This is a genomic window from Nitratireductor aquibiodomus NL21 = JCM 21793, from assembly GCF_000615975.1.
GTDB classification, from domain to species: Bacteria; Pseudomonadota; Alphaproteobacteria; order Rhizobiales; family Rhizobiaceae; genus Nitratireductor; species Nitratireductor aquibiodomus.
The window spans coordinates 1-54674 of the sequence record NZ_BAMP01000023.1; the positions used below are offsets into that span (position 1 = coordinate 1).

Sequence of the window (54674 nt, forward strand, 5' to 3'; positions counted from 1 at the left end):
CTGGAGCGACGGCCCTTGTGCCCGGTGTGGCGGGAGCGGCGACCGGACTTGACGAGATCGTGCGCGACCCGGCTCTTCAGGTGCTGGGAAACCCGGCCGGCGATGTGACGATTGCCGAGTTCTTCGATTATCTCTGCCCCTCCTGCAGAGCGATCCATCCTGCGCTGAAGGAGATTGTGCGCTCTGATGGTAATCTGCGACTGATAATGAAGGACTGGCCGATCAACGGCGATCTGGCCTGGTATGCCTCGCGCATGGTGCATGCTTCGGCTGCCCTTGGCGCTTACGAAGCAGCGCACAATGCGGTGATGGCCATAGAGGGCGGGCTGACGCATGGTGGAGTGGACGACGCGCTCACCAGCGCTGGCGCGGATGCCGGCGATGTGCGCGACATGCTTGATGTGCATATTGCGGGGATCGACGCCCTGATTGCACGCAACGAAACGCATGCGAAGGCGCTGAATCTGGCCGGAACGCTGCATTCCTGATCGGGAAGCGGCTTTACCGGCGGCTCCTCGCCGCCGACGAGATCGAGGCGGCGGTGGCGCTGGCGCGGTCCGAAAATTAGGGCGCAGTGCATGCGCATCTCTGCTATTCAGGCACGGTTTCATGAGAGGCCGGGAGGGGCGAGATGATGCAAGCGGCGGGTTTTCCGGAAAAAGGTGTATTTGTCGGGCGGGTCTGGAAGCCGGATGTGGCGGGACCAGCGCTTTGTGTGCTCCGGGACGGAGCGCTGATCGACATTACGTCACCCGAGGCGCCGACCATGCGCGATCTTCTGGAGATGGACGATCCGGCGGGCTATGCGCGCGAACGGGCGGCAGGCAGAGAGAGGCTTGGTACGCTCGAGGCGATTGCCGCAGAGCGCCCTGCCGACACCACGGGCAGCGCGCGCGCACATCTGCTCGCTCCCAACGATCTGCAGGCGGTGAAGGCCTGCGGCGTGACCTTTGCGCGCTCGATGATCGAGCGGGTGATCGAGGAACGTGCGGCGGGCGACCCATCGAAGGCGGCGGCGATCCGCGAGCGGTGCCAGGCGATCATCGGCGATAGCCTGCGTGACCTGAAGGCGGGATCCGAGAAGGCCGAAGCGGTGAAGCGGGCGCTGATTTCGGAAGGCGTGTGGTCGCAGTATCTCGAAGTGGGTATCGGGCCGGATGCGGAGGTGTTTACCAAGGCACAGCCCATGTCTTCGGTCGGCCACGGAGCGGAAATCGGGCTTCACCCGGTTTCAAACTGGAACAACCCGGAGCCCGAAATCGTGCTGGCGGTGGACAGTTCTTGCAGGGTGAAGGGGGCGGCGCTCGGCAATGACGTCAATCTGCGCGATGTGGAGGGGCGCTCGGCGCTGCTTCTCGGCAAGGCCAAGGACAACAACGCCTCCTGCGCCATCGGGCCGTTCATCCGGCTGTTTGACGACGGGTATGGCATGGACGATGTGCGGGGCGCGGAACTCGACCTTCTTGTGACGGGCGAAGATGGTTTCGTGCTTGAAGGCAAGAGCTCGATGGCGGAAATCAGCCGCGATCCGCTCGATCTGGTGGCGCAGACCTGCGGGCGGCACCATCAATATCCTGACGGGTTCATGCTTTTCCTGGGCACGCTGTTTGCGCCGACGCAGGACCGTGACGTGCCCGGTGAGGGATTTACGCACAGGGTGGGCGATCAGGTGACGATTTCGAGCCCGGCGCTTGGCGCGCTGACAAACAGGGTGCGGCTTTCCACCGATTGCCCTCCCTGGGCTTTTGGAGCGGCGGCGCTGATGCGCAATCTAGCCGGGCGGGGACTTCTTGGGTGAGGAGAGGTGTGCCTGAATAATTACGAGCACCAGGATTCCTTGAAGCCGCGCCAGCGATGGGCGAGACCCTCGGCGATGAGCTGATCGCCGAGAGGTTTTCCATTGCGGTAGAGGCTTCTGAGCTTGCGGCCATAGACATCGCGGTCGCGCAGGCTCGTGCGCCGGACCTCAAACGGGCCGGCATTGACCATCTGCTGAAAGCGGCGCTGGGCGCGGCGGGCGAGCCGGGCTTCCTGGGCGCATTGGGGCGAAAAGAGCTCTGGCGTGTTGAAGCCGGTCACTCTGATCTTCTCGCCATCGATGTAGAGCGTATCTCCATCAACGATACAGTTGAGGCGTTTCCCGCTTGCACAGACAGGGAAATAGCGGACAACGAAGGGGTGACTTTCGGAACGAGAGTCCGTGAGGAGGTTCGAGATTCTGTCGGTAGGAATGACCGAATAATGTGCCGCCGCCCACCCGGTGACGAGGGCGAGTGTGATCAGTCCAAACCCTTCTTTCAAAACCTGAAACGGGCGCACTGGCCAGCCTTTGCGCCTGCCGGTGCGCTCTGAGCCCGTGCGCCACGGACTGTTGCTTCCGCCTGACCTTGAGGAAAAGTTGTAGATGCGTGCCATCGTCCGCTCCCTGGCGGCAGTTGATCAAACGCATCTGAAGATGGGGTTTTGTTGCGGGAGCGAATTTTAATAATTGCGCTCTGACACGTATTGCTCTCGCTGGCGCAGTTCAGCCGGGCGGAGCGATGCGCTGGAAGAGATGCTCATAGCTGATGACGAGACCCAAATCGTCCATGGTGAGGTCTGCTTCGAAGCCACTCGACAATCCCAGATCGATGTAATGAACGGTATTTGGACCCTGACGCAGATAGCGCTGACGTGAGCGCGCGACTGTGAGCGCCGGTCCGTCGATGAAGGCGGTGTCGAGCGTGAGGTGTTCGCCGGGCGTGGCCGGCGTCCGGCGGATGGGCGGAGTGTTGCAGAACGGGGTGACGGAAAGGTCCGGCTCGGCGGCCCCGTCAAGATCGGGGCGGGGCGCTCCGTTTATCCGCCAGCCGGTTCCTGCGCGCTCGAGATGCAACTGGCCATGACCCTCGCCGTTCCAGCGTTCAACTGTGAGGCTCTGCGTGTGCCACGCGGCGTCGAGCGTCCAGCTGTAGTCTATGCGGCAGCCGCCGGATTCCAGACACAGGACCGTGGAGCGGGCCTCGACGCCCTGCTGGCGGATGGAAAGGGTGAGCCGCTCCAGCCCGTCCATATCCGTGCGGCGCCAGAAAAGCTGCATGGATTGTTCGACCGAGTTTCGCATCGGCTGCCTCCGGGAGCCTGCACTGCGCGGTGAGACTATCGGCTTCGCACGGGATCGCAAGAACGGGTGGCCGCGCGGGTTGCATCTCTTGACAGTGCGGGACCGGCAAAGGATATGAATGGCCATGATCGAGCAGGACACGCACATCGTTTCCCGGTTGGCCGGCATCTTCCAGGGCGAGATGCCGGAGCCTGAATCACGCTGAGAAAAAGACGCGGATCATACTCCTGCAGCCTCGCCGCGACGCGGACGGGGTTTTGTGCGTAAATCTGTGCCCCGTCCATTTTTGAGAAATGGAGACAATCAATGGCGCAGAACATCTATGACAATTCCGATTTTTTCAAAGGCTATAGCCAGCTTCCACGGCAGGTACACGGGCTGGCAGGCGCGCCGGAATGGCCGGCCATCGCTGCCATGCTGCCGGATGTGACGGATCGGCGTGTCGTTGATCTGGGATGCGGGTTTGGCTGGGCCTCACGCTATCTGCGCGAGGCCGGCGCGCGGAGCGTTCTCGGGCTCGACGTTTCGCAGAACATGATCGCGCGGGCGCGTGCCGACACTGACGATGCGGCCATCGACTACCGGATCGCCGACCTGGAGACGCTTGAGCTGCCCGGAGGGGCGTTCGACTTCGCGTTCAGCGCGCTGACCTTTCACTATATCCGTGATTTCGAGCGGCTGGTGCGGACGATCCACGGAGCGCTGACACCAGGCGCGCATTTCGTGTTCACCATCGAACATCCGGTTTTCATGGCGGCCATGCGGCCGCGCTGGCTGCCGGATGAAGACGGGCACAAAACCTGGCCGGTCAATTGCTATGCAATGGAAGGGGAGCGGCGCACCGACTGGTTCGCCAGGGGCGTGCTCAAATACCACCGCACCATGGCGACGACGCTGAACGCGCTGATCGGCACGGGATTTGCGCTGCGCGAAATCAGGGAGTTCGCACCGACCGAGGTGCAGATTGCGCAGATGCCGGAACTGGCCGAAGAACTGGAGCGGCCGATGATGCTTCTGGTTTCGGCGCAGCGGTGAGGGAGTGGCGGTGGCTTGCATGATTTGGACAATTGTCCTAATCATGCAAAACCACTTGCAACGAGGTCTTCATGGCTGCCGCTTCCACCCGCCACAACATCATCGAAATCGCTGATGATCTGTTTTATCGGGGCGGGTTTGAGGCGACGTCGTTTGCGGACATTGCCGTAAAGGCCAGCATCTCCCGAGGCAATTTCTACTATTATTTCAAGACCAAGGACGAGATTCTGAATGCCGTCATAGACCGGCGGCTTCGGCGCACCCGGACAATGCTGGACGGGTGGGAAGCGCAGGCTCCGAAACCGCGCGAGCGGATTGTTGCCTTCATTGAACTTCTGATCGCCAACCGTGCTCCGATCATGGCCCATGGATGCCCGGTTGGCACATTATGCGCCGAACTCGCCAAGCTCGACCACGTGCACCAGGAGCGGGCGGCGGAGATTTTCGGCCTGTTTGCCCATTGGCTTGAAGAGCAGTTCAGGGCGCTGGGCGCGGATGAGGCGGCGCGGGAATGGGCGCTGCATGTGCTGGCCTGGTCGCAGGGCGTGGCGTCGCTCGCCACGGCGCTCAAAGACGGAGATTTCATCCGCCGGGAAGTGGCGGACATTACTACCTGGCTCGACGGCCGGATTGCATCATTGTCGAATTGAGGAGTTTCTTCGCATGTTTGTGACGCTTTTGAAGTTTGCCGAGAACCGGAGTGCTGCCAGGGATTTCATGGCGGCGCACAATGAATGGATTGCCAAGGGGTTTGCCGATGGTGTGTTCCTGAGCGTCGGCTCCTTGCAGGAGGGCGGCGGCGCGGTGATTGCTCATGGCGAGAGCCGCGAGGCCCATGATGCGCGCATTGCCGCCGATCCCTTCGTGGAGCATGGCGTGGTGAGAGCGGAGACTTATGAGATCGACCCGAAGCGCACGGTGCCAGCGCTGGAGTTTACGAAGGCGGCGTAGCGGTAGGGCGGGCAGGTGCGTTTTGACAGTTGCGATGCCATTCAACGGGGAAAACCGCTGAAACGCTGGGCTAGGCAATGGGAAATCGGCCTGATTGAGAAAACCAATCCTGAATGGAACGCGCTTTGCGGAATTGGGGCTTGCCCCGGGGCTCCATGCCATTCCGGTGATGCTTTACGCGAATAGAAAAGGCCCGCACCTAAGGTACGGGCCTTGTTTCAATCACTTGGAGCGTCGCTGCTATCGCCTCAGCTACACCCGCTCGTCGCGCCGCAGGTGTCGCACTTCTCGCAGGTGCCGTTGCGCACCATGGTGAAGTTCTGGCATTCCGAGCACATATTGCCCGTGTAACCCTGCATGATCGCCTGCTGGCGGCGGTGGGTTTCCACCTTCTTGGCGTCGGCGGCTTCCGTAGCGGCGGCTTCGGTGAAGACATCGTTGATGTCGTTGTCCTGCGCCACCTCTTCGGCCAGTTCCTTCGCACGCTCCTCATAGTCACGACGGAAGGCAGTGGCCTCTTCCTGCAGTTCGGAGACCGCCGGTTTCAGCGCATGCACCGTTGCTCCGGAGGAGATGGCACGCACCGTGCTGCCGGATGACCCCTTGGGTTCGCCACCGGACTTGCCCGAAACGACCTTGAGCGGCGCGCCGCGGGTCAGGCCCTTGGAATAGGGCAGGGCCTTGCCCTCATTGATGCCGCGGCCAAGCGCGGTGTTGGTGAAGTCGGACGTGTCCACATGGGCAAGGTCGGACCGGTCGAGATAGGAAACGGCCAGCTCGCGGAACACATAGTCGAGGATCGACGTGGCGTTCTTGATCGCGTCATTGCCCATGACCATGCCGGCCGGCTCGAACTTGGTGAAGGTGAAGGCTTCCACATATTCGTCGAGCGGCACGCCATATTGCAGACCGAGCGAGATGGCGATGGCGAAATTGTTCATCATGGCGCGGAAGGCTGCGCCTTCCTTGTGCATGTCGATGAAGATCTCGCCGAGGCGGCCATCGTCGAATTCGCCGGTGCGCAGATAGACCTTGTGCCCGCCGATCACCGCTTTCTGGGTGTAGCCCTTGCGGCGGTTGGGCAGCTTCTCGCGCTCGCGCACCACTTTCTCGACCACGCGCTCGATGATCTTTTCCGAGACCGCCGCAGCCTGAGCGGCGGTTGGTGCTGCGACCAGCTCCTCGACCAGATCGTCGGCATCCTCTTCATCGTCGGCGATGAGCGAGGCATTGAGTGGCTGCGAGAGTTTTGAGCCGTCGCGGTAGAGCGCGTTGGCCTTGAGCGCCAGCTTCCAGGAAAGGAGATAGGCCTCCTTGCAGTCCTCGACCGTGGCCTCGTTGGGCATGTTGATGGTCTTGGAGATGGCGCCCGAGATGAAGGGCTGGGCAGCCGCCATCATGCGGATGTGGCTTTCCACCGAGAGATAGCGCTTGCCGATCTTGCCGCACGGATTGGCGCAGTCGAAGACGGGCAGGTGCTCTTCCTTCAGATGCGGTGCGCCTTCCAGCGTCATGGCACCGCAGATGTGGATGTTGGCTGCCTCGATCTCCTTCTTGTTGAAGCCGAGGGCGGCCAGCATGTCGAAGGAGAAATCGTCGAGCTGTTCGTCGGTGAAACCGAGCTTCTCCCGGCAGAAATCTTCACCCAGCGTCCACTTGTTGAAGGCGAACTTGATGTCGAAAGCCGATTTGAGCGCGGCGTTGACGGCGGCGATCTTCTCGTCGTCGAAACCCTTGCCCCTGAGGCTGGTCGGTTGATGGACGGCGCCTGGTCGAAATTGCCATGACCGACGGCATAGGCCTCGATCTCGGCGATCTGTGCTTCGGAATAGCCGAGCGTGCGGAGCGCTTCCGGAACGGCGCGGTTGATGATCTTGAAGTAGCCGCCACCGGCCAGCTTCTTGAATTTTACCAACGCGAAATCAGGCTCGATGCCGGTCGTGTCGCAGTCCATGACGAGGCCGATCGTGCCCGTGGGCGCGATGACGGTGGCCTGCGCATTGCGGTAGCCATGCTTTTCGCCGAGCTCGAGCGCGCGGTCCCAGGCGGCGCGTGCATGCTCGATCAGGTCGGCATGCGGGCACTCGTCCGCCTTGAGGGGGACCGGGTTTACGGACAGGCCCTCATAACCCTCGCTCTGGCCATGGGCGGCGCGGCGATGGTTGCGGATGACGCGCAGCATGTTTTCGGCATTGCGCTCATAATCGGGGAACGCGCCGAGCTCGCCGGCCATTTCGGCCGAGGTGGCATAGGAAACACCTGTCATGATCGCCGTCAGCGCGCCGCCAATGGCGCGGCCTTCCGGTGAATCGTAGGGGATGCCGGAGGTCATCAAGAGGCCGCCGATATTGGCATAGCCGAGACCCAGCGTGCGGTACTCGTAAGAGAGCTTTGCAATCTCCTTGGACGGGAACTGGGCCATCATGACGGAGATTTCGAGCACCATGGTCCACAGGCGCACTGTGTGCTCATAGGCCGCGATGTCGATGGAGCCGTCCTTGTTGCGGTACTGCAAAAGGTTCATCGATGCGAGATTGCAGGCCGTGTCGTCCAGGAACATGTATTCCGAGCACGGGTTCGAGGCGCGGATCGGGCCCGCCGCCGGCGAGGTGTGCCAGTCGTTCATGGTGGTGTTGTAGTGCAGGCCCGGATCGGCCGACGCCCACGCGGCATAGCCGATCTTCTCCCACAGATCGCGGGCCTTCACGGTTTTGGCGATCTTGCCGTCGATGCGGTTGATGAGGTTCCAGTCGCCATCGGCTTCGACGGCACGCAGGAAGTCGTCCTTCAAGGAGACGGAATTGTTTGAATTCTGGCCGGAGACGGTGAGATAGGCCTCCGAATCCCAGTCCGTGTCATAGGTTTTGAAGCCGAGATCGGTATAGCCCTGCCGCGCGAACTGGATGACGCGCTGGATGTAGTTTTCCGGCACGGCATTGCGCTTGGCGGCCTTGATCTCACGCTTCAGCGCCGGGTTCTTGGACGGGTCGAAGCAATCATCATTGGCGCCCTCGCAATTGATGCAGGCCTTCATGATGGCGTCGAGATGCTTCCTGGCGATCTTGGAACCGGTGACGAGGGCAGCAACCTTCTGCTCCTCCTTCACCTTCCAGTCGATATAAGCCTCGATATCGGGATGGTCAGCATCGACCACGACCATCTTGGCCGCGCGGCGGGTTGTGCCGCCCGACTTGATGGCGCCGGCGGCACGGTCGCCGATCTTGAGGAAGGACATGAGGCCCGACGACTTGCCACCGCCAGAGAGCTTCTCACCTTCGCCGCGCAGATGCGAGAAGTTGGAACCGGTGCCCGAACCGTATTTGAAGAGGCGTGCTTCGCGGACCCATAGATCCATGATGCCGCCTTCATTGACGAGATCGTCGCCGACCGACTGGATGAAGCACGCATGGGGCTGCGGGTGCTCATAGGCCGATTTGGATTTCACCAGCTTGCCGGTGAAGGGGTCGACGTAATAGTGGCCCTGGCCGGGACCGTCGATGCCATAGGCCCAGTGCAGGCCGGTGTTGAACCACTGCGGCGAATTGGGGGCAACGCGCTGGGTGGCGAGCATGTAGCACAGCTCGTCCATGAACGCCTGCGCGTCTTCCTCGCCATTGAAATAGCCGCCCTTCCAGCCCCAGTAGGTCCAGGTGCCGGCGAGACGGTTGAATACCTGCGCGGCGCTGGTCTCGGAGCCATAGCGCTCATCCTCGGGCAGGTCCTTCAGGGCTTCCTCGTCAGCCACCGAACGCCACAGGAAGGAGGGGACGTCGTTCGCCTCGACCTTCTTAAGGCGGGCGGGCACACCGGCCTTGCGGAAATATTTCTGGGCCAGAATGTCACTGGCGACCTGTGAGAACTGCGCCGGAACGTCGATGTTCTCCAGCCGGAAGACAATGGAGCCATCCGGGTTCTTGATTTCGCTTGTGGCCTTACGGAAGGAAATCTCCGCGTATGGGCTCTGGCCTTGCTTTGTGAACCGGCGTTCGATGCGCATTTTATCCTCTTCGCCCCTAATCCAAATATAGTGTCTGCAACGGTCAATGCCTCATCACATTTTTACCGCACAGACGCTGTGTCCGCCGACTGCCGCTCGCCGGAACGAACGACTCTCCTTTACCGAAGGTTGGTGCCTCGTGGCGGGCCGGGAAGACGGCCCTCTTGAAGCGATGTCTCGCAGTCTGCGAAACCGCCCCCAACCTGACGCCGATGCAACGCTAACGTCACATAACATTCACATTATCTGGTGCACAGAATATCTGAAGACACTAAATATAGTGTTAACAGCTTCTTTATGCCAGTTCGGCACACGCGCCCCCGTTTGATTTTTTCACGGCGCAAACGGCACCGCACCGCCCAAAATTCTGTTCGGGCAGGTCTCGGAAACTCAATACAAAATTGGAAAATCGACCGGGTTTTCGCCGACCAATCGCACCTTACGAACGCAGGCGCGAAACCCATAAAAGGCGACTCGTATCGTCACGTCAAGGAGTCGGGTCTGGATCATTTATGACCGCAAGATGTTGTGTGTCGCATATGTGAATAATGGGGAAGCTCCTGGACACTGTTGCGGTTTTCAAAACCCAGCGTTCCCGGTATCTGGCGCGGGCAGGGAGCAGAAAAAACGCGCGGTGAAAAAACCGCGCGTCAAAAAAGCCGAATGAAGAAAAATGGTGTCAGGCGACGAAATCAAGCACCAGGAATATGACAGCCGAAAGCAGGGCGGCTGCCGGAACCGTCGTCACCCAGGCGGCGACGATGGTGCGCACATGGGCGCGACGCACGAGCTTGCGGCGGGCGATTTCCTCACGTGACGTCTTCTGCAGTTCGATCTCCAGATCATCGTCGTCGCTGGCGCCGTTGTCCGCCTTGAGCCGCACGCCCTTGCGTTCAAGATACGCACGGCGGCGCTTCGAATGCGCCGTATACCATTCGCGGAAGAAACCGACGCCGAAAATCGCGCCAACGGCGGTGTGGGTGGAACTGATCGGCAGGCCGAGACCGGAAGCAATGATGACGGTGATGGCAGCCGACAGCGCGACGCAGAAGGCGCGCATGGGGTTGAGCTTGGTGATCTGTTCACCGACCATGCGGATGAGTTTGGGCCCGAAGAGAACGAGGCCGATGGAAATTCCGGCTGCACCAATGACCATCACCCAGAGGGGGATGGTGACGGTGGTGTTGACGGTGCTCTCGTGGACCGTGAAGACGATTGCCGCCAGGGGGCCGACAGCATTTGCCACGTCATTGGCGCCATGGGCGAAGGAGAGGAGTGCGGCCGAGATGACCAGGGGAACCTTGAAAAGGCTGCGCAACGACTGGTTGCGGTTCTCGAGACCCTCCGACTGGGCATGCACGAAGAGGTGCGCCAGGAACCACGTCACGGCGAAGAAGGCGAAGCCGATGATCGCAGCGCCCGTGCCGCTGACGGGAAAGACCTTTTTCAGCCCCTTGAGCGTGAGATAGGCGGCGAACGCACCGGCCATGATGGCAATCAGGAGCGGCAGCCAGCGCCGCGCCGCCGAGATCTTGTCGTCCTGATAGATGATCGCGGTCTTGATGAAAGCGAGGAACAGGGCGGCGATGACGCCGCCGACAACGGGGGAGACGACCCAGCTTGCTGCGATCTGCGTCATCATCGCCCAGTCGACAGAAGAGAAGCCGGCTGCGGCAATACCGGCACCCATGACCCCGCCGACCACGGAATGGGTGGTTGAAACGGGAGCGCCGATCCAGGTCGCCAGGTTGATCCACAGTGCCGAGGAGATGAGGGCGGCCATCATGGCCCGTACGAAAGCCTCGGGCGTTCCTACGGCAGCCGGATCGATAATGCCCTTGGAGATCGTGTCGACCACATCACCGCCGGCAATCAGTGCGCCGGCACTTTCGAACACGGCAGCAATGAGCAGCGCGCCACCAAGCGTCATGGCCTTGGCGCCCACTGCGGGGCCGACATTGTTGGCCACATCGTTCGCGCCGATGTTCAGCGCCATATAGGCGCCGATCGCGGCGGCGGCGATGATGATCACCGCGCGCGGCTCACCAAATGTGTAGGTGGCGGCGAAAATGGCGGTAAGCGCCAGGAAGAGAAGGCCAAGGCCCGGTGCGACCAGACCGCGCGCGACGGTGGTCGTGGCCTCCTCGACGTGCACCAGCTTGTCGAGGTCCTTGTCGAGGGTCTGCTTGCGCGGATTGGTGGCGGTGTCGCTCATTCCATTTCCAGTTTCGGCTGGGCCATTTCCAGTTTCGGCCGGTGCTGTGCCGTTAAGCCGGCATATCGCAAAGAAGTCCGGTCCCGGTTAGGAAACAATGTTCCGCGCGGCAAGTCCTGACGATGAAAAAGGCCGTTCAGGCGGCGATTTCCCGTGGATTGTGCGCGAACCGAATCAGGAGTTCACCCAGATCGGGTTCCTTAACGGCAGCGGCTGCCTCTGCCGGCGAAAACCACTGACGGGTCCGCTGTTTGCGCTCCGGCCATTTTGCGCGCTCTTCCGTCACCTCGAGCGGAACGACGGCGACCTCGCAGGGCCACTCGACGCCTGTTCCGTCGAGTTTATGATAGTAGAAACGCCCGATTTCACCTTCGCCTGGCTTCCCGCGGACGCCCGCTTCCTCGCGCGCTTCGCGCTGGGCGGCCATGGCAAGCGTTTCCGCACCTTCCGGCCACCCTTTGGGCAGGACCCAGCGGCCGGTGCCACGACTGGTGACGAGCAGGAATTCGACACGTTTGCCATCCGGGGTTTTCCGCCACGGCAGGGCAGCGGCCTGCACACGGCGCGGATTGCCGCCGAACAGACGCCGAACCGTTTCGGTCAACCGCAAACGTGTGCCGTGAGTGAAAATCGTACTTCTCCTTCGCCCGGGCACATCGCGCCGGGATTCATGACTTTCCTGCAAATAACTGTTTCTACGCTAAATTCACGCGCCGGGCGGACGTTTTCCGCCGAACTGCTCTCGCGCTCGAATCATGGGGCGCAGAAAGCCTGATGGCAGACATAGTGAATTGACGACAGAAATCAAGCGTTTGGCGCAACAATCGTGCGTCAAACCATTAATCCTCAGGGTCGTGTTGCGCGTTCCATTTCTCTTCGTGGACGTGTTTCTTCACATCATCACGGCGTCGCCAGCCGCGCTTTTCGAGTTCGGGCCGGTCATGGAAGCCGCGCACATGCCCCAGGCAGAGATAGCCCACCAGACGAATGCGATCGGGAATGCCAAGCACCGATTTGACCTGATCCTCGTGCAGAATGCTCACCCAGCCGACGCCGATGCCTTCCGCGCGCGCCGCCAGCCACAGATTCTGGATCGCGCACACGGTGCTGAAGAGATCCGTGTCGGCCATGTGGGTGGAACCGAGAATGACGGGACCACCGCGCGCGGGATCGCTGGTTACGCAGATATTGAGTGGCGCGGACAGAATTCCTTCAAGTTTCAGGGTGCGATACCGGGCCTGTTTCTGCGCGGGAAACCGTTTTGCGGCTTCTTCATTGGCCCTGGCGAAGATTTCGGCGACCTGGACGCGCGTTTCCCTGTCGCGGACGAGAATGAAATCCCAGGGCTGGGAGAGGCCCACGGATGGCGCCTGGTGGGCAGCGGCGAGGATGCGGGAAAGCGCGTTCTCGCAAAGTGGGTCAGGCAGGAACTCGCCGCGCACGTCGCGGCGTGTCGCGATGGCACGGTACACGGCGTCGCGTTCGGCGGGAGCGAACGCTTCACCGGACGTCAGATCGTTCGCCGTGCCGGACTTTTGCTCGATGCGCGACATGGGGCGCGTTTCCCCGGGCCCGTTCAGCCGCGCTGGTCTTCGGCGATCGGCTTCTGGTAGGAGAAACCCATGTCCCAGGGGAAATAGATCCATGTATCCTGGGAAACTTCGGTAACGAATGTATCGACCAGCGGCCGCCCCTTCGGTTTTGCGTATATCGTGGCGAAATGTGCCTTCGGCATCATGGCGCGTACGATGGCGGCGGTCTTGCCGGTGTCGGTCAGGTCATCAACGATCAGGACGTTTTCGCCGTCATCCTTCAGAAGCTCCGGGTTGATCTCCTTGAGAACCCTGAGATCGCCCTGTTCCGTGTAGTCGTGATAGGAGGCGACGCAGACGGTCTCGATCAGGCGGATGCCGAGTTCACGGGAGATGACGGCGGCGGGCACCAGACCTCCGCGTGTGATGCAGACGATGGCTTTCCAGTCGCCATTGGCGCCGGCGAGCCGCCAGGCGAGGGCGCGCGCGTCGCGGTGAAACTGGTCCCAGGAGACCGGGAAGGCTTTTTCGGGAAGAGACATCGACATCGCACTCCATATACGCATCGCGGCGGCAGATCGGAATGCGCGGTGAATTAGCCGGAAAGGGATGTCGAGCGCAAGCCCGACACCCTCCGATGACGGATTTTCAGCCCGTCTCCACTGCAAAGACGGGGCGAACCGGCATCAATGTGCCATGAAGGTCGGCACGGTCATGCTCTGCAGAATGGTGCGGGTGGCACCGCCGAACACAAATTCGCGGAGCCTGGAACGCCCAAAGGCGCCCATGACCAGAAGATCGGCGCCCGTGTCGGCGACGCGATTGTCCAGCACCTCACCATGGGAGAGACCGCCAGATTGCTCCACCTTCACCGTGACGTCGATGTCGTGACGGGCGAGTGCCGCGGCGATGGCGGTGCCTGCCATGGCGGCGTCGCGGCGGGGCGTGTCCTGCGGGTCGACGCAGAACACTTCAACGCTGCCTGCTTCCTTCATAAAGGGCAGGGCATCGAAGGCGGCACGCGCTGCCTGGCGGCTACCGTTCCAGGCGAGTATGATCTTCTTGAACTCGGCCTCGCGTGTCTTGTGGATGTAGGGCACGAACAGGACCGGGCGGCCGCTTTCGAAAAGCAGGGCTTCGACATTGGCTTCCATGGCGCCGGCAGCGTCCGGATCGGTCTGCTGGGCGATGACGAGATCGGCACTGCGCGCGCTCTCGATGCCGGATATGGCGGAATCGCCCGAAACACTGTCGAAACCGCGCCATTCATTACCGACGGCTTCCCTGCGGGCGCGCTCGTTGAAAAGGTTGCGGATCACTGCGTGACGGCGGTTTGTCTCTTCCTGCATATCTACGCTCAGATCGACGACGGGTCCGCCCATGGGGGAGGCCATGACCATCGGCAGTGCTTCGGCGTGGAGACCGATGACATGGCTGTCATGACGGGCCGCAAGCGGCAGGGCAAGATCGAGAACGCGCGGGGCGTCGGCTTCGCTTTGAAGAATGGCAAGAATGGTCTTGTAGCTCATGTCAGCCTCCTTGGAGCTGCGATGCAGGGCCGTCTCTATTCCTAACGCTTTGAGAGGCAAAAAGTTTTGCGCCAGATCAACCTTTTACCACCTGCCTGGCGGGAATGGCTTCCAGCATGCCGCGTGTCGCCTCGACAGCCGCCGCAAGCGCCTCCCTCGAACGGGAGCGAACCACGATTTCCGTCCAGAAGGAACCGTCCTGATATTTTGGATAAGAGCCGATGATGGTTTCGGGATGGGCGGCCTGGATTTCGCCGAGCGGACCCCCGATCGCGCCTTCGGGAAGCGGGGAGGGGATGGTCTCGGAGATAAGCCGGGCGCCGGTCCTGAGTTTGGGGATCACATTGTCGAGCATGGCCTGGAAAATTGCCGGCACGCCGGCCATCACATAGACGTTTTCGACGCGGAAGCCGGGGGCGACCGAGATCGGATTTTCTATGTGTTCGGCGCCTTCGGGCATGCGCGCCATGCGCTTGCGTGCCTCGGAGAATTCGATGCCGCGGCGGCCATAGTGCTCTGCAAGAAGCCGGTAGGCCTGCTCGTCATAACCGCATGGGCGACCGAAGGCACGGGCGATGGAATCGGCGGTTATATCGTCGTGGGTGGGGCCGATGCCGCCTGTGGTGAACACGTAGGTGTTGCGGGCGCGCAGCGCATTCACGGCTTCCACGATGGCCGTCTCGTCGTCTGAGACGACGCGCACTTCGCGCAGATCAATGCCGACCGCCGTCAGCATGTCGGCCAGGTGGCCGATGTTCCTGTCCTTGGTGCGGCCTGACAGGATTTCGTCGCCTATGACCACCATCGCGGCCGTTACGAGTTCGCTCATTTCGTGTGTGATCCCTGTTGACCAAAGGAGAGATAAACCTCCGGCAGGGCGGGGGCAATGGGCCTCAAACGGTGAACAGTGTGTCGGCTTTCGTGCGGTTTTTAGTGAACCCGACAGAGGTTAGATGCGTTGAGGTCGCGTCGTCGCGGCAGACGACCGAAACAGAGATTGCAGCAAAAGCGGAGCAGACAATGACCAAGATTCTGGTTCTCTATTATTCGAGCTGGGGCCACATGGAAGCCATGGCGAGGGCCGCCGCCGAAGGCGCGCGGGACGCAGGCGCCGACGTGACCATCAAGCGCGTGCCTGAACTGGTTCCGGAAGAAGTGGCCCAGAAGGCACATTACAAGCTCGACCAGGAGGCCCCGATCGCCGAGCCGCTGGAGCTCGCCGACTATGACGGGTTCATTTTCGGTGTGTCGACGCGCTACGGCATGATGGCGGCGCAGATCAAGAATTTCCTGGATCAGACGGGGCCGCTCTGGGCGGAAGGCAAGCTGATCGACAAGCCGGCCACGGTGATGTCGTCTACCGCCACGCAGCATGGCGGCGCGGAGCTTGCGCTGGCCTCGACGCAGCTCGCCCTTCAGCACCACGGTATGCTGATCGTGCCGCTCTCCTATGCCTATCAGGACCAGATGGGCAACGACAAGGTGCGCGGCGGGGCACCCTATGGCATGACCACGACCACGAATGGTGACGGTTCGCGCATGCCTTCCGAGCAGGAGCTTGAAGGCGCGAAATTCCAGGGCAAGCGGCTGGCCGAAATCACCGCAAGGCTTGCTGGCTGACAGCGGCGAAAGCCGGAAATTCAAGCACAATCGCCCCCGCAGAATTCCGCGGGGGCGATGTCGGTCTTCAAGGCCAGAACGTTTCCACTTCCACTGGATGTTCTACGGGCCGGCCGGTGCCTCGCATTTCGTGCGCCGGAACGCCCATGAAAAAAACCTGTCATCGGGGATCGAGCGCAGGACGCAGGCAATCAGGGCCGTTGCCGCGACTGCGAATGCAAGGCGCCCGGCGAGCACGCCAAGGGCGTCTGCGCCCAGAGCCATGACGATCAGAGTGTCCTCGATAATGCTGTGCGCAAAGCCCATGAATACGCATGAAATGAAGACCTGGCGGGGTGAGATGTTACCCGTTCGCGCTTCGCGGATCAGCAATCCGCCACCGTAGGATATGCCGAGAAACAGACCCACGGCGGTAAACTGTCCCGCTTCCTCCCTTATTCCGGCAAGGCGCAGCGCCGGGGCAAGTATCCGCATCAACAGTGCCATGATGCCCGTCAGCTTCAGGACTTCCAGCCCCCAGGCAAGGGCAAGGAGAATGGCGAGCATGACGGCAAGGGCCTCCAGGAGCCCGAAAAGGAAACCCAGCCAGTCGGTGGAGGCGACGACCGGTATCCAGGTCGGGTTGAGCGGCTCCGCGAGCCAGCCTGTTGTCTCCAGTACATGATGCAGGATGATGGCGTAAACGACGGCACCGGCGATGCGGATCGACGTGGTGATCACAAATCCCGGACCGGCTCTCTGGATGATCTTCTGCTCAATCGGCAGGCCGTGCGCGATCAGCACAAGTGCCGAAAACACCGTGATGTCGGCAACGCTCATCGACGTGGCGGGCACCAGCGTGAAAATCATAGCAATCGCACCCCAGATCCCCACGAGCATGCCCGTTAGCCAGGCAAGGCCCAGTTCCGGCGGCAAACCGAAGAGAGCCATGACGGGCGCCAGAGCGGGCGCCGCGAGATCGATCAGTCCCGCCCGGGACATCACCTCGGTCGCGATTGTGATGGGAACCATGATGCGCACGAGTTCCCAGTATATCTGAAGCGTCTCGAGGGTTTTGTGGATGGCAAAACGGAGTGCGGACATCTCTGTCTCCAAAAATTCACTGCTGCCATTCTCTAGTCCGACGACATTCGCATTTGTGGTCAAAAATTGCATGTTTATGCAATTTTATTGCACTCTAGGATTCGTCATCTGGAGGTATGAATGGATCGGATCGACAGGAAACTGCTGAACCTTCTGCAGCGCGACGCGTCGCGCACCAATGCCGCCCTGGCCGACGAGGTGGGGCTGTCCGCTTCAAGTTGTCTTCGGCGGGTTCGGAGATTGCGTCAATCCGGTGTCATTGACCGGATTGCCGCAATCCTGAACCCGGCCAAGACCGGGCGCACGCTGAAGGCGGTGGTGACGGTGGAGTTGAGACTTCACGGTGAACCGAACACACGGCAATTTCTCGACCTGGCGGCCAGGGAGGAAGCGGTTGCCCAGGCTTATGCCGTGACGGGAGAGGTCGACGCCGTTCTGATCCTGCGTCTGCGGGACATGGAGGAATATGATGCGCTCTGTAACCGACTGTTTCAGGAGCGGATGAATGTTGCGAGATACTGGACGATGATGGTGATTCGAACCGGCAAGGACGACACCATGGTTCCGCTTTGACATGCGCTGACGAAAGCGGCCGCGCCTGCGGTGAAGCAGGAACACGCAAGACCCCATCACGTGGATGCCGACGGGGTTTCACGCGCCATCATGTGCAAGTGAACATGCGTATTCTCTGAAGAACATGCGTATCGCGCTTGATCGCGCGGGTTTCTACCGCTAGTCGTTGAACCGTGCGGACGTGGCGAAACTGGTAGACGCAGCAGACTTAAAATTTGCCGCCTTTGGGCTTGCGGGTTCGACCCCGCGTCCGCACCAGACACGCAGGGAGCGTGAGGCGAACAATGCCGGCACAGCCTACCAGGTGATGCTCAGGCCCAGATTGGCCTCGACTATCTGCGTTTTCTCACCGCCGATATTCGTCGTATAATCCGCTGTTGCGAAAAGGCCGACCTGTTTGGTGAGGTTGGCTACAAGGCCTGCGCCGAGTTCGAGTGATGTGCCATTGAGTTCTGTTGCAACCGCGTCCCCGCCGAAACCGAGGCTATGTTCTGCCGAGAATGTGTGCCAGAGATTGGCCTTGAAATACGGTTTCAGGCTCTGGCCATCGTCTGCCTGAAAATCTCCCGCCAGACGTATTCCCAACCGTCCTGTGACGACGTCGTCTGTTTCGAAGGTGACCGTAGAAAAACGGTCGCTCTGATCGTCGAGTGAGAGATGCTGCCAAATCAACTGGGCCTGCGGTTCCAGGCGCCAGCGATCGTTGAGAGCGACAGGATAGCCTGTTTCAACCGAGGCTGCGACACCGGTCCCGTCAACCTCGATGGCTTCGCCGGCATTGGAGCGTGCCTCTCCGCCGAACCAGGTACCCGTCACGACGCCGTCCAGATACCAGCCATTGGGCGCAACATGCGTCCAGTAGCCGCCCAGGCTGGTGCCATGAATGTCGAGTTCGCCGACTGCCACGTCATTCCAGCCAATGGCCTGACCGGTGGTGTCACCGTTCATGCGGGCATGACTGATAAAGATTCCGGCCCGGTCAATATGCCCGCTATGGCTTTCGCGTCCAATCAGGTCCTGGCCAAGCTGAAAGCCCAATAAATTCCCGTCAAAACCGGGAGCGACGGTGCCGCCCCATTTGCTTTCGACGGTCTGGCCGAAGAGCCGGCTCCAGCTTGCCGGTAAAACCGTGTCTCCATTCCGCAGAAATGGTTGTGAGCCGCGTCTTTCATGGAACGTGCCAAGCGTGGACGCCGCCAAATGCTGAAGCACAGGCGGGACGGTGGAGTAGGCTGCAACCTCCGGACGGTATAGCGGAACGGTCTCGCCTGTCACGAGGGTCGCGCCCGGAGTGGGCGGGGTTCCCGGTGAAGGCGCAGGCACAGAGGCGAAGTTGCTGGTGGGTTGACGATGGTTGAGCGCAGGTACCAATTCTCCTGCGTGCCGGCGGAGACACCGCCTCTATACAGTTGATACTCGAAAGCCCCGACCGCGACGCGGTCGTTGAGGGAGAACGCGCCAGCGGCGGTCGTTCCGCCTCCTGTCGCCTCGACGACCATGATCCCGTCCTGAACCGTGGTGCCGCCGCTGCCGCCCAGATTGACGATGGAGATGCCGGTGGAACCGGTGGCGGTTCCCTCCGCGATGACAAGCTTGTCCGAAGGCGAGGCATCGTCGCCCAGCACCGTGTTCAGAGACAGAATTCCGCCATCTCCGAAATAATCGCCGGTGATCGTGAACGTATCGGTTGCGCTGTTGCCGCCATTGGTCAGGTCGATGGTGCCGGCATTGCTTACACTTGCTCGTTGGCCGGTGCCGAACGCATTGATGCCGCCAGTCGCCGAGCCGCCGAAGAGAGCGCTGGTCGCGTCGATGTTCATGGATCCGGTGCCGGTGCCGCTGTCGCCGAGGGTAAGCGTCTCGCTACCCGAGAAGGTCAGGGCAGATCCTGCGTTCACATTGATGGTTTCAAGCGTCTGGAAACGATCAGGAGTGTCGGCCACCACGCCTTCAAGCGTCAGGTCGTCTGCGCCGAGGCCGCCGAGAAACGCATTTAGACCGCCAAGATTGGAGGCGTTCAGGTTGCGTAGCGTGGCAGTATCGTCATCACCGCCCAAATCCACATTGCCGCCAATGCTGCCGCCGCCATCCCACAGGAGTGTATCGGTTCCCACGCTCAGCCGGACATCGCCGCCGACAGAACCGCCGGTAATCGTGACGCGGTCGGTGCCTCCGCTGACGCTGATATTGCCACCGATCGAGCCGCCGGAAAGGATGATGGTGTCGTGTCCGAATCCGGCCACCAGATTGCCGTCAATGGTGCCGCCAGACATATCAAAAATGTTGTTGGCCAGTTTCATGTCGACACGACCGATGCGCCCACCCGTCATGACCGCTTCGTCGCCGTCGTCGAAATGATTGACGATATGGCCCCCGGACATGAAGAACGTGTCGAAATGTCCGCCCTGGTTCAGGCTGTCAATCTGGCCGCCAGTCATCCTGAAATCGTCAACGCCGTCGCCCTGCTGCAGCTGACCGTTGATTTCGCCTGAATGCACCTCGACCGTGTCGACGCCGGGACCAAACGTGACATTGCCGTTGATAATGCCGGAGCCGCCAGCGGAGAGTGTCAGGGTGTTGTTGCCTGAAAGGTCCAGAACATCGCCCGTGTGCGTGCCGCTATCACAGACGAATATGTCGTTACCGGCCGTAGGAACCAGAGTGCAGGCGGCGTGAGCGGTGGAAACCGGCCATGCCATGAAACTTCCCAGCGCGCTTCCCGACAATAAGATTGCCGTCAGTCGGCCGTTGAACGTCCGATAATGCATGTGCCCCCTCAAACCACTGGCATCACGACGCAGTTTTTTGTTTTTACCGGATGCCCTTCCTGAAATCTCAGGATCCTATACAGGTCGCATTATGATGCGACGCGATGGTCTTATGCATTTATGACAGACAGTGTTTTGCTGCCCGAGCCCAAAATACCCATGATTTACAAAATATACCGAGACCCAAGTCGACAGACAATTACTTAAATCAATAAAATTCTTATGTTTCGCTTCTTCTCGCGGAAGTGATTTCTTAGCGATAGCTGGCGATGACGTCCAGAAAGCTTCGCCATATCGGTCGAGCTTGGCCTCTCCGATGCCGGAAATTCCGGCCATGGCGCTGCGGGATACGGGGCGGGCGGTGGCCAGTTCGATCAGCGTGCGGTCGTGGAAGATGACATAGGGCGGCAGGTTCTGCGCGCGGGCAATCTCGATGCGCTTTTCACGCAGCGCCTTGAAGAGCTCGGCATCTGCCGGGGCGAGGGCGCTGGCAGCTTCGCTGCCGGAAGAACGGCGGCTCCTGCCCTTTGTCGCCGGGCGGGGAACACGCAGCATCATCGTTGGCTTTTCACGCAGAAACCGCGCGCCGCGCTCGGAAATCGAGAGGCCGCCATGGCCGCTGAAATCCACATCGACGAAGCCGTGGGCGACCATCTGGCGCAGGATGGAGCGCCAGGTGCGCTGATCGTGCTCCTTGCCGATGCCATAGGTGGAGATCTGGTCGTGCCCGAAACGGGTGATGCGTTCGTCCTCCGCGCCGAGCAGCACGGAGACGATATAGGCCTGCCCGAAGCGTTCGCCTGTCCGGTAGATGCATGAGAGCGCTTTCTGCACCGCGATGGAGCCGTCGAAGCGCTCTGGCGGACTGGCGCAGGTATCGCAGTTGCCGCAGGGCTCGCAATCGTCGCCGAAATAGTTGAGCAGGACCTGGCGCCGGCACTGGGCCGTTTCGGCCAGACCGAGAAGCGCGTCGAGCTTCTGCATCTCCATACGCTTGCGCTGGTCTGATGCGTCGGACTCCTCAATGAAGCGGCGGCGCAGCGCAATGTCGTCGAAACCATAGAGCATCATGGCTTCGGAAGGCAGGCCGTCACGACCGGCGCGGCCCGTCTCCTGATAGTAGGCTTCAATGCTGCCGGGCAGATCGAGATGCGCTACGAAGCGCACATCCGGCTTGTCGATGCCCATGCCGAAGGCAATGGTGGCGACCATGATGACTGCTTCCTCGCGCTGGAATCGGGTCTGGTTGGCCTCACGCGCCTCGCGATCCATGCCGGCGTGGTAGGCAAGCGCGTTGTAGCCTTCCGACTGAAGCCAGGCGGCGGTTTCGTCGGTCTTGCGCTTGGAAAGGCAGTAGACGATGCCGCTCTCATCCCTGTGCTTTTCAAGGAACCGCTGGAGCTGACGCCGCGGATTGTCCTTTTCCTCAATGGCGTAGTTGATGTTGGGGCGGTCGAACCCGGCGATGAAGCTGTCGAGCCCGGCAATGCCCAGATGGGCGATGATTTCCGCGCGGGTGGGCGCGTCGGCCGTGGCGGTGAGCGCCATGCGCGGCGTGTCCGGAAACTCTTCGACCAGTGCATCGAGCTGACGGTAATGGGGGCGGAAATCATGGCCCCACTGGGAAAGGCAGTGTGCCTCGTCGATGGCGATGAGCGAGAGTCTGACCTGTTTGAGCCGGTCGAGAACCGCCGGGCGCAGCAGGGTTTCCGGCGAAACGTAGAGGATGTCGAGGGAGCCGTTTCCCATCGCGCGCCAGATGGCCTGGCGGGCTTCGGGCGGCAGGTTGGAGTTGAGCGCGGCGGCCCGCACGCCGGCCTGTTTAAGCGCGGCCACCTGATCGGCCATGAGGGCGATGAGCGGCGAGATGATGAGGCCCAGGCCCGGGCGGCAGAGTGCAGGGATCTGATAGCAGAGCGACTTGCCGCCGCCTGTCGGCATCAGAACGAAGGCGTTGTTGCCGGCGATGACGTGATCGACGATTTCGGCCTGGCGGCCGCGAAAGGCTTCGTATCCATAAACGGTCTTGAGGATATGCGTCGGGTCAGCGGTCACAGCGGTCCTGTCGGGAGAATCGGGTGGTTATTCTCTCATAACAGGTTTGGGCGCGCACTGCAGACGCGCGCGGCGTGGACAGTCAGACAGCTCGGGCGGGGAGCGTTTCTACCAGGAAGTCGAGGAACGCACGCACCTTGGCCTGCACATGGCGGGCGGAGGGGTAGATCGCGTAGAGTGTGGTGTTCATCGGTGTCCAGTCGGCGAGAAGCGGGACGAGGTGGCCGGAGGCGAGGTCGTCCTGCACATAAAGTCTCGGAATAAGGCTTACGCCGAACCCGGCGCGCAGCGCATCGCGCACGGCGAGGCTCGAGGTGACTTTGTAGCGGCCGTTGACCGGCACGCTGACGCTGCGGCCGGCCTTGTGGAAAGTCCATTCGTCCGCGTGGCCTGAAAGCGTGAACTGCACGCATTCGTGGCGGCGCAGCTCCTCCGGTGCGGCGGGTGGTGCGTTGCTTTCGAGATAGGCGGGCGCGCAGCACAGGACGTGATCGAGGATGAGCAGCGTGCGGGCGATCAGGCTCGAATTTTCCAGCCGGTCGCTGCCGCGAATGACCAGGTCGAAACCATCCTCGACAATGTTGACGCGGCGGTCGTCGAGCCTCAGGTCGAGGGTTATCTCCGGATAGCGTTCGAGAAAGCGCGGGATTGATGCCGACAGGGCGACGAGGCTCGCCGCCATGGGGGCGCTGACGCGCAGGAGACCGCGTGGCTCCTGCTGGAGCGGCCCAAGGGTGGCGTCGGCCTCCTCCAGATCGTCGAGAATGCCGGCGATGCGTTTGTGATAGAGCGCGCCTGCCTCTGTGAGGCTCATGCGACGCGTCGTGCGGTTGATGAGACGGACGGCGAGATGCGCTTCCAGCTCTCTGATGTTCTTGCTGACGGCCGCGGGGGACAGGCGCAGGCGCCGCGCAGCCTCGGCGAAGCTGCCAAGTTCAACGACCGTTCGGAACACGGTGAGGGCGGTGAGGCGATCCATAATTCAACACTGTAAGTCAATAGTCATTCGTCTGAGTCGCATATTATCAATCGGATCGCAATGAACTAGCTATGCCTTCATGTTCGACGCCGATAGAGTTCTGAAAGGCAGGTGACCCGTGGCGATTGACAGGGAGCAGAGTGTGATGCGTGCCCATCTGGGCATGCTTTTGTGGGCGCTGATCGTCGGGGCCTCGTTCCCCGCGGTCGGGTTCCTGTCCGACGACTTGCCGCCGCTGCTTCTGACGGCGCTGCGTTTCGCCATCGCGGCACTCGCCATGGTGCCGATGGTGCGCGGACGCGAGGACTGGCGGCCGAGCCTGCCGGCCCTTGCGCTCTACGCGGTGATGGGGCTCTGCCTTGCGGGATTTTTCGGCATCATGTTCTGGGCTGCGCATCGGGTGACCGCGCTTTCCATGTCGGCGCTTTTTGTGACGATGCCTCTGATTGCCTACGGGCTGGGGCGGATGCTGGGCGTCGAGCCGCGTGCGGGCGGGCTGTTGGCCATTCTGGGGCTTGGGGCTCTCGGTGCGCTGGCGCTGGCCATGGCGCAGACGGGCGGCGACCTCGCCCAGTTGCAGTTCGGCTGGAACGAGGTGCTGTTCTTTGTGGGCTGCATTGCGTCTGCGCTCTACCCCGTGCTTTCCAAATGGGGGCTGGCGCGGAACCTGCTTTCGAAGGATGCGGCGGCGCGTACTTTCTGGAGCCTCGCCGGCGGCGGTGTGCTGATCGCGCTGGCCGGTGTGACTTTCGAGCCGGTCGATGCGCTTTCGCGGATGCAGATGGGCGATATCCTTCTCGTTGCCTATCTCGGCGTCTTTTCAAGCGGCGTGACCTTCTGGCTCATGCAGCGCGGCACGGGTGTGCTGACGCCGGGTGCGGTGACGGCCTACAGCTATCTCGTGCCCTTCGTTTCCATGGTGGTGCTCTTCGTGACCCGGCCGCAACTGATCGGCTGGCACTGGCTGCCGGGCAGCCTGATGGTGATTGCCGCTATCGTGACCCTTTTGAAGCGTGGCTCGGGCGTTGCCTCCCGGCCCGTTGGGCAGACTGGCTGACGCTGGCTGCACCCTTCTTCAAATCTCAAAACACTCAATTCTGGAGGACGATCATGCGGATCGCCGTGCTTGGTGCGAATGGAAATGTGGGTTGTCGCGCGGCGGCCGAAGCGCTTGCGCGTGGCTATCGGGTGACGGCCGTAGTGCGGGACAGGAAACGTGTGACGAATGTGCCTGAAGGCGCGGCGATCGTGGTTGCGGATGTGAGCGACGCAGATGCAATCGCGCGGCTGGCGCGGGAACATGATCTGCTTATCGCCGCAACACGGCCGGCAGGCGGACATGAAGGCGATCATGCCGCGATGACGGATGGGATTCTGGCCGGACTCAAGGGCAGTTCCGCCAGGCTGATCATGGTGGGCGGGGCGGCTTGCCTCGCCGTGCCGGATTCCGATGGCGGCCTTGTGCTGGATGATCCACGCTTCGTACCGCCGGCGATCCGCCCAATCGCACAGGCAAGCCTTGACCAATACCGGCGTTGCCAGGAGGCCGACGATGTGGACTGGACCTATCTTTGCCCGCCGGCGCTGCTGGAACCGGGCGAGCGGACCGGTCGATATCGGCTCGGTGCGGGGGAATTGTTGCTCGATTTGGCCGGGCGGTCCGCGATTTCCATGGAGGATTTTGCCGTCGCGCTGGTGGATGAGGCGGAAGAGGCGCGACACCGCCGCGCCCGCTTCACCGTCGCCTATTGAGACAGGGCGGTGCTTCCTCAGGCGTTGCTGCCGCCATCAACGGCCAGCGAAGCGCCGGTGATATACTGACCTTCAGGACTGGCAAGGTGGGCGACCATGGCGGCGATATCATCCGGCGCGCCATAGTGGCCCACCGCGTTCAGGGCGCGCTGCCCGTCCGCACCTGGCCCGTCGGCGGGGTTCATGTCGGTGTCGGTGGAGCCTGGATCCACCACATTGACGGTGATGCCACGCGCGCCGACATCGCGGGCGAGCCCCTTGGTGAACCCGATGAGCGCTGATTTGCTCATGGAGTAGAGCGTGACACCGCCATGGGGAACACGCTGGGCGAAACAGGAACCAATGGAAATGATCCGCCCGCCTTCGCGCATGTGCGAAAGGGCTGCCTGTGAGGCGACGAATACGCCCTTCACGTGGATGCCGATTGTGCGGTCGATCTCTTCCACGGTGACGGCCTCCGGCGGGCCGTAGGGGAAGATGCCTGCGTTGTTCACAAGAATATCGAGCCGGCCGAAGGTCTCGGCGGCGGTGTTGACCGCAGCGGTGACAGCCTGCGGATCGGCACTATCAGCCTGAATGGCGAGGCCGCGAGCACCGATGGCCTCTATCTCCGCCACAATGCCTTCAGCCTTTGCAGCACTTGCCGCATAGGTGATTGCGACGTCTGCGCCGCGCACTGCAAGACGCCTGGCGATGGCCGCTCCAATGCCGCGGCTGCCCCCTGTGATGAGGGCTGCCTTGCCCTGCAGATCCCGGTTGATTTCCGTTCCGGTCATGTCGTTCTCCTATTTATGTACCGATCGTTATAAAAATAGTCAGGCTTGAGAAATCGGGTCAAGGAAATTATTTACGGCTTGGTACAAAAGGTATTCGAGATGGCTGGACGCGGCAGGCCCAGAGCATTTGACAGGAACGAAGCGCTGCATCAGGCGATGCGGGTGTTCTGGTCGTGCGGATATGAAGGCGCTTCGATGAATGAGCTCGCCGAGGCAATGGGCATCAACAAACCCAGCCTTTACGCAGCTTTCGGCTGCAAAGAGGCGCTGTTTCGTGAAGCGATTGAGCTCTACGAGCGCGAGGAGGGCGCGCCTGTTGGCGAAGCCCTGCAGAATGGGAGCACGGCGCGTATCGCCATCGAGGCTGCGCTGCGTGTCAATGCACAAAGCTATACAAATCCCGATAATCCGCGTGGTTGCATGGTGGTGATCTCAGCACTTGCCGGAGCGCCGGAGAACAACCCTGTCTGCCGCTTTCTGGCCGAGAACAGGCGTGACAGCGAAGAGGGTTTTCGCCGCCGCGTGGAGCGCGGCATTGCCGATGGGGACGTGCCTGAAAGCGCGAATCCGAGCAGTGTTGCGGCTTTCTACGCAACCGTAATGCACGGGCTTTCAATCCGGGCGCGGGATGGGGCTACATCCGACGAGCTTGAACGGGTGGTCGACAGCGCCATTGCTGCCTGGGATATGATTGCGCGCTGACAGACCTTTCTGCTGAAACAGGCTGGCGTGGAAGACGCGGGTTTGCCAAAGTGGATCCTCCATCAGGAGGATATCATGCCCGATACCAAGCCCGTGCAGTCCACCGAACTCAAGCCATGGCACGCGGTCGCGCCGCTTCTGGTGGATGTGGCCATGGGACGCCGACCGGCCGATCTGGTGGTGCGCAACGGGCGCTGGGTGAATGTCCATTCGGGCGAAGTAATCCCCGCGACAGATATTGCCATCGTGGCGGGGCGTTTTGCCTATTGCGGGCCGGATGCGAGCCACGCCATCGGTGAGAAGACCAAGGTGGTCGACGCGATGGGGCGCTATCTGGTTCCAGGGCTATGCGATGCGCACATGCATGTGGAAAGCGGAATGGTGACGGTGACGGAATTTTGCCGCGCCGTGATCCCGCATGGCACGACCTCGATGTTTATCGATCCGCATGAAATCGCCAATGTTCTGGGCCTCGACGGTGTGCGGCTGATGCATGACGAGGCCATGGCGCAGGCGATCAACGTATTTGTGCAGATGCCGTCCTGCGTGCCTTCGGCGCCGGGGCTTGAGAATGCGGGAGCCGAACTTACAGCCGAGGATGTGGCGGAAGCCATGGACTGGCCGAACATCATTGGCCTCGGCGAGGTGATGAATTTTCCGGGCGTTGCGGCGAATGACGCGACGATGACGGGCGCGATTGCTGCGACTGTGAAGGCTGGCAAGACGGTTGGCGGGCATTATGCCTCGCCGGATCTTGGTCTGCCGTTCCACGGTTATGTGGCAGGTGGGCCGGAGGACGACCATGAGGGCACGCGTGCCGAGGATGCGATTGCGCGTGTAAGGCAAGGCATGAAGGCCATGCTCCGGCTTGGCTCTGCCTGGTACGATGTGGCAAGCCAGATCAAGGCGGTTACGGAGCAGGGGCTCGATCCGCGCAATTTCATTCTGTGCACCGACGACAGCCATTCTGGAACGCTGGTCAATGATGGACATATGGACCGCGTGGTGCGGCACGCGATTGCCCAGGGGCTGAAGCCGGTGACGGCGATCCAGATGGCAACGATCAACGCGGCCGAGCATTTTCGCCTCCAGCGCGAACTGGGCTCCATCGCGCCGGGGCGACGGGCGGATTTCCTCATCGTGTCGGACCTCGCCGAACTTGCGATTGACGAGGTGTTCGCGCGGGGTGTGAGGCTGGCGCGGAGCGGCCGGCTCGAAGCGGACATTCCCGCTTACGATTACCCAGCGAAGGCGAAGAACACGGTGCGGCTCGGCGAGGAGCTTGCGGCAGAGGATTTCGACATTGCAGCACCCGAAGGCGCGAACCATGTGCGGGCGCGGGTGATCGGTGTGATTGAGAACCAGGCACCGACGCGGGCGCTCGAAGCCGAGCTCGGTGTCGAGGACGGCGTTGTCGCCATGGACCGGCGCAACGATGTCTGCCAGATCGCGCTGGTGGAACGGCATCGCGGCACGGGGCAGGTGACGAACGGTTTCGTCTCGGGTTTTGGCTATATGCAGGACTGTGCGATGGCCTCGTCGGTGGCGCATGATTCACACCACATAATCGTTGTGGGCACCAACAAGGAAGACATGGCGAAAGCTGCCAACCGGCTGGGCGAAGTCGGCGGTGGCGTGGTGCTTTTCTCAAAGGGGCGCGAACTGGCGCTGGTCGAGATGCCGATTGCAGGGCTGATGTCGGACGAGCGGGCCGAAGTGGTGGCGCAGAAGGCGGCGAAGCTGACCGGGGCCATGCGCGAGATGGGCTGCACACTCAACAACGCCTATATGCAGCACTCGCTTCTGGCGCTGGTGGTGATCCCCGAGCTTCGGATATCCGACACGGGCATCATCGACGTGTCGAATTTCCGCAAGGTCGACCTCTTTCTCTAGATGTGAGCTTTCAGGAAGTTGTTCACCGGACGCACAGAGGCCACTCTAAATTATTGATGGAGCATCGGAATAGCCCGAAAGCCGGATATCGCTTTTCGGTCCGATGTATCCGGTGCCCCAGGTGAAGGAAATCAGCGCCGCCGTCCCTGGCCGGTGGCGAGTTCGATCACACTGAGCGGTGTGGTGATGACGATGTCGGCCGCCGAGCCGAATGTCTGCCCGAGCCCGCGGACCAGGTTTTCGACCTGACCGACAACAACATCCTCATTGCCTTCGTTCAACTCGCCTTCGCTTGAAAGACGCTCGCCGAGGAGGCGCACGAGAACGGGGTTTTCGGCAAACTTCGTGTGGTTCAGCCAGTCGCCCGAAGAGACCTTTGTCACGTCGATGACTGTTACACCGAGGCCCGTGAGATCTTCTGCATTGCGATAGTCGCCGAGCCGGGGCTGATTGCCTGCGATAAAGCCGGACAGTGTCAGCGCCCGGTCGTTCTGCGACGTGAGGACGGCAAAGGGGCGCTCCGGCACGCCATAGCGCCGCATCTGTCCCTTGAAGACGTCTATGTCGATATCGGGCGAGGCGAGAACGACGTCGGCCAGCCTTCCGCCGAGATCGCGGTCGCCGGAAATGGCGAGCTGGCGCAGCGCCTCCATGGTGACCCAACTGCCCATGGAGTGCGCCACCACATCGATGCGCCGGGCTCCCGCGCGGGCGAGTGTGCGCAGCGTTCCTTCCAGCGCATCGCGGGCCGATGTGGCGCTGTTGCTGTCGTAGACATAATCGATCGTGCGGCCGGCTGACGGCCAGGAAAACAGGATCGGCGTACCCGTATACTCTGAATCGTGAAAGATCTGCGCGGCGCGATAGACGGCTTCGTCGAAGCCGGTGTTGTAGCCGTGGATGAACACAAGCGCGCGTCCGCTATGCGCGGCGATATCGTTCCTGAGCGCAGTCTCGAAATCGTTTTCCCCGGCGAAGAGAATGGCGCGGCGGGCGGCGAAATAACGGGCCGGATCGGCAACCCTGGGATTGGGAGCAAGCTCCATCTTGCCGGTTTCGTGCACGGCGGGAACGGTGATCTCCACCTTTGCGAATGCCGGATCGGGCGCACGTCCACCAGCAAAGAGTTCACCCGGCTTCTCCGCCTGCATCCGGTTGGTGGCAATGAAAATGCCGTGAGTTCCCGCAATCTGGTCCGCGCGTGCAGGCGCAATCGTTTCAGCGATCAGACGCGAGGGATGCGGATTTGCGCAGCCGGCAATCAGCGCAACAAGGAGAAGGACGAACAGATGCTGAAACTTGTGGAACGGCATTCTACAACGACCCTGTTCGTGGCTCACGGACCGCCAGCGTGTGGCCCGGCATTTGTTTTAAGAGGAAAGAGCTTGCGGATGGAAGGCTATCTTTCCCAGAAAACCGGCGTGAAGATGACGAGAACCGCCAAAATTTCCAGCCGCCCCATCAGCATCGCGAAGGCGATGATCCATTTGGCAAGATCCGGAACCGGCGCAAAGCTGCCGGCGGGACCAACGACCTGACCAAGACCGGGGCCGACATTGGTCAGCCCGGTCAGCGCGGCGGAAATGGCGGTCACGAAATCGAGCCCGGTGGCGGCAAGCAGCAGGATGATGACCGCCCAGATAACCAGAAATGCCGACATGAACAGAACGACGGCGCGTTGCAGGTCGTCATCCACCGGCCGGTCGCCATAGCGGACCGTGACGATCGTGTTGGGGTAGACAAACCGGCGCAGGCCGTTTGCCAGAAGCTTGAACAGGATCAGGAAGCGATACGCCTTGATGCCGCCGGTGGTGGAACCCGAACAGCCGCCGAGAAACATGGCAACGAACGCGGCGGCGACGCCGAAGGCGCCCCATTGCGAATAGTCGTCGCTGGCATAGCCGGTTGTGGTGATGATCGACACGAAATTGAACGCCGAATGGGTAAGGGCGTCAAAAAATGTGTGGTCGTGGACGATGCGCAGATAGACGGCGACGGCAAGGACGAACACGACCACGTAACCGGCGAAAACACGGATTTGCGGGTCACGTAGGGCATCGAGCCGCCCGCGGATCGCAAACAGGATCAGGATGGAGAACGGCAGCGCGGAGATGAACATGAAGAGCGTACTGATCCAGAGCACCGCCGGATTGTCGGCATAATAGCCCATGGAGGCGTCGTGGGTGGAAAAGCCCGCCGTTGCGATGGTTGTCAGAGCGTGGTTGACCGCATCGAAGGCGCGCATGCCGGCTGCAGCATAAGCGATGGCACAGGCGAGCGTGAGCAGGGAATAGATGCTGATGAGACCCAGACCAAAGGTCGAGAAGCGGTCGAAGGGGCGATCTTCGATGTCCGAGGATTCGATCCGGAAATAGGAAACGCCGCCGACATTCAGGAACGGCAGGACGAAGAGGCCCAGTGCGATCACGCCGAGGCCGCCGATCCATTGCAGGATGGAGCGCCAGACGAGCAGGCCCGGCGGCATGCTGTCGAGGCCGACGATCACCGTTGCACCTGTCGCCGTGACGCCCGAGACGGATTCGAAAAATGCATCGGCGACGCTGAACTCCACCGAAGAGGCAAGCATCGGGACGGCGCCGGCGATGCAGGCCGTCATCCACAACAGATTGACGACAAGGAAGCCGAAGCGGGAGGAGATGACGGGCGCGCGCCCCTGGGTGGCAAGTGATACGCCGATGGCGAGCCCGCCGGTGAAGAGTGCGGAAAAGGCGAAAACCTGCCAGTCGTCATTGCCGTAATATAGATCCACGGCTGCCGGGATGAGCATGGCGGCCGAGAGATAGATGGCAAAGACCGCCGCAATGTGCAGTGCGGCGCGTACAGCGAGATATTGCAAGGACTGAACCTCAGGCTGCTCAGAAAAGCGTCTGTTGTTCGGGAAGCGATCCCCCTCCCTGGCGCGAGAGTGGCGTCCCGCGCCCCGATATGCAATAGCCCGTAGGACACAAGGACTGGATAGGCAAGAGAGCATGAGTGCAGCATCGGGTGATAGCGAATTCGTGGACGCGGTGGCAGAGGCGGCTGGCGCGCTGCGGTCGCTGTTTGCCGAAACGCCTCTTCAGGAGAACGACTATCTCTCCAAGAAGACCGGGGCGCGGGTCTTCCTGAAACGCGAGGACCTGACGCCGGTCCGATCCTACAAGATTCGCGGCGCATTCAATTTCTTCCGCAAGGCGATGGCGCAGGGCGGGACAGGGCGTACATTCGTCTGCGCCTCAGCGGCAATCATGCTCAGGGATTTGCCTATGTCTGCCGTCATTTTGGCTGCAGGGGTGTCGTTTTCATGCCGGTGACGACGCCGCAGCAGAAAATCGACAAAACGCGTATTTTTGGCGGAGATTTCGTTGAGATCCGGCTGATCGGCGACTTCTTCGACGATTGCTACAGGGCCGCGCTGGCGTTTGCCGAGGAGAGCGGTGGCGCCATGGTGCCGCCCTTCGACCACTCCGACATCATCGAGGGGCAGGCAACGGTGGCGCGCGAGATTGCCGAGCAGATCCAGGCGTTCGACGGTGCGCGCATGGACGATAGCCTGGTGATCCTGCCGGTGGGCGGCGGCGGTCTTGCTTCCGGTGTGACGCGCTATCTCACGGCCAGTGGGGAAGCGGGCTCCTTTGCCTTTGCCGAGCCGGAAGGGGCGGCGAGCCTGCAGCAGGCGCTGGTGCAGGACCGACAGGTGCGGCTCGACAGGGTGGACAATTTCGTCGACGGGGCGGCGGTGGCCGAGATCGGCGCGGCGCCGTTTTCGCATCTCAAGACGTTTGACGCCGATGCCGTGCATCTCGTGCCGGAAAACCGGCTGTGCGCGACGATGATCGAAATGCTGAACATTGAGGGCGTGGTGCTGGAGCCAGCGGGAGCACTGGCCATCGACACGCTGAAGGATTTTGCGCCGAAGGAGCTTGAGGGGCGCACGGTGATTGCCGTTGTGTCGGGGGGGAATTTCGACTTCGAGCGTCTGCCGGACGTGAAGGAACGGGCGCTGCGTTTCGAAGGGTTGAAGAAGTACTTCATCTTCCGCTTCCCGCAGCGCCCCGGCGCCCTGCGCGATTTCCTCGACCTTCTGGGACCGGAAGACGACATCACGCGGTTCGAGTATCTCAAGAAGTCGGCGCGGAATTTCGGCTCGGTTCTGATTGGCATCGAGACCAGGAACCGTGCCAATTTCGATGTTCTGACAGGGCGGTTTGACGCGGCCGGCTGGGCCTATCAGGACATAACAGACAACGATACGATTGCGGGACTGATCATCTGAGGGGCGAAAGTGTCCAAAACGCGGTTCATTGTGCTCTTTCGTGGGGTGGGTGGTGCAACACAGCTGCCCGTGAAGGAGTTGCGAGAGGTTTTGGGTGAGGGTGGCTTCTCCGGGGTAGCGACCTACATCAACAGCGGCAACGCCGTGCTGACGGCGACCTCCGGTGAAGAGGATGTGCGTAGGCGCGTTTCCGACCTCGCGAATACGCGCATGGGCTTCCAGAAGGCGATCATGGTGCGCAGCCTCGACGAATGGGAGGCGATGATCGCCGGCAACCCGTTTCCGCAAGCCGAGAATGCACCGACCTGTGTGCATGTTTATGCGATGGAACGCGAACCTGAACTCGAAAGAGTGCAAGCGCTCAAGGCACTGGCGACTGGCACGGAAGAGTTTCGTATCAACGGGCGCACGCTCTATCTCTATACACCCGATGGCATGGGGCAGTCGCGCTTCGCGCCCAGGATGGAGCGAACCCTGAAACTGGAGATGACCGGCCGCAACTGGCGCAGCATGCTGGCGCTCAGAAGGCTTGCCCGTGATGGGTGAGCGGTTGCGTCGCACAAATTAGCGATTGCACTTTGCCGGCAGATAGCCATATGACGCCGAGACGCATGGGTCGGCAATGCCGGCTTTCTAAAGGGACTGGTTGCGTCTGAAGCCATCGCCTGCGGGCGAGAGCTTAAGCCGGCATCGCCGGCGCGACAGCGCAGCCGCACGGGGCACCCCCGTCGTCTTGTCGTTCATCCAAACATTTATTCGGCAGGTTGCGCCCTGCCACATATCATTTGCGGCGCCTGCGGGCGCCGGCATGGGAAAGATTGTAAATTGACCAATGACAACAATGCGAAACAGATCGGTTTCGCAGAACTGGGAATTTCAGGCGCGCTGTTGAAGGCGGCCGAAGACGTGGGGTTTGTGACCCCGAAGCCGATCCAGGAAAAAGCCATTCCGGCCATGCTGGAGAAGCGCGACGTGCTGGGCATTGCGCAGACCGGATCGGGCAAGACGGCAGCCTTCTCGCTGCCCATTCTCTCGCAGATCATCGCGCTCGGCTCCAAACGTGTGCGCAAGACCGCGCGCGCGCTCATCCTGTGTCCGACGCGGGAACTGGCGGTTCAGATCGACGATGTGGTGCGTGAACTTTCGCGCCACGCGCATCTGGCCACGGCGCTGGTCCTGGGCGGGGTCTCCCGCAACAGCCAGGTGAAGCGCCTTGCCCAGGGCGTTGACATTCTGGTTGCGACACCGGGCCGGCTGACGGACATCGTGCGCTCGGGCGAGCTTTCGCTGGCCGAGACGCGCTGGCTGGTGCTCGACGAGGCCGACCGCATGCTCGACATGGGCTTTATCAACGATGTGCGCCGCATCGCGCGGGCCACGCACCCGGCCCGCCAGACGGCACTCTTCTCGGCAACCATGCCGAAGGAAGTGGAAGGGCTTGCCCAGAGCCTGCTCAACGATCCCCTGCGGGTGGAGATCGCCAAACAGTCGACCACGGCCGGTGAGATCACCCAGCATCTGGTGATGGCGCGCACCAAGCAGAAGCGCAAGATCCTCTCCGACATGCTGGCCGATGAGGCCATGCGTTCAGTGATCGTGTTCGCGCGCACCAAACATGGCGCGGACCGCGTGACACGCGACCTTGAGCGTGACGGGTTCGAGGCTGCGGTCATTCACGGCAACAAGTCGCAGAATGCGCGCCAGCGCGCGCTGAACGGCTTTCGTGATGGATCGGTGCGCATTCTCGTGGCGACCGATATTGCGGCGCGCGGGATCGACGTTCCGGGCATCAGCCACGTGGTGAACTTCGATCTGCCGGACCAGCCGGAAAGCTATGTGCATCGCATTGGACGCACGGGCCGAAACGGGGCCTCGGGCGAGGCGGTGACCCTGTGTGATCCCGGCGAGACCGACAAGCTGAAGGCGGTGGAGAAGATCATCCGCATGCGGCTGCCGGTGACGGCGGACCATACATCGGAACCCGATCCGGTGCGTCCGGCCCCCGCCAACAACGCCGGCGAGCGCCGCAATGCGCCAAAGCCCTCCAGGGGCGGTGAAAACCGCAAGCCGAAGCGGCCCGCTGCGAAACCGCAGCAACAGGCCGAGCAGCGGCAGAATGAGGGGGACAAGCCTGTTCGCCGTCGGCGCCGGAACCGGAACAGGCGACCCGGCGCACGTGCTGCATAAGCTTCATTTCCCGGCTTTCGACATGAGCTGATCGGCCGATAGGCCGGTCTGGCCCAATTGTCGCCGGTCGTCCGTTCCGTTAGGCCAGAACTGTCTGGCGTTGTTGCCAGAGCGGGAGGACATGGCGAAACGATGATCGGTCTTGCGGCACTGGCGATCGGATATGTCCTGTCGCAATTCTACCGGTCGTTTCTGGCTGTTCTGACACCGGCTTTGACAACCGAGCTGGGCGCCACGAAGGCGGAGCTCTCCATGGCTTCGGGGGCGTGGTTCGTTGTGTTCGCCCTGATGCAGTTCGTCGTCGGCGTTTCACTCGACCGCTATGGCCCGCGCCGCACGGCAGCGTTTCTGCTGACGGTTTGCGGTGGGGGCGGAGCGCTGATGTTCGCTTTTGCGTCAACGCCGGAAACGATCATTCTCGCCATGGCGCTCAACGGCGCCGGCTGTTCCGCCGTATTGATGGCTTCTGTTTTCATCTTCGCAAAGTCCTTTTCGGCGGGGCGGCTCACCATCCTGATCTCCTGGCTGATCGCCTTTGGCACGCTTGGCAATGTGGTGGGCTCTGCGCCCATGGCGGCGGCGGCGGAAGCATTTGGCTGGCGGAGTGTCATGGGGGGGCTGGCGTTCTTCACGATCTTGACCGGCATCGCCATCCAGTTTCTCGTGCGCGACCCCGAACCGGCAGGCGAGAGCGAGCGGGACAAGGGGCTCGGGTTCAATGGCTACCGTGAACTTCTGAGCCTTCGCGTGCTCTGGCCTATCCTGCCTCTGACTGCGCTGAACTATGCACCGGCTGCGGGGATTCGCGGCCTTTGGGCAGGCCCCTATCTTGCCGATGTCTACGGTGCGGACGCGCTGATGATCGGACAGGCGACGCTGTTCATGGCTCTTGCGATGTCTGCGGGCAGTTTTGTCTATGGACCGCTGGATGTTTTTTTCCGGACACGCAAATGGGTGGCGGTCGGCGGCAATCTCATCGGTCTCTTCGCCATATTGATTCTGGCGGTTGTGCCCGTTTCTTCCATTGTCACGACCACGGCCGTGCTCGTCGTCATCGGTCTGTGCGGCGCGAGTTATGGCCTGCTGATGGCGCATGGCCGGGCCTTTGTGCCGGCCCATCTGACGGGGCGCGGTGTGACCCTCCTGAACTTCTTTTCCGTGGGAGGCGCTGGCGTGATGCAGTTTCTGACGGGCGGTGTCGTGTCGGCATCCACCGTGCCGGGTGATCCGGTGGCCGCATATCAGACCCTGTTCATTTTCTATGCCTTCCTGATCGCTCTTTCGCTGGCCATCTACCTGGTCTGCAAAGACGCACCGCCTGAGATGGAGCGCGCGCACGGCAGTTAGAGCGTTTCACCGTCCTACGGAAACGCCGCTCCACGCTATCTGTCTGTATTTCCGCATAAATGCTCCAGGGTCAGGATCTGGCCCGGGCGCTTTTCCCTGTTTTCCTGCGTGGCCCGAGGGTGCGCCTGTTCCAGCCTGTCAGGCGATACATAATGTGAAATATGCAGGACGCCGGAAAGAGGCGCAGGAATTTCAGCGGCCAGACAAGGCGTTTTGGGAAAGCGATTTCGAAACCGCTTTTGTGGAGACCTCTGTCAATGCGGCGGGCCGCTTCCGATGCGGTGAGAAGCGCGGGCATCGAAAAATCTGTCTTGTCGGTGAGCGGTGTGGCGACAAATCCCGGATTGATGATCTGGGTGCGGATGTTGAGTTTTTCGAAATCGTAGCGCAGCCCCTCGACAAGATTGTTCAAGGCAGCCTTTGTCGACCCGTAGGCAGCGGCTGACGGCATGCCGAAAAACGACGTGACCGACCCCATCACGGCGATCTGCCCGAAACCGCGCTCACGCATGCGATCGGAGACCGGCACAAGTCCGTTCAGCGTCCCGAACACGTTGATCTGATAGCTGCGGACGAAGTTGGTTGTTTCCAGCCGGTCACCGCGCACCGGCAGATAGGTTCCGGCGTTGAACACGGCGAGAGCTATGGGACCGAGGTTCTTTTCGATCTGGGAAACGGTGCGTTCCATCGCAGCTTCGTTCATCACGTCGCAGGGAAAGACGAAAATCCGACCGTCGAGATGCTCTGCCTCCCGCGTTATGGAGGAGAGGCCGTCTTCTGCACGTGCGGTGGCTGCAACCGTGTAGCCCTTGCGGGCGAGGCGGATGGCGAGCGCACGCCCGATCCCGGTGCTGGCACCGGTGATCCATGCTACGCCATCCTGTGGACTGGCCCGGTAAAGCGCCATTCCAATCCCTCTCCAGTTCTGGGGCAGGTTTATCGGGCGGTCGGCGCGAAGAAAAGCACCTTGTGGACAGTACACACCGAAAAGGTTCGCTTTGCCATGCAATACGCGACAGCTTTGCGCGCTTTTGGCCCGTTGTGAAAAATCCCTCCTTGCAACCCTCGGGCGGGCTTTCTAACCTCCGCAAAAATCGAAAGAGGACGCCATGAAAAACTCGGTTGTGGATGCCATCGGCAATACCCCGCTGATCCGCCTGAAGCGGGCCTCGGAGGAGACAGGCTGCGAGATTTTCGGCAAGGCCGAATTCATGAATCCGGGCCAGTCCGTCAAGGATCGTGCAGGGCTCTTCATCATCCGCGACGCGGAAAAGCGAGGGCTTTTGAGGCCGGGCGGCGTCATTGTCGAGGGGACGGCAGGGAATACGGGCATCGGCCTGACCGTGGTTGCCAAGCGCTGGGATATCGTACTGTGATCGTCATCCCTGAAACCCAGAGCCAGGAAAAGAAAGATGCGCTCCGGGTGCTTGGAGCCGAACTGATCGAAGTTCCGGCCGTGCCTTACAGGAACCCGAACAACTATGTGAAGGTTTCGGGACGCCTTGCAGAACAGATCGCAAAATCGGACCCGAACGGGGCCATCTGGGCGAACCAGTTTGACAATGTGGCCAACCGCGAAGGCCATGTGAAAAAGACGGCAGCCGAAATCTGGGAACAGACGGGCGGAAAGATCGATGGTTTCGTTTCGGCTGTCGGCACGGGCGGCACGCTTGCCGGCGTTGCGGAAGGTCTGCGCCACAAAAACAAGGATGTGAAGGTGGCGCTTGCCGACCCGATGGGGGCAGCACTCTTCAGCTATTACACCGATGGCGAACTGAAGTCTGAAGGGACGTCGATCACGGAAGGCATCGGGCAGGGGCGCATCACGGCCAATCTGGACGGGTTTGCACCCGACTTTTCTTATCAGATACCGGATGAGGAGGCGCTGCCGATCGTCTTCGACCTGGTGCAGGAGGAGGGGCTGTGCCTCGGCGGGTCGTCAGGAATCAACATTGCCGGCGCCATTCGCCTGGCACGCGAACTCGGACCCGGGCATCGCATTGTGACGTTCTTGTGCGACTATGGTACGCGTTATCAGTCCAAGCTGTTCAATCCGTCTTTCCTGCGTGAAAAAGGCCTGCCGGTGCCCGGCTGGATGGAAAGAACGCCGGAAATCGACGTTCCGTTCGAGGAGGTGGCCTGATGGCGCAGACGGAAGCGCTTTTTCGTGACGATGCCTATTTGCGGGATGGAGCGGCGCGTGTCGTGGGCATCAACGATCGCGGCGGCATCCTGCTCGACCGGACGATGTTTTATGCCACGTCTGGTGGTCAGCCGGGCGACACAGGGCGCCTTACCCGCGAAGACGGTTCGACCATCGAGATCGCGGCGACGGTGACGGGCGAGACGAAGGATGAGATCATCACGTTCCGGCAGCCGAGCAGGTTCTGCCTGAACTGGGCGAGACGCTTCAGCTGGCGATCGACTGGGAGCGCCGTTTCAAGCTTATGCGCATGCACACGGCCTGCCATCTTCTGAGCGTTATCTGTCCGTTTCCGATCACCGGCGCCTCGGTGAACGAGGCGGATTCGCGGGTGGATTTCGATCTCCCGGATGCGAATGTCACCAAGGAAGAGGTCACCATCAGGCTGATGGAACTGGTCAACGGGGACCATCCTGTTTTCACGCGGTGGATCAGCGAGGAAGAACTGGAGTCCAATCCCGGCCTGGTGAAATCGAAGAATGTGCGCCCGCCGCGGGGGGCAGGACGCATCCGGCTCGTGTGCATCGGCGAGGAGGCGGTTGTCGACAGCCAGCCCTGCGGCGGCACGCATGTGGCAAGCACTGCCGAAGTGGGAGAGATTCATATCGGAAAGATCGAGAAGAAGGGGCGGGAGAACCGTCGCTTCCGCATTCGTTTCGGCTCATTGCCGGCGAGTTAGAGCGGTTCCTCGTTTCATGGAAACGTTGCTCCGCTCAGTCTGTCTGTTTTTCCGCATTCATGCGGATGTCAGGTGCTGCTACCTGACTGCAAAGTGCTCCAGGATTGCGAGGATCAGATGAGCGAGACCAGCCTTTTTACTGTTTCGTCCGCGTGGCTGGAGGAGCGGCTTGGCCAGCCCGGTCTCTCCATTGTCGATGCGTCCTGGTATCTGCAGGCGCAGGGCAGGGACGCGAAGGCGGAGTATGAGGCGGGGCATATCCCCGGTGCCGTGTTTTTTGATCAGGACGCGGTGGTGGATCCAGATTCCGACCTGCCCCATGCCTTGCCGGATGCCGCCACCTTTCAGCGTCATGCGAGCGCGATGGGGATTTCGGAGAGCGATACCATCATCGTCTATGACGGACCGGGATTGTTCTCCGCGCCGCGCGTGTGGTGGATGTTCCGGGTGATGGGGGCAAAGGATGTGCGGGTGCTGGAGGGCGGTATAGATGGATGGCGGGCCGAGGGCAGGGCGCTGACAAACGAGCCAACCAGGATTGCGCCCACGGTTTTCAATGCCTCATTCGATGATACGCGCGTCGCAGACATCAAGGCCGTGCGAGGGGTTGTCGAGGACGGATCGGCGCAGATTGCCGATGCGCGGCCGGCGGGCCGGTTTACGGGGAAAGATCCGGAACCGCGCGCAGGGATGCGGTCCGGACACATGCCGGGCGCACGCAATGTGCCGGCCTCGGCTCTTTCGCGCGATGGCAGGCTTCTTGCGCCGGAGGACCTGCGGGCGCTGTTCGCGCAGGCGGGGCTTGATCTCGACCGGCCTGTGGTGACGTCGTGCGGTTCGGGCGTGACGGCAGCGGTGATCACGCTGGCGCTGGAAACGGTCGGACATACAAATAACCGGCTCTATGACGGTTCATGGAGCGAATGGGGCGGACGCGAAGACACTCCCGTGGCGACGGGCAGGGAAAGCTGAAAGCGGGGCAACGGCGCGTTCATCGTCAATTCAGCCGCACCGCATGAAGATGCGGGCAATCGACGAACCGTTTCCCGAAAGGAGCCTTCCATGCTGAACCGCCGTCAAATGCTGGGCGCAGTCATCGCGGCATCGCTGATGCCGGGTGCGGCCATGGCGCAATCTTCCATGCCCTCGGCGTCACGCATCCAGCGGAGCCTCGAAGCTGCTCCGGCGCAGCGCGTGCGCCCGCAGGACCGGGTGACGGTGCGCGAACTGAAACGCCGGCCGGACCTGCGCCGCCGGGCGCCCTCGATTGACATTCAGGCGATCAATTTCGGCTTCGATTCGGCCGAAATACCCTATTCGCAGTTCCGCAAGGTGGAGGAGATCGCCGATGCGCTGCATCGGCTGCGTCGCCGCCGGCCGGGAACAGTGGTGCTTCTTGAAGGACACACCGATGCGGTCGGGTCTTTCGGCTATAACCAGCAGCTCTCCGAGCGCCGGGCCGCCTCGCTGCGGCGCGTTCTGGTGCGGGAGTTCCGCGTGCCCGCACGCATGCTGGAAACGGTGGGCTATGGCGAGGAGTTTCTTCTGGTGCCCACGCCCCATGAGAACTGGCGCAACCGGCGCGTCACGCTGCGGCGCATCGACGATTTCCTTCGCTGACGAGGGAATTGGGCGCTGACAGGGGAATTGGGCGCTGACAGGGGAATTTGGCCGGAATCGGGTGGAAGCTGCGGTTCCGGCAGGCAAACTGGTCTCCATCAGCTTTGAAGGAGACCAGTCATGGGATTGATCAAGTTTGTGGCCATGGGGAGCGATGAAGCGAAAGCTTTTCGCAATGGCGCGCCCGATGCTTATGGGATGAAGCCCGAACGAAGACTATCGGACGGCAGCGGTGTTCCCTGTCGCCATTGCCTGCGTTCGGTACCCGAGGGCACGCCCTATCTTACCCTGGCGTATCGGCCGTTTCCGCAAACCCAGCCCTATGCCGAGACCGGGCCGGTTTTCCTGTGTGCGGAGGAATGCGAACGGGCGCCGGACAGCGATGTCATGCCCGCGCTGTTTCGTGCCCGCACGGAGTGGCTGCTGCGCGGCTACGGTCATGACGACCGCATCGTCTACGGTACGGGAGCGGTGACGCCAAAACAGGATATCTGTACGCGGGCGCACGAACTCCTGCAGCGTGAAGATATTGCCTATCTGCATATGCGTTCCGCGCAATACAACTGCTACCAGGTGCGCATAGACCGGGCCTGATCGCACTCACGCCGAACGCCTCTCGAAAAAAAAGCCCGCCGTTTCCGGCGGGCAACGTTGGAGGCAGAGTGTTTATTCTCAGGCGGCGAGCGCGGATTTTGGCTCGGCCATTTCGTAGCCCAACGCTTCGGCAACGGCCTGATTGGTGATGCGGCCCTTGTGGACGTTCAGGCCATTGCGCAGGTTCTGATCGTCGACGAGTGCCTTGAGGCCCTTGTCGGCAAGCTGAAGGCCATAGTGCAGCGTGGCGTTGTTCAGCGCATGCGCGGAGGTGACGGGAACGGCGCCCGGCATGTTGGCCACGCAATAGTGGATGATGCCGTCGACCTCGTATGTGGGGTCAGAATGGGTGGTCGCATGCGAGGTTTCGAAGCAGCCACCCTGATCGATGGCGACGTCGACCAGCACGGTGCCCTTCTTCATGCCCGAAAGCATCTCGCGGGTGACCAGCTTGGGCGCTGCAGCGCCCGGAATGAGCACGGCACCGACGATGACATCGGAGGAGAAGCACTCTTCCTCAAGTGCCTCGACGGTGGAATAGCGCGTGTGGACGCGGCCGTTAAAGATGTCATCCAGCTCGCGCAGGCGGGGGATGGAGCGGTCGATGATCGTCACATCGGCACCGAGGCCGACCGCCATCTTGGCCGCATTGAGGCCCACCACGCCGCCGCCGATGATGGCAACCTTGCCGGGCAGAACGCCGGGCACGCCGCCAAGCAGCACGCCGCGTCCACCATTGGCTTTCTGAAGCGCGGTGGCGCCTGCCTGGATGGCAAGGCGGCCCGCGACCTCGGACATCGGAGCGAGAAGTGGAAGCCCACCGCGCGCGTCGGTGACGGTCTCGTAGGCGATGGCAGTGACGCCGGAATCGACCAGGCCGCGTGTCTGATCCGGATCGGGCGCCAGGTGGAGATAGGTGTAGAGGATCTGGTCTTCGCGGAGTTGCACCCATTCCGAGGGTTGCGGCTCCTTGACCTTAACGATCATGTCCGACCTGGTGAAAACCTCTTCGGCCGAGCTGGCGATGGTGGCGCCGGCTGCACGGTAGGCGTTGTCGTCGGCACCGATGCCGGCACCAGCGCCGGCTTCCACGAGCACATCGTGTCCGTGCGCCACATATTCGCGCACGGAGCCCGGTGTCAGGCCGACGCGGTATTCATGATTCTTGATTTCCTTCGGGCAGCCGACGCGCATCCGTGTCTCCTCCGACGTTTTGCGAATTTTCTGGCTTAATGAATGAGACCACAAAACTGGCCGAACGTCTTTGCGAAGATGTTTGCGCTTGGTGGTGTTTTTCGCTATTTTTTGCGCAAAATAGAAATTCTATGGGAGGAAGTTCGATTTATGGCCCTTGATAGGATTGATATCGCTATTCTGGAAGTGCTCCAGAAGGATGGGCGGATCTCCAATTCGGCGCTTGCGGAGAAGGTGGGGCTCTCCCAGTCGGCCTGTTCCCGCCGTCTCGACAATCTGGAGAAGAGCGGTGTTGTCAAGGGATACCACGCCCGGCTCTCAAATGCAGCCCTTGGACATGGGGTTACGGTGATTGTGCATATTTCGCTGTCGGGACAGTTCGAGCGGACGCTCAGTGAGTTCGAAGCAGCCGTGCAGCGGTGCCCGAATGTGGTGTCGTGCCATCTGATGTCGGGTGAGTACGACTATATTCTGCGGATCGCTGCGCGCGACCTGCAGGACTATGAGCGTGTCCACAAGGAGTGGCTGACGGGCATGCCGCACGTGATCAAGATCAACTCGGCTTTTGCATTGCGCGAGGTGGTCGACCGGACAGGCGTGGGGCTGAAGCCGCAGATGGCGTGAGGCCGGTGGGCATCAGCCGGCGGTGACGATGCGATCCATCGGAATGTCGTGCGGCTGGGGATAGATCGTCGGGAGTTGCGAGAAGGCGTATCCGATGCCGACGAGCAGCGGCTTTCTCGGCAGGGCGGCAATCGTGCGGTCATAGAATCCACCACCATAGCCCAGCCTGTAGTTGCCTTTATCGAAACCGACCAGCGGCGAGACGACGATATCGGGAACGATCTCTTTGTCGGTTGCCGGAACGGGGATGTTCCAGACACCGCGTTCGAGTGTGTCTCCGGGACGATAGGGGCGAAAGACAAGGGGCGCGGCTTTCTGGATGACGACCGGCAGGGCCGTCATGGCACCGCGATCATGGAGCGTGGCAAGCCATGGGCGCAGGTCCGGCTCGCCCCGGAACGGCCAGTAGAGGCCGATCACGCGGCCCGATGGATCGCCGATCAGAGCGTCGAGCTTCTGCGCGATGATGCCTGCAAGGTGGGTGCGTTCGGCGGCGGGAACGGCTAGGCGCTCGGCGATCAGGCGGTCGCGCGTGGCCTTGCGCCAGCGACGCACCTCCGGCCAGACTTCCGCGCTTGAGATGCCGGCGCGACCGTCCAGTTCATGCATGAAACAGGGTGGCGAGGCATGAGGCCTGGTTCTGTCGCCCGGTGTGTCGCTCATCCTCGCGTCTCCTCCGCATTCGCTGCAGCCGGATCCGATGCTGCTGCATTTGCTGTCCGGGCGCTGTTCTGCATGCGACAGGGTTCGCTCACAACGTGCCGGTCGACTGTCATGCGCGCGTCACGAGATTTTGCTGGAAGTCTCGGCGCGACGGCGCAATCATGCTCCTTCGCCGGTTCCTTTTCAAAGGCCCAGGAGAGACGATCATGATGTCCGCATACGCCTCCATGTCCCGCCGTTCGTTTTTAGCAGGCTCGGCTGCTGCAGGTTCTCTGGTGCTGATGCATCCTTTTTCCGCCAAGGCTTCGGTGAACCAGGCGCATTTGCGCATTATGGAAACCACCGACCTGCATGTGCATGTCTTTCCCTACGATTATTACGCCGACAAGCCCAATGACACGATGGGGCTCGCCCGCACGGCGTCTATCATCGACGCAATCCGCGCCGAGGCAACGAACTCGATCCTCGTCGACAATGGCGATTTCCTCCAGGGCAACCCAATGGGCGATTACATCGCCTATGAGCGCGGCATGCGCGAGGGCGACATCCACCCTGTCATCAAGGGGATGAACACGCTCGGCTATGATTGCTCGACGCTTGGCAATCACGAGTTCAATTACGGGCTCGATTTCATGTTCAAGGTGCTTGCGGGCGCGAATTTCCCCTTTGTCTGCGCCAACCTGACCAAGGGGCAGCTTGCCGCCAGCGGCCGCGGCGATGACTTGTTCCTGAAACCCTACGTGATCCTTGACCGGATGGTGAAGGACGGCGATGGCGCGGAGCACCCGATCCGCGTGGGGCTTATCGGCTTCGTGCCACCGCAGATCATGAACTGGGATTCCAAGCATCTGACCGGCAAGGCGATGACACGCGACATCGTTCGGGCGGCGGAGGCCTGGGTTCCGCAGATGCGCGAGGAGGGCGCCGATATCGTGGTGGCGCTGTCGCATTCGGGCATTGGCCCGGCGCAGTATGAGGAAAATCTCGAGAACGCTTCGCTGCTGCTTGCCGGTGTCGATGGTATCGACGCCATCGTGACGGGGCACAGCCATCTCGATTTTCCCGGTCCGAAGTTTGAAGGGCTTGAAGGTGTCGACAACGCCAGGGGCACAATTGCCGGGAAACCTGCCGTCATGGGGGGCTTCTGGGGATCGCATCTGGGCCTGATCGACCTGCTTCTGGAAAGGGACGGGCAGAGCTGGGTGGTGGTGAACGCGACGTCCGAGGCGCGCCCGATCTTCAAGCGTGTGGAACGCCAGACCGAGCCGCTGGTCGAAAGCAAGGCGGAGGTCGAGGAAGCGGTGCGCGAAGACCACGAGGCAACGCTGAAATATGTGCGCACCGCGGTGGGCAAGACGTCTGCGCCGCTGCATTCCTATTTCGCGCTGGTGGCCGACGACCCATCCGTGCAGATCGTGAGCCAGGCACAGACCTGGTACATCACCGACATGCTGAAGGATGGCGAATACCGGGATCTGCCCGTACTTTCGGCGGCTGCGCCCTTCAAGGCCGGCGGGCGCGGCGGTCCGGACTATTACACGGATGTGCCAGCGGGCGATGTGGCGATCAAGAACGTCGCCGATCTTTATCTTTATCCCAACACGGTGCAGGCCGTTCTGGTGACGGGTGCGGATGTGAAGGAATGGCTGGAGATGTCGGCCGGCATTTTCAATCTGGTGGAACCCGGCAAGTCGGACCAGCCGCTGCTCGACCCCTCGTTCCCGTCCTACAATTTCGACGTGATCGACGGCGTGACCTATCGGATAGACCTGTCCCAGCCACCGAAATATTCGTCCAAGGGCGAGCTCTTGAACGCGGATTCGAACCGCATCGTGGATCTGCAGTTCAATGGCGCGGCGGTCGACCCGGCTCAGAAATTCATCGTCGCTACGAACAATTACCGTGGTGGGGGCGGAGGCAATTTTCCGGGGATAGGGCCGGACAAGGTGATCTTTGCTGCACCGGACACGAATCGCGATGTGATCGTGCGCTATATCGTGGAGCAGGGAACCATCAACCATCCGCAGACGCCAACTGGACCTTCAAGCCTCTGGCCGACACGTCGGTTCTTTTCGAGACAGGCCCCAAAGGCGCGGAATTCGCGTCGAGTGTCGAGGGTGTTTCGATTGAACCGGCTGGCGAAGGGCAGGAAGGTTTTGCGCTCTACCGCATCACGCTTTAGCCAGGGGCAGGAGGGGCTGGGCTTTGCGCCCGGCCTTTTTTCTTTGCGAAACAGTCTTTTGTTCGGCGGCGTTGAGGTTTTGATTCCGCTCCTGCGGCGTGACGCTGCATTGACATTCAGGCGATGCGGCGCGATTTGCGGGCACATTTTCAGGAGACAGGCCCGTGATTCGACACATCGTTTTCTTCAGCGCCAGAGACGAGGCCGACGTGGAGCGGATTGCCGAGGGCCTGCGTATGTTGGCCGATATTCCGCACTCCGATTTTTTCGAGGTTGGCATCAACCGCAAGGTCGACCAGATCGGCACCGAAGTGGATGTCATCGTTTACGCGGAGTTCCGCGACGAAGCGGCGCTGGCAGCATACAAGGCAGACCCGATCTATGAGGCGTGTACGGCCAGGGTGCGGCCCCTGCGCGAGATGCGCATCGCCGCCGATTTCGTTTCCCGGAAAACCGACTGACGGGCACGTCAGCCGGCGTTTTTGACCGATTTATAGGCGTCCAGCGCGCGTTCGCGGGCCGCCCTGTGGTCGACCAGAGGGCGGGGATAGGTGTCACCAAGTTTTACGCCAGCCTTGCCACAAGCCTCTTCGGGAGCTTTCCACGGCTGGTGCAGATGCTTGTCGGGGAGCGCATCCAGTTCCGGCACGTACCGCCGCACGTAATCGCCCTCTGGATCGAACTTCTGACCCTGAAGCACGGGGTTGAAGATGCGGAAGAAGGGGGCGGCATCCGCACCGGAACCCGCGACCCATTGCCAGTTGGCCGGGTTGGAAGCGGGGTCGGCGTCGACAAGCGTGTCCCAGAACCACGCCTCCCCCTCACGCCAGTGGATGCCCAGATGCTTGACGAGGAAAGAGGCGACGACCATGCGTGCGCGATTGTGCATCCAGCCGGTCTGCCAGAGCTGGCGCATGGCCGCGTCGACGACGGGATAACCGGTTTCGCCGCGTTGCCAGTGGCGACGGGCGGTATCGTCTCCACGCCAGGGAAACGCATCGAAGTTACGATTGAAATTTTCTGTGGCGAGCTTCGGGTTGTGAAACAGAAGATGCCAGCAGAATTCGCGCCAGCCGATCTCCCTGCGAAAGGCCTGCAGATCCCCGTCGGCAATGCTGCTGTCGCCATCAAGCGTCTGCCATATCTGGAATGGCGTGATTTCGCCGTGGGCGAGATGAGGTGAAATGCCGGATGTCCCGGCCTCGGCCATGAGATCGCGGCGGGTCTTGTATCCTTCGCCGGCACCGTCGAGAAACGCTGTCAGCCTCTTGCGGGCGCCAGCCTCTCCGGGTTCCCAGGTTTCCCGCAGGCCCGTCGCCCAGTCAGGTTTCGTCGGCAGGAGCTTCCAGTCCTCAAGCCTGTCGCCTGCCACTGATTCCCTGCTGGGCGTGAGCGTTTCGGGCCGGTCGGCGGGCGGGCGCGGGTGTACGGAATCGAGCAGGGCCCGCCAGAAGGGCGTGAAGACCCGGTAGGGCCCGCCCGATCCGGTCTTCAGTCGCCACGGTTCGTGCAGCAGATGGCCAGCGAAACTTTGGGCTTCGATGCCGCGGTCCCTGAGGCCAGCTTTCAAGTCGGTGTCGGCGGCGATGCCGGCGGGGTCGTAGCGCCGGTTCCAATAGACGGTGCAGGCACGGGTCTCGTCGGCCAGTGCGAGCGCAGCCCTGGCCATGGAGCCCCTGCGCAGGACGAGTTTCAGACCATGTTTTCCCAGATCCTCAGCCAGTGCTGCAAGGCTGTGATGCAGCCACCAGCGGCGTGCGCCGCCGAGCGGCCGGATGCCTTCGCTTTCCTCGTCGAGAATGAACGCGGCCACGATGGGGCGTCCTGTTTCGGCGGCGGCGCAAAGGGCGAGATTATCCGACAGACGCAGGTCATGCCGGAACAGGAGCAAAACCGGGCGCCGGTCGTTCTCAGGGGTCATGTGATCTTCCATGCGTGGGGGTCAATCGTCGTTTGTTGCGTTGAGCTGCTCGGGCCGCAAACCATCATTGCCGTCGTTTCCGGTGCGCAGCAGCCCTCTGGAAAGAGCCCATGTTCTGAGTGCGGTGACGAGCGCCTGCTCTCGTGTCATGCCGGCGCCCTCCATGGCGCTGAAGCGATCGAGTGCCGCGACGACATCCGCTGGAAGCGCATTGGATAAGCTTTCAAGTGTGACCGGAGGTTGCGTTTTGTTCTTCTGTTTCATCCTGCCCGCCCGAATCTTTTGTATTCTGGTACAATCGGCGGGGTCGGAAAACGTTCCGTGGATCGTCGCCTGCTCACGAATCCGTGTTCGGACGGGACCTGGAATCAAGCTTGATGTTCAAGTCTGTGCGTGGGGGGCGGAGTTGCCGTTTTACCTCGCGCGCCGCTTCCAGAATGGCCGGCACTCCTTCAGCGTCTTCCAGTGGTCCCTGGCGGCCGGCCAATCGTAAAGCGTGCGGGTCTCGCAGGTTCCAAGCAGACGGCCGATGGCACGTTGCGCGGCAAGGTCGTTGATGGAGGAGAGGGGAGGCTTGCTCAGGATCACATCGGCGACAGCCGCGTCGTTGAGGCTGCCAAACACAGTCTGCAGGGTCTTGAGCCTGCCGGTCATGCGCTTCACGCCGGCGGGTGCATAGAGCGGGCCGAGGAACTCGATCGCATAGCGGAGCTTCTTCAGTTCCTTGCGTAACACATGCTTTTCATCCACGGCGAAGGCATCGATCCCTCGGGCGTGCGCAAAGACGTGCTTCCAGCGCTTTTCGAGCATGCCGCTCGCCAGATCTCTCAGGTTCCCGGGAACGGGCGGCTTTTCATGAACGCCTGTCTCAGTCAGTTCCGAGAGGCCAAGCAGGAATTCGTTCACGCGTTCTGCCGAGAGAGCCTGCCGGAGGTCGGTACGGACCTCGCCTGCGTGTCGCTGCAGTGTGCCGAGGACGAGTGCCGCGCCGGGCGACCGGGGTGCATCCGCGAAGAACGGTTTTGCAATATCGTTGAGGACCACTTCGAGGTCGCGCAGGCGACCGACTTCGCGCCCCAGCCAGCGTGCTTCTTTCTTGTAATGCACGACGGCTGACGGCTCCAGCGCGCCGGCGAAGAGAGCGAGTGCGCTGCGCAGGCGCCGAAGGCCGATGCGCAACTGGTGCGGGCCTTCCATTTCGTCGGTCTGCTGGATGGCTTCGATGTTTGCTGCGATCTGGGCCAGACATTCCTGCAATATGTCGCGGGCGGCTTTGTGAATGCCGTCCTTGCGGCCGATCGGCACAGACCTTGCCCTCTGCGGTCCGGCAGGGGGCTCGATGTGCCCGTGTTCGGCGAGGAGAAAGCTGCGCGCGGCTTTCGAAAAGCGCGAAAAGCGCAGGGCGCCTTCGGGTAGAATCATGCGCGCAGCCCTGTAAAGCCCGACCGGCTTTCCCGCGACCAGTTCGATCTCGAGTTCGTTCAGGTTTTCGCTGCGACCGGCAGCCTTGATGGCGCCGCTGTCCACCGCAAGCTCGGCCCTGGTGCCGTCATCAAGATGAAGATCGACCTGTGTGCGGCGGATGTGGGTTTCTGCGACCGTCTGCAGCGGCGCGTCTTTCACCAGCTTCCTTAGTCGGTCCCGGACCTCATCGTTTTCGATCGCATCGACCGAGACTGCGCCCGTGGGGGCGGGCTGTTCGATCTCCGTGACCCTGGAAAGACCACCTGCGATGGAACCGTTGAGCTTGACGGTCTGAAGCCAGCGCCTGCCGTCGCGCCGCAGGCGCAGGGAGATGCCGTTTGCGCGCAGGACACCATCCGGTGTGTCGAGGTAGATGCTGCGCAGAAGCCGGCTTTCGTGCACCCTGCGCGCATCATCGGGCAATCGTTCGATGCGCGCGAGCAGGTCGGGCACTTGCTGCTTTTCCAGCAACAGCTTCAACTCGACTTCGGACAAGAAGGTACCCCGCACACAAGCCTGCAAAACGAACGCGCTACGCTACGGTTTTATCCTAAACCGGTTCTGCACTTGATGAAAACGCTCGCCCGGAGCGCTGTGCATCTGCTCCGGTGTCTGCCTTGGCTGACGTGCAGGAGCAAGCGCAGCGACGAAACTGCGGTGCACGCTGGATATTTTGCTGAAAAGTGGCTCCCCGGGCCGGATTCGAACCAGCGACCAACCGGTTAACAGCCGGTTGCTCTACCACTGAGCTACCGGGGAACGCCTGTGCTCATGCGAGTGAGCGTGCCTATAGCAAACCAAATTCAGCTTTGCAAAGCGCCAAATGTGATTTTTGCCGTTTTTTTCAAACAGCCCCTCCCATCGGTGGACTTTGCAACGCATATGGAAGGTCCGGCATTGATGGGCAGACAGCGTGTGAGGGCCGGTAGAGGGCTATGGAACGTATATGGTGAAGCAAAACAGGAACTGCGAAGCGAAGGAGAAGGGGCGACCGTCGGTTTCCCTCATGGGAAAACGGATACCGATTCCCAGGTCTCGGCTCGCGAGAATCGGAGGGGGGTGCCTGCTCGTCGTCCTGGGATTGTTCGGGTTTCTGCCCGTGCTCGGGTTCTGGATGATTCCACTCGGATTGCTGATCCTCTCGTATGACATCGCATCAGTGAGGCGGCAGCGGCGCAAGGCCGCCGTCTGGTGGAACCGTCGCAGGGATGGAAAGCAGAGGCCTGGGTGACTGGTGATCCATTCATCGCCCCCGAATCGCACGGTCTCCCCGGATAATTTCACGGCAATGACATTTGCCCGCTTGACGGGGAATTGGCTGCAACCTATTGAACAGCCCGTGTCGCTTGCGACATGGCCTCGTGGCGGAGTGGTTACGCAGAGGACTGCAAATCCTTGCACCCCGGTTCGATTCCGGGCGAGGCCTCCAAATTCTCTTTTCCAAATGATTTCAGATTTTTATCTGAAGACGTTACACGGTTTTGCGTGAGCTGCACTCCAGCCCTTTCGCACTGCCTTGTGATTCGGCGCCTCTTCGCCAATGGCTTTCGGTCCGCTGTATAGGCAAAAGGGCGCGTTTCTTTGCGGGCGCCGCGGGCCGGTGCGTCGGTCACACCAGCCCAGCTGAAACCTCCTGAAATGTGGCGCTGCGACATTGGCCGCGGGTTGTCGAGAGCCCAGCCAGTCAGGTTCAAGAGCTGGTAGAAAGTGCTCTTTCTTCCCACTCGGACTTCAAGAGCGCGTAAATGAACTCATTGCCCCATACTCCATTGAAGCGGTCGTTTTGAAGAAGATGTGCTTCGCGACGGAAGCGCAGCCTCTCGACAACCCCTACCGATCCTTTGTTCAGCGGATCGAGGCGTGCAAAAATCCGATGGAATCCGTATTCGCTGAAACCGATATCGAGCATCATTCGAACGGCTTCGGTGGCATAGCCTGCGCCTGAGAAATCGGGATTGAAGATATAGCCGATCTCCGCTTGAAGCGCGTCCTTGCTTGCCATTTTCAGCAGAACCTCCCCGAGGAGTGCGGAATCTTCGCGGCGGATCACTGCCAGGTGCAATGCATCTCCATTGTTCTCGAACCGTGGCTGAAGACACGCCGCAAACTGCTCAGACAAGGCGTGTTTGCCTGGGACCGGTGCATAGAGAAACCTGTAGACCTCGGGACGGCTGTGATAGGCATCGTAAGCCGGGCGATCGGATGACACGAAAGGTCGTAGTTCAAGACGATCAGAACGAACTGTCGGTGGCAGGCGGGTGTCCATAGGGTCTCCAGTAAGGGTGTTCGGGACACGGGCATCTATGGAGCGGCGGTTGATCCTGCAAGGTGTCTGGGGCAGCGGACTGGCAAAATGCCGCGCCACTAAAGATGTCCCGCAGTGCTCCCGGTGACGGACTGTCAATGCGTGCCGGCATTTCCGGCCATCGACCACGGTGATAGTCTTTTGCAGGACCGCGTTTGCTGCAAAGGATGTTGCCATGAGCTGGAATCCCGCCCTGACACCGGGGTGCCCGGATGATACCGAGGCCGACTCCATCGAAACGCTGATCATTCCGCGTGCCCGCGACATTGGCGGCTTTGAGGTGCGGCGGGCGCTGCCAGCACCAAAGCGGCAGATGGTGGGGCCGTTCATCTTTTTCGATCAGGCAGGACCGGCGGAGTTTCTGACAGGCCAGGGCATCGACGTCCGCCCCCACCCGCATATCGGGCTGGCGACCGTGACCTACCTCTTCCGCGGAGATTTTCACCATCGTGACAGCATTGGCTCGGATCAGGTGATCCATCCCGGCGCGCTGAACTGGATGGTTGCGGGGCGGGGTGTTTCCCATTCGGAGCGGACCAGCACGGCCTCGCGGCAGGGGCCGCACAGCCTGTTCGGCATTCAGACCTGGGTGGCGTTGCCGGAAGCGATGGAAGATGCCGAGCCCACGTTCGAACATCATGAGAAAGAGACGCTTCCCGAAATTGGCGATGACGGTGTGACCCTGCGGCTGATCCTGGGAACCGCCTATGGCGAGAAGGCTCCGGCCACGGTCCACACAGACATGTTCTATGCCGATGTCGTGCTCGAACCCGGTGCGCGCTTCCCGCTTCCCGATGATCATGAAGACCGGGGGATCTACGTGACGGAGGGGGCGGTCTCGGTTGCCGGGCAGATCTTTGAAGCCGGACGAATGATGGTGTTCCGGCCAGGTGATTCCATCACTGTGGGCGCTGGAGCAGAGGGCGCGCGGCTGATGCTTCTGGGCGGCGCGACAATGAGCGGGCCGCGATACATATGGTGGAATTTCGTGGCTTCTTCCAAGGAGCGCATCGAAGCGGCCAAGGATGACTGGCGCCGGGAAAACTGGGGTGCGGGGCTGTTTGATCTGCCGCGGGGAGACGATGAGGAATTCGTTCCATTGCCTGGCTAGGCGGCCTTGCGTCCATCTGGAGGCATAAGGGACGATCCATAATATTTATGGTGCACCCGAATGACCCGAAAACGGGGTTCCACTTTTCGGTCCGATGCTCTGGCTGTGAGGCCGGGCACGACTGTGCTCCCTGTCGGGAGCTACGATGTTCGACGTGTGTGGGCGAAGGTGTTTCCCGACGTGTCAGTGGTCCACGCCTGCCTGCCGCAGAGCGATTGACAGGGGCGACCGCAGCCGCTAGCAAACCGGTCAAATCTTTGTTTTCGGCGAAGCGGGAAGCTTCTCCCGCAGACGGTCCGAAAACAGGCTTCGGGAAGCAGACGCATGACAATCGATTTCTCCCAGCAGCGCGCCAATATGGTGGAAGGACAGTTGCGGACGTCCGATGTGACGAGCAACCCGCTTCTGGACGCGATGGGCGAGATTCCGCGCGAGGCCTTCGTGCCGGGACGAAAGAAGGCGCTCGCCTATATCGACGAAGACATTGAAATTGCCCCGGCAGCGGATGGAAATGGCGCCGCTATCTGATGGAGCCCGCGGCCTTCGGGAAGCTGATCCAGCTTGCCGATGTGCAATCGAGCGATGTCGTTCTCGATGTGGGGTCGGGATCGGGTTATTCGGCGGCGGTTCTGTCGCGCCTTGCAAGCTTCGTCGTTGCACTTGAAAGCGATGAAGGGCTTGCGGGTATGGCGACGGAAGCGCTCAACGAGCTTGGCTGCGTCAACGTGGCTGTCGTTGGTGGTGCGCTGCAGGGCGGGTATGCCGACGATGCGCCCTACGATGTGATTGTCATTGGCGGGGCGGTGGATCATGTTCCGCAAAGTCTCCTCGATCAACTGCGCAATGGCGGACGGCTTGTCGCGGTGATCGGCGAAGGGAATGCGGCCCAGGCGCATCTTTTTGTGAAGGATGACGGCATCGTTTCCAGCCGTCCGGCTTTCAATCTGGCGGTCCGGCCACTGCCTGGGTTCCAAAAAGAGCCGGTATTCGTGTTTTGAGGGGTGACTTGTTGCTTTCCTGCAACGGAATTGATCAAGGGATTGATGTAACATCTATTTGAAAGAGCGCCTGATTTGGGGGTGGGGGACAGGCTGTCATTGGTGTCTCCCGGGCGTGGACGCCGGTTGAAAGACCGGAACACATAAGTCGGGGTGGTGGTGTCCTGTATGGCGCGGCTGCCGATAACAGTCCGAGGTTGACAGATCGTGCCTTTTTACCGTCGTTTCCTTATCCCTCTGGTGGCCTCATCCGCGTTGATTGCAACGCCAGTCGTCGCTTCCGCCGAGACCATTCTGGGCGCTCTGGCAAAAGCCTACGAGAACAACTCCACGCTCAACGCCGAACGCGCCGGAGTCCGGGTGACCGATGAAGACGTCGCCATCGCCAAATCCGGCATGCGTCCGCGCGTTCAGGGCACCGCTTCGCTCGCGCTGACCCACAATGACGGCACCGATATCCGCACCGGTGAATTCGGTATCTCGCTGACGCAGCCAATTTTTGACGGTTTCCAGACGCGCAACAACGTGCAGGCGGCGGAAGCGTCGGTTCGTGCGGCGAACGAGGCTCTGAGAAACCAGGAACTCGATACGCTTTTCAACGCGGCCAGCGCCTATATGGACGTCATTCGCGATCGTCAGATCGCTGCGCTGCGGGCACAGAACCTTGAATTCCTCGAGGAGCAGGTGCGTTCGGCGCGCTCGCGCTTCGATGTGGGCGAGGGAACGCGCACGGATGTCGCGCA

The 54674-nt window shown here is 61.4% G+C and carries 45 protein-coding genes, 3 tRNA genes and 6 pseudogenes; 29 read left to right on the forward strand and 25 right to left on the reverse strand.

Going from position 1 to position 54674, the window contains the following annotated elements:
* Both JCM21793_RS24910 and JCM21793_RS08655 read left to right on the forward strand, forming a co-directional pair.
* A partial coding sequence (locus tag JCM21793_RS24910) for a thioredoxin domain-containing protein (RefSeq protein WP_155983403.1) occupies window positions 1-488 on the forward strand: 488 nt, incomplete at its 5' end.
* 146 nt (window positions 489-634) lie between these two features.
* Window positions 635-1798 carry a fumarylacetoacetate hydrolase family protein gene (locus tag JCM21793_RS08655; protein WP_025030132.1) on the forward strand — a complete coding sequence of 388 codons (1164 nt, stop codon included), beginning with the start codon at window positions 635-637 and terminating at the stop codon, window positions 1796-1798.
* A gap of 20 nt (window positions 1799-1818) precedes the next feature.
* Here the strand turns inward: JCM21793_RS08655 and JCM21793_RS24915 are convergent, their stop codons facing one another.
* Together JCM21793_RS24915 and JCM21793_RS08665 are read right to left on the reverse strand one after the other, a co-directional pair.
* Entirely contained in the window at window positions 1819-2415 is a 597-nt protein-coding gene (locus tag JCM21793_RS24915; RefSeq protein WP_025030133.1) for a thermonuclease family protein, read from the reverse strand.
* A gap of 109 nt (window positions 2416-2524) precedes the next feature.
* A complete protein-coding gene (locus JCM21793_RS08665; RefSeq protein ID WP_025030134.1) occupies window positions 2525-3103 on the reverse strand; it encodes a putative glycolipid-binding domain-containing protein in 579 nt (192 codons plus the stop codon).
* A 306-nt stretch (window positions 3104-3409) separates the two neighbouring features.
* Between JCM21793_RS08665 and JCM21793_RS08675 the strand changes: the two genes are divergently transcribed.
* The 3 genes from JCM21793_RS08675 (at window position 3410) to JCM21793_RS08685 (ending at window position 5089) form a co-directional block, all read left to right on the forward strand.
* On the forward strand, window positions 3410-4138 hold the full coding sequence (locus JCM21793_RS08675; protein WP_007006984.1) for a class I SAM-dependent methyltransferase: 729 nt from the start codon (window positions 3410-3412) through the stop codon (window positions 4136-4138).
* A 71-nt stretch (window positions 4139-4209) separates the two neighbouring features.
* A complete protein-coding gene (locus JCM21793_RS08680; RefSeq protein WP_025030135.1) occupies window positions 4210-4788 on the forward strand; it encodes a TetR/AcrR family transcriptional regulator in 579 nt (192 codons plus the stop codon).
* Window positions 4789-4801: 13 nt separating this feature from the next.
* A complete protein-coding gene (locus JCM21793_RS08685) occupies window positions 4802-5089 on the forward strand; it encodes a YciI family protein (RefSeq protein WP_025030136.1) in 288 nt (95 codons plus the stop codon).
* Between the two features lie 248 nt (window positions 5090-5337).
* On the opposite strand, the pseudogene JCM21793_RS24920 reads toward JCM21793_RS08685, so the two are convergent.
* The 7 genes and pseudogenes from JCM21793_RS24920 to JCM21793_RS08720 all read right to left on the reverse strand — a co-directional run bounded on the left by JCM21793_RS24920 (window position 5338) and on the right by JCM21793_RS08720 (window position 15191).
* A pseudogene (locus tag JCM21793_RS24920) lies at window positions 5338-9086 on the reverse strand (vitamin B12-dependent ribonucleotide reductase).
* A 679-nt stretch (window positions 9087-9765) separates the two neighbouring features.
* Entirely contained in the window at window positions 9766-11301 is a 1536-nt protein-coding gene (locus tag JCM21793_RS08695) for an inorganic phosphate transporter (RefSeq protein WP_007006978.1), read from the reverse strand.
* A gap of 136 nt (window positions 11302-11437) precedes the next feature.
* Window positions 11438-11905: an NUDIX hydrolase gene (locus JCM21793_RS08700; RefSeq protein ID WP_007006977.1), complete on the reverse strand. Its 468-nt coding sequence runs from the start codon at window positions 11903-11905 to the stop codon at window positions 11438-11440.
* Between the two features lie 235 nt (window positions 11906-12140).
* On the reverse strand, window positions 12141-12854 hold the full coding sequence (gene bluB, locus JCM21793_RS08705) for a 5,6-dimethylbenzimidazole synthase (RefSeq protein ID WP_025030138.1): 714 nt from the start codon (window positions 12852-12854) through the stop codon (window positions 12141-12143).
* A gap of 23 nt (window positions 12855-12877) precedes the next feature.
* Complete coding sequence (gene gpt / locus JCM21793_RS08710; RefSeq protein WP_007006975.1) at window positions 12878-13375, reverse strand: xanthine phosphoribosyltransferase; 498 nt, start codon at window positions 13373-13375, stop codon at window positions 12878-12880.
* A 144-nt stretch (window positions 13376-13519) separates the two neighbouring features.
* On the reverse strand, window positions 13520-14362 hold the full coding sequence (locus tag JCM21793_RS08715; RefSeq protein ID WP_007006974.1) for a universal stress protein: 843 nt from the start codon (window positions 14360-14362) through the stop codon (window positions 13520-13522).
* 76 nt (window positions 14363-14438) lie between these two features.
* Entirely contained in the window at window positions 14439-15191 is a 753-nt protein-coding gene (locus JCM21793_RS08720; protein WP_025030139.1) for a competence/damage-inducible protein A, read from the reverse strand.
* Between the two features lie 191 nt (window positions 15192-15382).
* On the opposite strand from JCM21793_RS08720, the gene wrbA reads away from it, so the two are divergent.
* Complete coding sequence (gene wrbA / locus JCM21793_RS08725; RefSeq protein WP_007006972.1) at window positions 15383-15982, forward strand: NAD(P)H:quinone oxidoreductase; 600 nt, start codon at window positions 15383-15385, stop codon at window positions 15980-15982.
* 102 nt (window positions 15983-16084) lie between these two features.
* On the opposite strand, the gene JCM21793_RS08730 is transcribed toward wrbA, so the two are convergent.
* On the reverse strand, window positions 16085-17065 hold the full coding sequence (locus JCM21793_RS08730; RefSeq protein ID WP_007006971.1) for a nucleoside recognition domain-containing protein: 981 nt from the start codon (window positions 17063-17065) through the stop codon (window positions 16085-16087).
* A gap of 120 nt (window positions 17066-17185) precedes the next feature.
* On the opposite strand from JCM21793_RS08730, the gene JCM21793_RS08735 reads away from it, so the two are divergent.
* Window positions 17186-17638, forward strand: coding sequence for an Lrp/AsnC family transcriptional regulator (locus JCM21793_RS08735; protein WP_025030140.1), 453 nt, complete (start codon window positions 17186-17188; stop codon window positions 17636-17638).
* Between the two features lie 175 nt (window positions 17639-17813).
* Window positions 17814-17896 (forward strand) — tRNA-Leu (locus JCM21793_RS08740).
* 39 nt (window positions 17897-17935) lie between these two features.
* Here the strand turns inward: JCM21793_RS08740 and JCM21793_RS31200 are convergent.
* The 4 genes from JCM21793_RS31200 to JCM21793_RS08755 form a co-directional block, all read right to left on the reverse strand.
* Complete coding sequence (locus JCM21793_RS31200) at window positions 17936-18961, reverse strand: autotransporter family protein (RefSeq protein ID WP_306306738.1); 1026 nt, start codon at window positions 18959-18961, stop codon at window positions 17936-17938.
* Window positions 18910-20406 (reverse strand): pertactin-like passenger domain-containing protein, encoded by a 1497-nt coding sequence (locus JCM21793_RS31205; protein WP_306306739.1) that lies wholly within the window; start codon window positions 20404-20406, stop codon window positions 18910-18912. Before JCM21793_RS31205 ends, JCM21793_RS31200 begins: the two co-directional genes overlap by 52 nt.
* 75 nt (window positions 20407-20481) lie before the next feature.
* Window positions 20482-22461 (reverse strand): DNA helicase RecQ, encoded by a 1980-nt coding sequence (gene recQ / locus JCM21793_RS08750; RefSeq protein ID WP_025030141.1) that lies wholly within the window; start codon window positions 22459-22461, stop codon window positions 20482-20484.
* An 82-nt stretch (window positions 22462-22543) separates the two neighbouring features.
* Window positions 22544-23440, reverse strand: a complete 897-nt coding sequence (locus JCM21793_RS08755) for a LysR family transcriptional regulator (RefSeq protein WP_025030142.1) — start codon at window positions 23438-23440, stop codon at window positions 22544-22546.
* 118 nt (window positions 23441-23558) lie between these two features.
* Here JCM21793_RS08755 and JCM21793_RS08760 point away from each other — a divergent pair, with 118 nt between their 5' ends.
* Together JCM21793_RS08760 and JCM21793_RS08765 are read left to right on the forward strand one after the other, a co-directional pair.
* On the forward strand, window positions 23559-24497 hold the full coding sequence (locus JCM21793_RS08760; RefSeq protein WP_244439703.1) for a DMT family transporter: 939 nt from the start codon (window positions 23559-23561) through the stop codon (window positions 24495-24497).
* Window positions 24498-24550: 53 nt separating this feature from the next.
* Window positions 24551-25192 carry an NAD(P)-dependent oxidoreductase gene (locus JCM21793_RS08765; protein ID WP_025030144.1) on the forward strand — a complete coding sequence of 214 codons (642 nt, stop codon included), beginning with the start codon at window positions 24551-24553 and terminating at the stop codon, window positions 25190-25192.
* 17 nt (window positions 25193-25209) lie between these two features.
* Here JCM21793_RS08765 and JCM21793_RS08770 read toward each other — a convergent pair whose 3' ends face one another.
* Complete coding sequence (locus JCM21793_RS08770) at window positions 25210-25968, reverse strand: SDR family oxidoreductase (protein ID WP_025030145.1); 759 nt, start codon at window positions 25966-25968, stop codon at window positions 25210-25212.
* Window positions 25969-26067: 99 nt separating this feature from the next.
* Here JCM21793_RS08770 and JCM21793_RS08775 point away from each other — a divergent pair, with 99 nt between their 5' ends.
* Window positions 26068-26670, forward strand: coding sequence for a TetR/AcrR family transcriptional regulator (locus JCM21793_RS08775; protein WP_025030146.1), 603 nt, complete (start codon window positions 26068-26070; stop codon window positions 26668-26670).
* A 75-nt stretch (window positions 26671-26745) separates the two neighbouring features.
* Window positions 26746-28563, forward strand: coding sequence for an adenine deaminase (ade, locus tag JCM21793_RS08780; protein ID WP_025030147.1), 1818 nt, complete (start codon window positions 26746-26748; stop codon window positions 28561-28563).
* Window positions 28564-28694: 131 nt separating this feature from the next.
* Here ade and JCM21793_RS08785 read toward each other — a convergent pair whose 3' ends face one another.
* The gene (locus JCM21793_RS08785; protein WP_007006965.1) at window positions 28695-29876 is read right to left on the reverse strand and encodes an alpha/beta hydrolase; all 1182 of its coding nucleotides are present in this window, start codon (window positions 29874-29876) and stop codon (window positions 28695-28697) included.
* Window positions 29877-29962: 86 nt separating this feature from the next.
* Window positions 29963-31420, reverse strand: coding sequence for a TrkH family potassium uptake protein (locus JCM21793_RS08790; RefSeq protein ID WP_025030148.1), 1458 nt, complete (start codon window positions 31418-31420; stop codon window positions 29963-29965).
* A gap of 133 nt (window positions 31421-31553) precedes the next feature.
* On the opposite strand from JCM21793_RS08790, the pseudogene ilvA reads away from it, so the two are divergent.
* The 4 genes and pseudogenes from ilvA (at window position 31554) to JCM21793_RS08810 (ending at window position 36373) form a co-directional block, all read left to right on the forward strand.
* Window positions 31554-32839 (forward strand): annotated as a pseudogene (gene ilvA / locus JCM21793_RS24930) (threonine ammonia-lyase IlvA).
* A 9-nt stretch (window positions 32840-32848) separates the two neighbouring features.
* Window positions 32849-33385 carry a DUF1697 domain-containing protein gene (locus JCM21793_RS08800; protein WP_025030149.1) on the forward strand — a complete coding sequence of 179 codons (537 nt, stop codon included), beginning with the start codon at window positions 32849-32851 and terminating at the stop codon, window positions 33383-33385.
* A 279-nt stretch (window positions 33386-33664) separates the two neighbouring features.
* Window positions 33665-35026, forward strand: coding sequence for a DEAD/DEAH box helicase (locus JCM21793_RS08805; protein ID WP_025030150.1), 1362 nt, complete (start codon window positions 33665-33667; stop codon window positions 35024-35026).
* Between the two features lie 132 nt (window positions 35027-35158).
* Window positions 35159-36373, forward strand: a complete 1215-nt coding sequence (locus JCM21793_RS08810) for an MFS transporter (RefSeq protein WP_025030151.1) — start codon at window positions 35159-35161, stop codon at window positions 36371-36373.
* Between the two features lie 70 nt (window positions 36374-36443).
* Here the strand turns inward: JCM21793_RS08810 and JCM21793_RS08815 are convergent, their stop codons facing one another.
* Window positions 36444-37280 carry an SDR family NAD(P)-dependent oxidoreductase gene (locus JCM21793_RS08815; protein WP_007008276.1) on the reverse strand — a complete coding sequence of 279 codons (837 nt, stop codon included), beginning with the start codon at window positions 37278-37280 and terminating at the stop codon, window positions 36444-36446.
* A 202-nt stretch (window positions 37281-37482) separates the two neighbouring features.
* Between JCM21793_RS08815 and JCM21793_RS24935 the strand changes: the two are divergent.
* The 5 genes and pseudogenes from JCM21793_RS24935 (at window position 37483) to JCM21793_RS08840 (ending at window position 41469) form a co-directional block, all read left to right on the forward strand.
* Window positions 37483-38516: pseudogene (locus JCM21793_RS24935) on the forward strand (cysteine synthase A).
* Window positions 38516-39255: pseudogene (locus JCM21793_RS24940) on the forward strand (alanyl-tRNA editing protein). Before JCM21793_RS24935 ends, JCM21793_RS24940 begins: the two co-directional pseudogenes overlap by 1 nt.
* Before the next feature lie 117 nt (window positions 39256-39372).
* Window positions 39373-40227 (forward strand): 3-mercaptopyruvate sulfurtransferase, encoded by an 855-nt coding sequence (gene sseA / locus JCM21793_RS08830; protein ID WP_025030152.1) that lies wholly within the window; start codon window positions 39373-39375, stop codon window positions 40225-40227.
* A gap of 90 nt (window positions 40228-40317) precedes the next feature.
* Window positions 40318-40875, forward strand: a complete 558-nt coding sequence (locus tag JCM21793_RS08835; RefSeq protein WP_007008273.1) for an OmpA family protein — start codon at window positions 40318-40320, stop codon at window positions 40873-40875.
* A gap of 120 nt (window positions 40876-40995) precedes the next feature.
* Window positions 40996-41469: a DUF1203 domain-containing protein gene (locus JCM21793_RS08840; protein WP_007008272.1), complete on the forward strand. Its 474-nt coding sequence runs from the start codon at window positions 40996-40998 to the stop codon at window positions 41467-41469.
* Window positions 41470-41547: 78 nt separating this feature from the next.
* Here the strand turns inward: JCM21793_RS08840 and ald are convergent, their stop codons facing one another.
* On the reverse strand, window positions 41548-42663 hold the full coding sequence (ald, locus tag JCM21793_RS08845) for an alanine dehydrogenase (RefSeq protein ID WP_025030153.1): 1116 nt from the start codon (window positions 42661-42663) through the stop codon (window positions 41548-41550).
* Window positions 42664-42813: 150 nt separating this feature from the next.
* Between ald and JCM21793_RS08850 the strand changes: the two genes are divergently transcribed.
* Window positions 42814-43287: an Lrp/AsnC family transcriptional regulator gene (locus JCM21793_RS08850; protein ID WP_007008270.1), complete on the forward strand. Its 474-nt coding sequence runs from the start codon at window positions 42814-42816 to the stop codon at window positions 43285-43287.
* 12 nt (window positions 43288-43299) lie between these two features.
* Here the strand turns inward: JCM21793_RS08850 and JCM21793_RS08855 are convergent, their stop codons facing one another.
* Window positions 43300-43950 carry a 5-formyltetrahydrofolate cyclo-ligase gene (locus JCM21793_RS08855; RefSeq protein WP_007008269.1) on the reverse strand — a complete coding sequence of 217 codons (651 nt, stop codon included), beginning with the start codon at window positions 43948-43950 and terminating at the stop codon, window positions 43300-43302.
* Between the two features lie 209 nt (window positions 43951-44159).
* Between JCM21793_RS08855 and JCM21793_RS24945 the strand changes: the two are divergent.
* Window positions 44160-46132 (forward strand): annotated as a pseudogene (locus JCM21793_RS24945) (bifunctional 2',3'-cyclic-nucleotide 2'-phosphodiesterase/3'-nucleotidase).
* Window positions 46133-46296: 164 nt separating this feature from the next.
* Entirely contained in the window at window positions 46297-46593 is a 297-nt protein-coding gene (locus JCM21793_RS08865) for a Dabb family protein (RefSeq protein WP_007008267.1), read from the forward strand.
* Window positions 46594-46601: 8 nt separating this feature from the next.
* Here JCM21793_RS08865 and JCM21793_RS08870 read toward each other — a convergent pair whose 3' ends face one another.
* The 4 genes from JCM21793_RS08870 to JCM21793_RS08885 all read right to left on the reverse strand — a co-directional run bounded on the left by JCM21793_RS08870 (window position 46602) and on the right by JCM21793_RS08885 (window position 50276).
* On the reverse strand, window positions 46602-48053 hold the full coding sequence (locus JCM21793_RS08870) for a cryptochrome/photolyase family protein (protein ID WP_025030154.1): 1452 nt from the start codon (window positions 48051-48053) through the stop codon (window positions 46602-46604).
* 21 nt (window positions 48054-48074) lie between these two features.
* Window positions 48075-48317, reverse strand: a complete 243-nt coding sequence (locus tag JCM21793_RS08875; RefSeq protein ID WP_007008265.1) for a hypothetical protein — start codon at window positions 48315-48317, stop codon at window positions 48075-48077.
* A gap of 150 nt (window positions 48318-48467) precedes the next feature.
* The gene (locus JCM21793_RS08880; RefSeq protein WP_025030155.1) at window positions 48468-50012 is read right to left on the reverse strand and encodes a CYTH and CHAD domain-containing protein; all 1545 of its coding nucleotides are present in this window, start codon (window positions 50010-50012) and stop codon (window positions 48468-48470) included.
* Between the two features lie 189 nt (window positions 50013-50201).
* Window positions 50202-50276 (reverse strand) — tRNA-Asn (locus JCM21793_RS08885).
* A gap of 247 nt (window positions 50277-50523) precedes the next feature.
* Here JCM21793_RS08885 and JCM21793_RS30195 point away from each other — a divergent pair.
* Together JCM21793_RS30195 and JCM21793_RS08895 are read left to right on the forward strand one after the other, a co-directional pair.
* Entirely contained in the window at window positions 50524-50748 is a 225-nt protein-coding gene (locus tag JCM21793_RS30195; protein ID WP_370671635.1) for a hypothetical protein, read from the forward strand.
* 124 nt (window positions 50749-50872) lie between these two features.
* A tRNA-Cys gene (locus JCM21793_RS08895) sits at window positions 50873-50946 on the forward strand.
* Between the two features lie 261 nt (window positions 50947-51207).
* Here JCM21793_RS08895 and JCM21793_RS08900 read toward each other — a convergent pair.
* Window positions 51208-51783 (reverse strand): GNAT family N-acetyltransferase, encoded by a 576-nt coding sequence (locus JCM21793_RS08900; protein WP_025030157.1) that lies wholly within the window; start codon window positions 51781-51783, stop codon window positions 51208-51210.
* 214 nt (window positions 51784-51997) lie between these two features.
* Here JCM21793_RS08900 and JCM21793_RS08905 point away from each other — a divergent pair, with 214 nt between their 5' ends.
* From JCM21793_RS08905 to JCM21793_RS08915, 3 genes and pseudogenes are all read left to right on the forward strand, one after another.
* Entirely contained in the window at window positions 51998-52933 is a 936-nt protein-coding gene (locus tag JCM21793_RS08905; RefSeq protein WP_025030158.1) for a pirin family protein, read from the forward strand.
* A gap of 324 nt (window positions 52934-53257) precedes the next feature.
* A pseudogene (locus JCM21793_RS24950) lies at window positions 53258-53931 on the forward strand (protein-L-isoaspartate O-methyltransferase family protein).
* 207 nt (window positions 53932-54138) lie between these two features.
* On the forward strand, window positions 54139-54674 hold a 536-nt coding region (locus JCM21793_RS08915; protein WP_036539989.1), incomplete at its 3' end, for a TolC family protein.

Bases quoted from the DNA above. Each gene is read 5' to 3' on its own strand.
- JCM21793_RS08850 (WP_007008270.1), top strand. From the start codon at position 42,814: ATGGCCCTTGATAGGATTGATATCGCTATTCTGGAAGTGCTCCAGAAG.
- JCM21793_RS08905 (WP_025030158.1), top strand. From the start codon at position 51,998: ATGAGCTGGAATCCCGCCCTGACACCGGGGTGCCCGGATGATACCGAG.
- JCM21793_RS08775 (WP_025030146.1), top strand. From the start codon at position 26,068: ATGGCTGGACGCGGCAGGCCCAGAGCATTTGACAGGAACGAAGCGCTG.
- JCM21793_RS08715 (WP_007006974.1), bottom strand. From the start codon at position 14,362: ATGAGCTACAAGACCATTCTTGCCATTCTTCAAAGCGAAGCCGACGCC.
- JCM21793_RS31205 (WP_306306739.1), bottom strand. From the start codon at position 20,406: ATGCATTATCGGACGTTCAACGGCCGACTGACGGCAATCTTATTGTCG.
- JCM21793_RS08785 (WP_007006965.1), bottom strand. From the start codon at position 29,876: ATGCCGTTCCACAAGTTTCAGCATCTGTTCGTCCTTCTCCTTGTTGCG.
- ade (WP_025030147.1), top strand. From the start codon at position 26,746: ATGCCCGATACCAAGCCCGTGCAGTCCACCGAACTCAAGCCATGGCAC.
- JCM21793_RS08665 (WP_025030134.1), bottom strand. From the start codon at position 3,103: ATGCGAAACTCGGTCGAACAATCCATGCAGCTTTTCTGGCGCCGCACG.
- JCM21793_RS08840 (WP_007008272.1), top strand. From the start codon at position 40,996: ATGGGATTGATCAAGTTTGTGGCCATGGGGAGCGATGAAGCGAAAGCT.
- JCM21793_RS08855 (WP_007008269.1), bottom strand. From the start codon at position 43,950: ATGAGCGACACACCGGGCGACAGAACCAGGCCTCATGCCTCGCCACCC.
- gpt (WP_007006975.1), bottom strand. From the start codon at position 13,375: ATGTCTCTTCCCGAAAAAGCCTTCCCGGTCTCCTGGGACCAGTTTCAC.
- JCM21793_RS08815 (WP_007008276.1), bottom strand. From the start codon at position 37,280: ATGGCGCTTTACCGGGCCAGTCCACAGGATGGCGTAGCATGGATCACC.
- JCM21793_RS08680 (WP_025030135.1), top strand. From the start codon at position 4,210: ATGGCTGCCGCTTCCACCCGCCACAACATCATCGAAATCGCTGATGAT.
- JCM21793_RS08720 (WP_025030139.1), bottom strand. From the start codon at position 15,191: ATGAGCGAACTCGTAACGGCCGCGATGGTGGTCATAGGCGACGAAATC.
- JCM21793_RS08675 (WP_007006984.1), top strand. From the start codon at position 3,410: ATGGCGCAGAACATCTATGACAATTCCGATTTTTTCAAAGGCTATAGC.
- JCM21793_RS08655 (WP_025030132.1), top strand. From the start codon at position 635: ATGCAAGCGGCGGGTTTTCCGGAAAAAGGTGTATTTGTCGGGCGGGTC.
- JCM21793_RS24915 (WP_025030133.1), bottom strand. From the start codon at position 2,415: ATGGCACGCATCTACAACTTTTCCTCAAGGTCAGGCGGAAGCAACAGT.
- JCM21793_RS08695 (WP_007006978.1), bottom strand. From the start codon at position 11,301: ATGAGCGACACCGCCACCAATCCGCGCAAGCAGACCCTCGACAAGGAC.
- JCM21793_RS08730 (WP_007006971.1), bottom strand. From the start codon at position 17,065: ATGTCCGCACTCCGTTTTGCCATCCACAAAACCCTCGAGACGCTTCAG.
- JCM21793_RS08875 (WP_007008265.1), bottom strand. From the start codon at position 48,317: ATGAAACAGAAGAACAAAACGCAACCTCCGGTCACACTTGAAAGCTTA.
- JCM21793_RS08900 (WP_025030157.1), bottom strand. From the start codon at position 51,783: ATGGACACCCGCCTGCCACCGACAGTTCGTTCTGATCGTCTTGAACTA.
- bluB (WP_025030138.1), bottom strand. From the start codon at position 12,854: ATGTCGCGCATCGAGCAAAAGTCCGGCACGGCGAACGATCTGACGTCC.
- ald (WP_025030153.1), bottom strand. From the start codon at position 42,663: ATGCGCGTCGGCTGCCCGAAGGAAATCAAGAATCATGAATACCGCGTC.
- JCM21793_RS08685 (WP_025030136.1), top strand. From the start codon at position 4,802: ATGTTTGTGACGCTTTTGAAGTTTGCCGAGAACCGGAGTGCTGCCAGG.
- JCM21793_RS08810 (WP_025030151.1), top strand. From the start codon at position 35,159: ATGATCGGTCTTGCGGCACTGGCGATCGGATATGTCCTGTCGCAATTC.
- JCM21793_RS30195 (WP_370671635.1), top strand. From the start codon at position 50,524: ATGGGAAAACGGATACCGATTCCCAGGTCTCGGCTCGCGAGAATCGGA.
- JCM21793_RS08735 (WP_025030140.1), top strand. From the start codon at position 17,186: ATGGATCGGATCGACAGGAAACTGCTGAACCTTCTGCAGCGCGACGCG.
- JCM21793_RS08765 (WP_025030144.1), top strand. From the start codon at position 24,551: ATGCGGATCGCCGTGCTTGGTGCGAATGGAAATGTGGGTTGTCGCGCG.
- JCM21793_RS08870 (WP_025030154.1), bottom strand. From the start codon at position 48,053: ATGACCCCTGAGAACGACCGGCGCCCGGTTTTGCTCCTGTTCCGGCAT.
- JCM21793_RS08835 (WP_007008273.1), top strand. From the start codon at position 40,318: ATGCTGAACCGCCGTCAAATGCTGGGCGCAGTCATCGCGGCATCGCTG.
- sseA (WP_025030152.1), top strand. From the start codon at position 39,373: ATGAGCGAGACCAGCCTTTTTACTGTTTCGTCCGCGTGGCTGGAGGAG.
- wrbA (WP_007006972.1), top strand. From the start codon at position 15,383: ATGACCAAGATTCTGGTTCTCTATTATTCGAGCTGGGGCCACATGGAA.
- JCM21793_RS08770 (WP_025030145.1), bottom strand. From the start codon at position 25,968: ATGACCGGAACGGAAATCAACCGGGATCTGCAGGGCAAGGCAGCCCTC.
- JCM21793_RS08755 (WP_025030142.1), bottom strand. From the start codon at position 23,440: ATGGATCGCCTCACCGCCCTCACCGTGTTCCGAACGGTCGTTGAACTT.